This is a genomic window from Neorhizobium sp. PAMB6716, from assembly GCF_058242805.1.
Genome location: NZ_CM177835.1, coordinates 3763472 through 3818043 on the forward strand (window position 1 = coordinate 3763472; position 54572 = coordinate 3818043).

General features: G+C 61.4%; 58 protein-coding genes (2 of these 58 running past the window's edge). 34 read left to right on the forward strand and 24 right to left on the reverse strand.

Going from position 1 to position 54572, the window contains the following annotated elements; translation table 11 throughout:
• From AC4CWH_RS18165 to scpA, 10 genes are all read left to right on the forward strand, one after another.
• A protein-coding gene (locus tag AC4CWH_RS18165; RefSeq protein WP_491321474.1) for a serine hydrolase domain-containing protein crosses the window boundary here: on the forward strand, positions 1–606 show its 3' portion. 525 nt of this gene lie to the left of the window's left edge; the window shows 606 of its 1131 coding nt (coding positions 526–1131); its start codon lies off the left edge, out of view; it ends in the stop codon at positions 604–606.
• Between the two features lie 195 nt (positions 607–801).
• On the forward strand, positions 802–2334 hold the full coding sequence (locus AC4CWH_RS18170; protein WP_491319802.1) for an acyl-CoA carboxylase subunit beta: 1533 nt from the start codon (positions 802–804) through the stop codon (positions 2332–2334).
• Between the two features lie 10 nt (positions 2335–2344).
• Positions 2345–2581, forward strand: coding sequence for a DUF4160 domain-containing protein (locus tag AC4CWH_RS18175; RefSeq protein ID WP_137129444.1), 237 nt, complete (start codon positions 2345–2347; stop codon positions 2579–2581).
• A complete protein-coding gene (locus AC4CWH_RS18180) occupies positions 2562–2840 on the forward strand; it encodes a DUF2442 domain-containing protein (RefSeq protein ID WP_491319803.1) in 279 nt (92 codons plus the stop codon). The genes AC4CWH_RS18175 and AC4CWH_RS18180 overlap by 20 nt, the downstream gene beginning before the upstream one ends.
• Before the next feature lie 110 nt (positions 2841–2950).
• A complete protein-coding gene (yghU, locus tag AC4CWH_RS18185) occupies positions 2951–3862 on the forward strand; it encodes a glutathione-dependent disulfide-bond oxidoreductase (protein WP_491319804.1) in 912 nt (303 codons plus the stop codon).
• 11 nt (positions 3863–3873) lie between these two features.
• Positions 3874–4251 carry a hypothetical protein gene (locus tag AC4CWH_RS18190; protein ID WP_491283456.1) on the forward strand — a complete coding sequence of 126 codons (378 nt, stop codon included), beginning with the start codon at positions 3874–3876 and terminating at the stop codon, positions 4249–4251.
• A 4-nt stretch (positions 4252–4255) separates the two neighbouring features.
• A complete protein-coding gene (locus AC4CWH_RS18195; RefSeq protein ID WP_491319805.1) occupies positions 4256–4669 on the forward strand; it encodes a hypothetical protein in 414 nt (137 codons plus the stop codon).
• A 35-nt stretch (positions 4670–4704) separates the two neighbouring features.
• Entirely contained in the window at positions 4705–5574 is an 870-nt protein-coding gene (locus AC4CWH_RS18200; protein WP_491319806.1) for an Abi-alpha family protein, read from the forward strand.
• Positions 5575–5579: 5 nt separating this feature from the next.
• Positions 5580–7583, forward strand: coding sequence for an acetyl-CoA carboxylase biotin carboxylase subunit (locus AC4CWH_RS18205; protein ID WP_491319807.1), 2004 nt, complete (start codon positions 5580–5582; stop codon positions 7581–7583).
• Between the two features lie 105 nt (positions 7584–7688).
• A complete protein-coding gene (gene scpA, locus AC4CWH_RS18210; protein ID WP_491319808.1) occupies positions 7689–9827 on the forward strand; it encodes a methylmalonyl-CoA mutase in 2139 nt (712 codons plus the stop codon).
• A gap of 28 nt (positions 9828–9855) precedes the next feature.
• Here scpA and AC4CWH_RS18215 read toward each other — a convergent pair whose 3' ends face one another.
• Both AC4CWH_RS18215 and dxr read right to left on the reverse strand, forming a co-directional pair.
• Positions 9856–10227 carry a TIGR03067 domain-containing protein gene (locus AC4CWH_RS18215; RefSeq protein WP_491319809.1) on the reverse strand — a complete coding sequence of 124 codons (372 nt, stop codon included), beginning with the start codon at positions 10225–10227 and terminating at the stop codon, positions 9856–9858.
• Positions 10228–10282: 55 nt separating this feature from the next.
• A complete protein-coding gene (gene dxr, locus AC4CWH_RS18220) occupies positions 10283–11452 on the reverse strand; it encodes a 1-deoxy-D-xylulose-5-phosphate reductoisomerase (protein ID WP_491319810.1) in 1170 nt (389 codons plus the stop codon).
• A gap of 142 nt (positions 11453–11594) precedes the next feature.
• On the opposite strand from dxr, the gene AC4CWH_RS18225 reads away from it, so the two are divergent.
• From AC4CWH_RS18225 to AC4CWH_RS18235, 3 genes are all read left to right on the forward strand, one after another.
• Entirely contained in the window at positions 11595–12812 is a 1218-nt protein-coding gene (locus AC4CWH_RS18225) for an FAD-dependent oxidoreductase (RefSeq protein WP_491319811.1), read from the forward strand.
• A gap of 267 nt (positions 12813–13079) precedes the next feature.
• Positions 13080–13427, forward strand: a complete 348-nt coding sequence (locus tag AC4CWH_RS18230; protein ID WP_491283463.1) for a hypothetical protein — start codon at positions 13080–13082, stop codon at positions 13425–13427.
• 332 nt (positions 13428–13759) lie between these two features.
• Positions 13760–14407 (forward strand): exopolysaccharide biosynthesis protein, encoded by a 648-nt coding sequence (locus AC4CWH_RS18235; RefSeq protein WP_491319812.1) that lies wholly within the window; start codon positions 13760–13762, stop codon positions 14405–14407.
• A gap of 492 nt (positions 14408–14899) precedes the next feature.
• On the opposite strand, the gene AC4CWH_RS18240 is transcribed toward AC4CWH_RS18235, so the two are convergent.
• Positions 14900–16063 (reverse strand): M20 aminoacylase family protein, encoded by a 1164-nt coding sequence (locus tag AC4CWH_RS18240; protein ID WP_491319813.1) that lies wholly within the window; start codon positions 16061–16063, stop codon positions 14900–14902.
• 227 nt (positions 16064–16290) lie between these two features.
• On the opposite strand from AC4CWH_RS18240, the gene AC4CWH_RS18245 reads away from it, so the two are divergent.
• Positions 16291–17370, forward strand: coding sequence for a D-alanyl-D-alanine carboxypeptidase family protein (locus tag AC4CWH_RS18245; protein WP_491319814.1), 1080 nt, complete (start codon positions 16291–16293; stop codon positions 17368–17370).
• A gap of 59 nt (positions 17371–17429) precedes the next feature.
• Positions 17430–18647, forward strand: a complete 1218-nt coding sequence (locus AC4CWH_RS18250; RefSeq protein ID WP_491319815.1) for a CobW family GTP-binding protein — start codon at positions 17430–17432, stop codon at positions 18645–18647.
• A gap of 18 nt (positions 18648–18665) precedes the next feature.
• Here the strand turns inward: AC4CWH_RS18250 and AC4CWH_RS18255 are convergent, their stop codons facing one another.
• The 5 genes from AC4CWH_RS18255 to AC4CWH_RS18275 all read right to left on the reverse strand — a co-directional run bounded on the left by AC4CWH_RS18255 (position 18666) and on the right by AC4CWH_RS18275 (position 22574).
• Complete coding sequence (locus AC4CWH_RS18255; protein ID WP_491319816.1) at positions 18666–18935, reverse strand: sulfurtransferase TusA family protein; 270 nt, start codon at positions 18933–18935, stop codon at positions 18666–18668.
• 8 nt (positions 18936–18943) lie between these two features.
• Positions 18944–20284, reverse strand: coding sequence for a L,D-transpeptidase family protein (locus AC4CWH_RS18260; RefSeq protein WP_491319817.1), 1341 nt, complete (start codon positions 20282–20284; stop codon positions 18944–18946).
• Positions 20285–20451: 167 nt separating this feature from the next.
• Complete coding sequence (locus AC4CWH_RS18265) at positions 20452–21405, reverse strand: acetyl-CoA carboxylase carboxyltransferase subunit alpha (RefSeq protein WP_491319818.1); 954 nt, start codon at positions 21403–21405, stop codon at positions 20452–20454.
• A 52-nt stretch (positions 21406–21457) separates the two neighbouring features.
• Positions 21458–22408, reverse strand: a complete 951-nt coding sequence (gene xerD, locus AC4CWH_RS18270) for a site-specific tyrosine recombinase XerD (protein ID WP_491319819.1) — start codon at positions 22406–22408, stop codon at positions 21458–21460.
• Positions 22409–22421: 13 nt separating this feature from the next.
• Positions 22422–22574, reverse strand: a complete 153-nt coding sequence (locus AC4CWH_RS18275) for a hypothetical protein (RefSeq protein ID WP_491283470.1) — start codon at positions 22572–22574, stop codon at positions 22422–22424.
• Positions 22575–22739: 165 nt separating this feature from the next.
• Between AC4CWH_RS18275 and AC4CWH_RS18280 the strand changes: the two genes are divergently transcribed.
• From AC4CWH_RS18280 to AC4CWH_RS18290, 3 genes are read left to right on the forward strand one after another with little or no spacing between them, the layout of a single operon-like run.
• Positions 22740–23336: a shikimate kinase gene (locus AC4CWH_RS18280; RefSeq protein WP_491319820.1), complete on the forward strand. Its 597-nt coding sequence runs from the start codon at positions 22740–22742 to the stop codon at positions 23334–23336.
• Positions 23333–24466, forward strand: a complete 1134-nt coding sequence (gene aroB, locus AC4CWH_RS18285; protein WP_491319821.1) for a 3-dehydroquinate synthase — start codon at positions 23333–23335, stop codon at positions 24464–24466. The genes AC4CWH_RS18280 and aroB overlap by 4 nt, the downstream gene beginning before the upstream one ends.
• Entirely contained in the window at positions 24466–25767 is a 1302-nt protein-coding gene (locus tag AC4CWH_RS18290; protein ID WP_491319822.1) for an HlyC/CorC family transporter, read from the forward strand. Before aroB ends, AC4CWH_RS18290 begins: the two co-directional genes overlap by 1 nt.
• On the opposite strand, the gene AC4CWH_RS18295 is transcribed toward AC4CWH_RS18290, so the two are convergent.
• On the reverse strand, positions 25768–26049 hold the full coding sequence (locus AC4CWH_RS18295) for a BolA family protein (RefSeq protein ID WP_491319823.1): 282 nt from the start codon (positions 26047–26049) through the stop codon (positions 25768–25770).
• Positions 26050–26153: 104 nt separating this feature from the next.
• On the opposite strand from AC4CWH_RS18295, the gene AC4CWH_RS18300 reads away from it, so the two are divergent.
• The 5 genes from AC4CWH_RS18300 to AC4CWH_RS18320 all read left to right on the forward strand — a co-directional run bounded on the left by AC4CWH_RS18300 (position 26154) and on the right by AC4CWH_RS18320 (position 31384).
• On the forward strand, positions 26154–26777 hold the full coding sequence (locus tag AC4CWH_RS18300) for a J domain-containing protein (RefSeq protein ID WP_491319824.1): 624 nt from the start codon (positions 26154–26156) through the stop codon (positions 26775–26777).
• Positions 26778–26841: 64 nt separating this feature from the next.
• Positions 26842–27834, forward strand: coding sequence for a cobaltochelatase subunit CobS (gene cobS / locus AC4CWH_RS18305; protein ID WP_491283476.1), 993 nt, complete (start codon positions 26842–26844; stop codon positions 27832–27834).
• Between the two features lie 31 nt (positions 27835–27865).
• Positions 27866–29767 carry a cobaltochelatase subunit CobT gene (gene cobT, locus AC4CWH_RS18310; protein ID WP_491283477.1) on the forward strand — a complete coding sequence of 634 codons (1902 nt, stop codon included), beginning with the start codon at positions 27866–27868 and terminating at the stop codon, positions 29765–29767.
• An 8-nt stretch (positions 29768–29775) separates the two neighbouring features.
• Positions 29776–30798, forward strand: a complete 1023-nt coding sequence (locus tag AC4CWH_RS18315) for an esterase-like activity of phytase family protein (RefSeq protein ID WP_491319825.1) — start codon at positions 29776–29778, stop codon at positions 30796–30798.
• 22 nt (positions 30799–30820) lie between these two features.
• A complete protein-coding gene (locus tag AC4CWH_RS18320; protein ID WP_491319826.1) occupies positions 30821–31384 on the forward strand; it encodes an ATP-binding protein in 564 nt (187 codons plus the stop codon).
• 18 nt (positions 31385–31402) lie between these two features.
• Here the strand turns inward: AC4CWH_RS18320 and AC4CWH_RS18325 are convergent, their stop codons facing one another.
• Positions 31403–32038, reverse strand: coding sequence for a queuosine precursor transporter (locus AC4CWH_RS18325; protein WP_491319827.1), 636 nt, complete (start codon positions 32036–32038; stop codon positions 31403–31405).
• Positions 32039–32148: 110 nt separating this feature from the next.
• A complete protein-coding gene (gene rpmB, locus AC4CWH_RS18330; protein WP_491283481.1) occupies positions 32149–32451 on the reverse strand; it encodes a 50S ribosomal protein L28 in 303 nt (100 codons plus the stop codon).
• A gap of 236 nt (positions 32452–32687) precedes the next feature.
• Between rpmB and AC4CWH_RS18335 the strand changes: the two genes are divergently transcribed.
• Both AC4CWH_RS18335 and yddG read left to right on the forward strand, forming a co-directional pair.
• Positions 32688–33461 (forward strand): DUF3108 domain-containing protein, encoded by a 774-nt coding sequence (locus AC4CWH_RS18335; protein ID WP_491283482.1) that lies wholly within the window; start codon positions 32688–32690, stop codon positions 33459–33461.
• Positions 33462–33505: 44 nt separating this feature from the next.
• Positions 33506–34396 carry an aromatic amino acid exporter YddG gene (gene yddG / locus AC4CWH_RS18340; protein ID WP_491319828.1) on the forward strand — a complete coding sequence of 297 codons (891 nt, stop codon included), beginning with the start codon at positions 33506–33508 and terminating at the stop codon, positions 34394–34396.
• A 6-nt stretch (positions 34397–34402) separates the two neighbouring features.
• On the opposite strand, the gene AC4CWH_RS18345 is transcribed toward yddG, so the two are convergent.
• Positions 34403–34840, reverse strand: coding sequence for a cupin domain-containing protein (locus AC4CWH_RS18345; RefSeq protein ID WP_491319829.1), 438 nt, complete (start codon positions 34838–34840; stop codon positions 34403–34405).
• On the reverse strand, positions 34837–35610 hold the full coding sequence (gene gloB / locus AC4CWH_RS18350) for a hydroxyacylglutathione hydrolase (protein ID WP_491321475.1): 774 nt from the start codon (positions 35608–35610) through the stop codon (positions 34837–34839). The genes AC4CWH_RS18345 and gloB overlap by 4 nt, the downstream gene beginning before the upstream one ends.
• An 87-nt stretch (positions 35611–35697) precedes the next feature.
• On the opposite strand from gloB, the gene AC4CWH_RS18355 reads away from it, so the two are divergent.
• Genes AC4CWH_RS18355 through AC4CWH_RS18365 form a run of 3 tightly spaced genes read left to right on the forward strand, consistent with a single transcriptional unit; the run spans position 35698 to position 38546 of the window.
• Positions 35698–36480 carry a methyltransferase domain-containing protein gene (locus AC4CWH_RS18355; RefSeq protein WP_491319830.1) on the forward strand — a complete coding sequence of 261 codons (783 nt, stop codon included), beginning with the start codon at positions 35698–35700 and terminating at the stop codon, positions 36478–36480.
• A 36-nt stretch (positions 36481–36516) separates the two neighbouring features.
• Positions 36517–37623 (forward strand): histidinol-phosphate transaminase, encoded by a 1107-nt coding sequence (gene hisC / locus AC4CWH_RS18360; protein WP_491319831.1) that lies wholly within the window; start codon positions 36517–36519, stop codon positions 37621–37623.
• On the forward strand, positions 37620–38546 hold the full coding sequence (locus AC4CWH_RS18365; RefSeq protein WP_491319832.1) for a prephenate/arogenate dehydrogenase family protein: 927 nt from the start codon (positions 37620–37622) through the stop codon (positions 38544–38546). Before hisC ends, AC4CWH_RS18365 begins: the two co-directional genes overlap by 4 nt.
• Before the next feature lie 26 nt (positions 38547–38572).
• On the opposite strand, the gene AC4CWH_RS18370 is transcribed toward AC4CWH_RS18365, so the two are convergent.
• Positions 38573–39574, reverse strand: a complete 1002-nt coding sequence (locus tag AC4CWH_RS18370; RefSeq protein WP_491319833.1) for a DUF2125 domain-containing protein — start codon at positions 39572–39574, stop codon at positions 38573–38575.
• Between the two features lie 11 nt (positions 39575–39585).
• Between AC4CWH_RS18370 and AC4CWH_RS18375 the strand changes: the two genes are divergently transcribed.
• On the forward strand, positions 39586–40164 hold the full coding sequence (locus AC4CWH_RS18375; protein ID WP_491283489.1) for a gamma-glutamylcyclotransferase: 579 nt from the start codon (positions 39586–39588) through the stop codon (positions 40162–40164).
• Here the strand turns inward: AC4CWH_RS18375 and AC4CWH_RS18380 are convergent.
• The 5 genes from AC4CWH_RS18380 to AC4CWH_RS18400 form a co-directional block, all read right to left on the reverse strand.
• Positions 40149–40940 (reverse strand): lysophospholipid acyltransferase family protein, encoded by a 792-nt coding sequence (locus tag AC4CWH_RS18380; protein WP_491319834.1) that lies wholly within the window; start codon positions 40938–40940, stop codon positions 40149–40151. The two genes, AC4CWH_RS18375 and AC4CWH_RS18380, sit on opposite strands and share 16 nt — an antisense overlap.
• Positions 40941–41007: 67 nt before the next feature.
• Positions 41008–41739, reverse strand: coding sequence for a YdcF family protein (locus AC4CWH_RS18385; RefSeq protein WP_491319835.1), 732 nt, complete (start codon positions 41737–41739; stop codon positions 41008–41010).
• A gap of 50 nt (positions 41740–41789) precedes the next feature.
• A complete protein-coding gene (locus tag AC4CWH_RS18390; protein WP_491321476.1) occupies positions 41790–42740 on the reverse strand; it encodes a cell division protein FtsX in 951 nt (316 codons plus the stop codon).
• Positions 42741–42873: 133 nt separating this feature from the next.
• Complete coding sequence (ftsE, locus tag AC4CWH_RS18395) at positions 42874–43533, reverse strand: cell division ATP-binding protein FtsE (protein WP_491283492.1); 660 nt, start codon at positions 43531–43533, stop codon at positions 42874–42876.
• Positions 43530–43733 carry a hypothetical protein gene (locus AC4CWH_RS18400; protein WP_491319836.1) on the reverse strand — a complete coding sequence of 68 codons (204 nt, stop codon included), beginning with the start codon at positions 43731–43733 and terminating at the stop codon, positions 43530–43532. Before AC4CWH_RS18400 ends, ftsE begins: the two co-directional genes overlap by 4 nt.
• Here AC4CWH_RS18400 and AC4CWH_RS18405 point away from each other — a divergent pair.
• The 3 genes from AC4CWH_RS18405 (at position 43732) to AC4CWH_RS18415 (ending at position 45558) form a co-directional block, all read left to right on the forward strand.
• Positions 43732–44460 carry a hypothetical protein gene (locus AC4CWH_RS18405; RefSeq protein ID WP_491319837.1) on the forward strand — a complete coding sequence of 243 codons (729 nt, stop codon included), beginning with the start codon at positions 43732–43734 and terminating at the stop codon, positions 44458–44460. The genes AC4CWH_RS18400 and AC4CWH_RS18405 overlap by 2 nt on opposite strands.
• A gap of 43 nt (positions 44461–44503) precedes the next feature.
• Positions 44504–45052: a hypoxanthine phosphoribosyltransferase gene (gene hpt / locus AC4CWH_RS18410; protein WP_491283494.1), complete on the forward strand. Its 549-nt coding sequence runs from the start codon at positions 44504–44506 to the stop codon at positions 45050–45052.
• Between the two features lie 134 nt (positions 45053–45186).
• Entirely contained in the window at positions 45187–45558 is a 372-nt protein-coding gene (locus tag AC4CWH_RS18415) for a response regulator (RefSeq protein WP_491283495.1), read from the forward strand.
• Positions 45559–45638: 80 nt separating this feature from the next.
• On the opposite strand, the gene AC4CWH_RS18420 is transcribed toward AC4CWH_RS18415, so the two are convergent.
• From AC4CWH_RS18420 to argH, 4 genes are all read right to left on the reverse strand, one after another.
• Positions 45639–48314: a TIGR02302 family protein gene (locus AC4CWH_RS18420; protein ID WP_491319838.1), complete on the reverse strand. Its 2676-nt coding sequence runs from the start codon at positions 48312–48314 to the stop codon at positions 45639–45641.
• 191 nt (positions 48315–48505) lie between these two features.
• Positions 48506–49774 (reverse strand): diaminopimelate decarboxylase, encoded by a 1269-nt coding sequence (lysA, locus tag AC4CWH_RS18425; RefSeq protein WP_491319839.1) that lies wholly within the window; start codon positions 49772–49774, stop codon positions 48506–48508.
• Between the two features lie 13 nt (positions 49775–49787).
• On the reverse strand, positions 49788–49982 hold the full coding sequence (lptM, locus tag AC4CWH_RS18430) for an LPS translocon maturation chaperone LptM (RefSeq protein WP_491283498.1): 195 nt from the start codon (positions 49980–49982) through the stop codon (positions 49788–49790).
• Positions 49983–50079: 97 nt separating this feature from the next.
• A complete protein-coding gene (argH, locus tag AC4CWH_RS18435) occupies positions 50080–51483 on the reverse strand; it encodes an argininosuccinate lyase (protein WP_491319840.1) in 1404 nt (467 codons plus the stop codon).
• 23 nt (positions 51484–51506) lie between these two features.
• Here argH and tlpA point away from each other — a divergent pair, with 23 nt between their 5' ends.
• Complete coding sequence (gene tlpA / locus AC4CWH_RS18440; protein ID WP_491319841.1) at positions 51507–52178, forward strand: thiol:disulfide interchange protein TlpA; 672 nt, start codon at positions 51507–51509, stop codon at positions 52176–52178.
• 13 nt (positions 52179–52191) lie between these two features.
• On the opposite strand, the gene AC4CWH_RS18445 is transcribed toward tlpA, so the two are convergent.
• Positions 52192–53064: a 3-hydroxybutyryl-CoA dehydrogenase gene (locus AC4CWH_RS18445; protein WP_491319842.1), complete on the reverse strand. Its 873-nt coding sequence runs from the start codon at positions 53062–53064 to the stop codon at positions 52192–52194.
• Positions 53065–53348: 284 nt separating this feature from the next.
• Here AC4CWH_RS18445 and AC4CWH_RS18450 point away from each other — a divergent pair, with 284 nt between their 5' ends.
• Positions 53349–54572, forward strand: partial view of a methyl-accepting chemotaxis protein gene (locus AC4CWH_RS18450; RefSeq protein WP_491319843.1) — the beginning only. Its footprint extends 1260 nt past the window's final position; only the first 1224 of its 2484 coding nucleotides appear in the window; the start codon lies at positions 53349–53351; its stop codon lies beyond the right edge, outside the window.

Genomic DNA, 54572 nt, shown 5'->3' on the forward strand with positions numbered 1-54572 from the left:
CATGGCGCAACACTCGAAGATGCTGTCGTTCAGCATGTGGCAGAGCCCCTGCAGATGCGGGGCGCCCGCTTTCGTGTCACCGATCTTTCACGACTGGCGGTCGCTTATGCCGATGCTCCCGACGGCCCGGTGCGCATGCCGGATCCCTGGCATGCGCAAAACGATACCGGCTTTGAAGCCTATTTCTCGCCCTCCCGCATCTTCAACGACCGGGCTTTCCAGTCTGGCGGTGCGGGCATGGCCGGCACGGCGCGGGATGTGATGCGGCTTCTGGAGGCGATCCGCACCGGTGGCGATCCGCTGTTTTCGAAAGAACTGGCCGAGGCGGGCCTTTCCAACCGTATCGGCGACGTGCCCGGCAATCCGGGCCAGCGCTTCGGTTATTTCGGCGCCATCATCACCGATTCCGTTGCAGCCGGTACGGCCTTGCCAGCTGGCGCCATCCAGTGGGGCGGCGTCTACGGCAATACCTGGTTCATCCTTCCGGATCAGGGAGTGACGGTGGTCAGCCTCTCCAACAATGCCATGGAAGGCTGTAACGGCGCCTATGTGGAACAGTTGCGCGCCGCCGTCTGCGCGGATCTGGCAGCGGGATCGGTCAGGTAACGGTGGGCTCAACATCTCTCGCGTCGCCAAGGGTTTTATGCCGGAAGCCCTTTGGATTTGACCAACGTCAAACCCGTCGGGAAACGCCGCGCAAAGCGTGTTGCCCGTCGCTAGCCTATTGACCTACAACTATTTTCCAGCTTCCTTGACCGCGCGGCAAGCGGTAGCGATAAGAGGCTGAAGCCGGGAGGAACCATGCGTGCAGTTTTGAATGAGGTCGAGATGCGTCGCGCGGAAGCGCGGCTTGGCGGCGGACAAAAACGCATCGATGCCCAGCACGCCAAGGGCAAGCTGACGGCGCGCGAGCGCATCGACGTGCTGCTCGATGAGGGCTCGTTCGAAGAATACGACATGTATGTCACCCACCGCGCCGTGGATTTCGGCATGGCCGAACAGAAGGTCGCCGGCGATGGCGTCGTCACCGGCTGGGGCACGATCAACGGCCGCCAGGTCTATGTGTTTTCGCAGGATTTCACCGTGCTCGGCGGCTCGCTGTCGGAAACCCATGCACAAAAGATCTGCAAGATCATGGATATGGCCGTGCGCGTCGGGGCGCCGGTGATTGGGCTGAATGATTCCGGCGGCGCGCGTATCCAGGAAGGCGTTGCCTCGCTTGCCGGTTATGCGGAAGTGTTTCGCCGCAATGCAGAAGCGTCCGGCGTCATCCCGCAGATTTCCGTCATCATGGGCCCCTGCGCCGGCGGCGCCGTCTATTCGCCGGCCATGACCGATTTCATCTTCATGGTGCGCGACAGTTCCTACATGTTCGTGACGGGTCCGGATGTGGTGAAAACCGTCACGAACGAGATCGTGACGGCGGAAGAATTGGGCGGTGCGTCGACCCACACGAAAAAGTCTTCCGTTGCCGATGCGGCCTATGAGAACGATGTGGAAACGCTGGAGGCGGTGCGCCAGCTGTTTGATTTCCTGCCGCTCAACAACCGCGAAAAGTCGCCCGTGCGCCCCTTTCACGACGATCCTGCACGCCTCGAAAAGCGGCTGGATACGCTTATCCCCGATAGCGCCGCAAAGCCGTATGACATGACGGAACTGATCCGGGCTGTGGCCGACGAGGGCGATTTCTTCGAGATCCAGCAGGCGTTTGCGAAAAACATCATCACCGGATTTATTCGGTTGGAAGGCCAGACGATTGGCGTCGTTGCCAACCAGCCGATGGTGCTGGCGGGGTGCCTGGATATCGATGCCTCGCGCAAGGCGGCGCGCTTCGTGCGCTTCTGCGATGCCTTTTCCATCCCGCTTTTGACGCTTGTCGATGTGCCGGGTTTTCTGCCAGGGGTCGCCCAAGAGTATGGCGGTGTCATCAAGCACGGCGCAAAGCTGCTGTTTGCCTATTCCGAGGCGACGGTGCCCATGGTGACGCTGATCACGCGCAAAGCCTATGGCGGCGCTTATGACGTGATGGCGTCCAAACATATCGGCGCCGACGTCAATTATGCCTGGCCAACGGCCGAGATCGCCGTGATGGGCGCCAAGGGCGCGACCGAAATCCTCTATCGTTCAGAGCTTGGCGATCCGGACAAGATCGCCGCGCGCACGAAAGAATACGAGGAGCGGTTTGCCAATCCCTTCGTCGCGGCCGAACGCGGTTTCATCGATGAAGTGATCATGCCGCACTCCTCGCGCCGACGCATCGCACGCGCCTTCGCGAGCCTTCGAAACAAGCAGGTGACGACGCACTGGAAAAAACACGATACCATTCCGCTGTGAGGGCAGGGCGATGCCGAAGGTCTTCGAATGGAAGGGCTGGCGGTTCGAGTTCTACAGTCTTGACCGGGATGAGCCGCCTCACATCCATATCCGCAAGGACCGGAAGGAAACTAAGGTCTGGCTGGAGCGTCTGGCCATCGCACGCAACCAGCGTTGCACGGATCAGGAACTCAACGCCTTGCTGAATGTGGTAGAAGACCATCGGGATGAATTTCTGGAGAAGTGGCATGAACACTTTGGAAATTGAACATGATCTGCTCGAGCCCATCCGTGCCTACTGCACGGAGGTTTCGCTCGTGGTTGAACTTGCCGACGGTGCGATGCTGGTGACCCCGTTGTGGTGGTATCCGCCTCTTCTGGCGGCGGGACCGGAGGCGCGCAACAAGATCGAGCTGTCGCCCTATGGCGTTCACTGGCCAGATCTCGATGAGGACCTGAGCGTGGAGGGAATGTTGAAGGGAAAAAGATATCCCGGCGCAAAACCTCCGGCGGAGGCGGCTGAATGAGTTTGAGCCGCGCATAAAAAATGACGCCCGGCCTGCGGCGGCGGCAATCTGGTTCCTATATCCGGATTGGCCCGCCTCTGCGCCGGGTTCTAGAACAAGGACAGAATTTTATGACCGACACCAAATTTCCGCCCGAAAACAATTTGCCTGCCGGCTACCAGCCGCCAAAAGTATGGACCTGGGAGCCCGGTAATGGCGGCGCATTCGCCAGCATCAACCGGCCGATCGCCGGGCCGACGCAGGACAAGGAACTGCCGATCGGCAAACATCCGCTGCAGCTTTATTCGCTTGGAACGCCGAACGGCGTGAAGGTGACAATCCTGCTGGAAGAACTTCTGGCGGCCGGTCATTCCGGCGCCGAATACGATGCCTGGCTGATCAATATCGGCAAGGGAGACCAGTTCGGTTCGGGCTTCGTCGAGGTAAACCCCAATTCCAAGATTCCGGCCTTGCTGGACCATCAGCCGAAGGATGGCGGCAAGCCGCTGAGAGTGTTCGAATCCGCTTCGATCCTCACCTATCTCGCTGAAAAGTTCGGCGCCTTCTTGCCAGCGGAGCTTCGTGCCCGCACGGAAGCGATGAACTGGCTGTTTTGGCAGATGGGGTCTGCACCCTTCCTCGGCGGCGGTTTTGGTCATTTTTACGCCTATGCGCCGATCAAGATCCAATATGCGATCGATCGTTACGCCATGGAAGTGAAGCGCCAGATGGACGTGCTGAACCGCCATCTGGCCGACAACGAATTTATGGCAGGCGGCGAGTATACGATTGCCGACATGGCGATCTGGCCCTGGTACGGCCGTTTGGCCCTGAAGGATGCCTATAACGACGCGGGCGACTTCCTGTCGGTCGATGAATACGAGCATGTGCAGCGCTGGACAAAGCAGGTTGGCGAACGCCCAGGCGTGAAGCGCGGCGCCATGGTTAACCGCACTTCAGGTGATCCGTCGACGCAGTTGCGCGAGCGTCACGACGCCTCGGACTTCGAGACGAAGACCGAAGACAAGATCGCAAAGGCATAAAGGACACCGTGATGGCAAACCTGCCCGACATGACCAAACATCGCGGTTTTCCTTCCGGCATGCCCGGCACCGGTGTCCAGTTCACCATCCGCCGCGGCAATGCCAAGGGGGCGACGCCGGTCAAGGCCATGCCGCGCAGGGCGCGGCCGGGCAGCAAGGAGCATCGCATCGATGCGGCCTTCCTGCACGCGCTGTGGCACCATTTCGGTGCCGAGCCGTTTGAGCGCGGCAACCTCGATGCCGCGCGTCTCAACCTGTTGTTCGGGCGCGAAGTGGTCTCTGTCGACCCGGAGTTCGATCCAACCTCTTACGATGCCATGCTGCGCATCGACGAGCGGGTGGCGCGCAAGAGCTTTCCGGAATCCTTCGACGACGTGTTCGAGGTCTGACGCCATGGCAAAAGAACCGCTTATGCCCAAACACCAGGGCTTTCCGCCGGGCCTGCCGGGAACGCAATGGCAATATACGCTGCGCCGGCCAAACCCCAAGGTGACGCCGCTCACCAACTGGCCGCGTCATCGCACCATGGACCAGACGGTGGCGCTGGCCGACCTCGGTTTCGTCCAGGCGCTCTGGCAGTTTTTTGGCACGGAACCCTTCGAGCGCGGCAATCTCGATGGCGAGCGGCTGTGCCGCCTGTTCGGGCGCGAAATCATCGCGGCCGAACGCGGGTTTGACCCGCAATCCTATTTCGCCCTGTTGAAGCTCAACGAACCGATGGCCCGCAAGAACTTTCCGGAAGCCTTTGGCGAGGTGAAGAACGAGCAGAGCGTGGCTAAGGGCTTGAAGAAGCAGGTGCGGGAATAGGAGCAGGCGGATCTGGAGCCGGGAGGAGGCGTGGAATGAGTGACGAGAAATCCGAAGTCAATGTTGAGATCAGTGCGACTACCGTCAATCTGGGTGCCAAGGGCTCGGGAGCGAACAGGCTAACGCATGCGGTCGCGGATGCGCTCTCTCCCTTTGCAGAAGGTCTTGGCTACATAGGTGACGTAGTTCGTTTCTATCGGCAAGACATGGCGCTGAAGAGCATCGCGCGCGCGGTAGAGCTTGCCGAAGGCTTGAAAATACCGATGAGACCAGTTGCCCCAAAATTTCTAGTCGATTGGGTGGAAAAGGCATCGCTAGAATCACCCGACGATCCGGAAATGACCAACCTGTGGGCAGGTCTGCTGGTGTCAGCCTCTCGTGCACCTTCTCCAACCCACTACGTGTTCAAGAGAATTTTGAGTGAGATGACTAGTGAACACGTCACCTTCCTGTCTGACTTTTGCGACATCGATATTCTCAAAGGAGATGCTTTTGAGCCGGCAACTGATTTCTCAAGCTGGCAAAAACTAGCTAACGACCGAGACGCATCACTGACCGTCGCAGACATAGAGAATAGCTTGTACACAACACTTACGGAGCTAGAGAACAACCGACTGAAAATTATCAATTACGAAATTGCTGAATATACAAAATTTTTGCTGGATAAAAAAGTAATCGACAATAAGTCTAAAACATCAATTACTGAATATAAGAAAAAATACATATTAAAATTCTTCGTAGAAAACGGCCTAATTGAAGAAATTTCGATATTGATAAAGATAAATTGCCCGCAATTTCACCCAAAGCAACCGAGTATATCTATAGCAGCACTCCATTTAAATGAATTTGGAGTGGCCTTCCTGCAAGCATGTCGGCCCAACAAAGAAACAGCTGAGGAGGAATAAAGATTATGATCCAGAAAATCCTCATCGCCAACCGGGGTGAAATCGCCTGCCGGGTCATCAAGACCGCCAGGCGCATGGGCATCAAGACGGTTGCCGTTTATTCGGATGCGGATGCCGGTGCGCTGCATGTTTCCATGGCCGATGAGGCGGTGCATATCGGGCCGGCCCCCTCCAGCCAGTCATATATCGTTATCGAGAAGATCCTGGACGCGATCCGCAAGACGGGGGCGGATGCGGTGCATCCAGGCTATGGCTTCCTGTCGGAAAACCCGCTGTTTGCGCAGGCGCTGGAAAAAGCCGGCGTGACCTTTATTGGCCCGCCTGTGGGCGCCATCCAGGCGATGGGTGACAAGATCACCTCCAAGAAGCTTGCGGCAGAGGCGGGCGTGTCCACCGTGCCCGGCCATATGGGGCTGATCGAGGATGCCGACGAGGCGGTGAAGATTTCCGCATCCATCGGTTATCCCGTGATGATCAAGGCCTCTGCCGGCGGTGGCGGCAAGGGCATGCGCATCGCCTGGAACGATGCGGAAGCCCGCGAAGGGTTCCAGTCGTCGAAAAACGAGGCAAAAAACTCGTTTGGCGATGACCGTATCTTCATCGAAAAATTCGTCACCCAGCCGCGTCACATCGAAATCCAGGTGCTGGGCGATAAACATGGCACCGTACTTTATCTGGGTGAGCGTGAATGCTCGATCCAGCGCCGCAACCAGAAGGTCATCGAGGAGGCGCCATCGCCCTTCCTTGACGAAAAGACCCGCCGCGCCATGGGTGAGCAGGCCGTCGCTCTGGCAAAGGCGGTCGGTTATCATTCCGCCGGCACGGTGGAATTCATCGTCGATGGCGATCGCAATTTCTATTTTCTCGAAATGAACACCCGCCTTCAGGTGGAACATCCGGTGACGGAACTGGTGACCGGCATCGATCTGGTCGAGCAGATGATCCGGGTGGCCTCGGGCGAAAAGCTGTCCTTTGGCCAGGAGGATGTGACGCTCAACGGCTGGGCCATCGAAAGCCGGCTTTATGCCGAAGATCCGTTCCGCAACTTTCTGCCCTCCATCGGCCGCCTGACGCGCTACCGCCCGCCGGCAGAAGGAAAGGCGCCGGACGGTTCTGTGGTGCGCAACGATACCGGCGTCTTCGAAGGCGGCGACATCTCGATGTTTTACGACCCGATGATCGCAAAGCTCTGCACCTGGGCTCCAACGCGGCTTGCCGCCATCGATGCCATGTCGGCTGCCCTCGATGATTTCGAGGTGGAAGGCATCGGCCATAACCTGCCCTTCCTGTCGGCGGTGATGAACCAGGAGCGGTTTCGCTCGGGCAAGATCACCACGGCCTATATCGCCGAGGAATTTGCAGATGGCTTTTCCGGCGTTTCGCCCGATGAAGTGGGTGCCAAAAACCTTGCCGCGATTGCCGCTGTCATCAACCAGACGATCCAGCACCGCGCGACGCGGATTTCCGGCACGATCGGCAATCATGCCCGAAGCGTCGGGGCCGATTGGGTCGTGTCGTTTGGCGATCACCATCATGCCGTCAGCATGTCAGGCAGCCAGGATACGCATGTCGTAGCCTTTGAAGATGGCGGCTCGCTTTCTGTGGTTGCAGCCTGGCAGCCCGGTCAAAGCCATGCGCATTTTACCGTGGCGGGCAAGACGCTCGGCGTAAAAGTCGATCTCGTCGGCTCGGCCATCCGCCTTCGCCTGCGCGGCATGGATATTCTTGCCCGTGTGCGCTCGCCGCGCGTGGCTGAGTTGGCGCGTCTGATGCCGGTGAAGCTGCCGCCCGATACGTCGAAAATGCTGCTCTGCCCGATGCCCGGCGTCATCACCGCCGTTGCGGTTCAGACCGGCGAGACGGTGGAGGCTGGCCAGACACTGGCAACCGTCGAGGCGATGAAGATGGAAAACGTGCTGAAGGCGGAACGGCGCGGCGTGGTGAAGCGCGTGGCAGCCACAGCCGGCCAGTCGCTGGCGGTGGATGAGCTGATCATGGAGTTCGAGTGATCGCCGCAAAGGGCTGCCCCCGCTCTCGATGCTTTATCCGACGTCTGTGAGACTGAGCGGCGCTAACCGGCGCAGATGAAACCGGCCAATACCGAGGAGGACCCGATGTCCAGGAAAACGATTGCAGACTGGCAGGCGCTTGCTGAGAAAGAGCTGAAGGCCGCACCGGAGACCCTTGTCTGGCACACGCCCGAAGGCATTGACGTCAAGCCGCTCTACACGGCCGACGATCTGGCCGGCATGGAACATCTGGAGACGCTGCCGGGTTTTGCCCCCTTCGTGCGCGGCCCGCGTGCCACCATGTATGCCGGTCGCCCCTGGACGATCCGCCAATATGCGGGCTTTTCGACCGCGGAAGAAAGCAACGCCTTTTACCGCAAGAACCTCGCGGCCGGGCAGAAGGGTCTTTCGGTCGCTTTCGATCTTGCCACCCACCGCGGTTATGACAGTGACCATCCGCGCGTTGAGGGCGATGTCGGCAAGGCGGGTGTTGCCATCGACAGTGTCGAGGACATGAAGATCCTCTTCGACGGCATTCCGCTAAAGGACATGTCTGTGTCCATGACCATGAATGGCGCAGTCATCCCGATCCTTGCCTCGTTTATCGTTGCGGGCGAGGAGCAGGGCTGTTCTCGCGCCGAGCTTTCCGGAACCATCCAGAACGACATCCTGAAGGAGTTCATGGTCCGCAACACCTATATCTATCCGCCGGAACCTTCGATGCGGATCATCGCGGATATCATTGCCTATACGGCCAAGGAGATGCCGAAGTTCAACTCCATTTCGATCTCCGGCTACCACATGCAGGAAGCCGGTGCGACGCTTGTTCAGGAGCTTGCCTTCACGCTGGCCGATGGGCGCGAATATGTCCGTGCGGCGCTCGCCAAGGGCTTGAATGTCGATGAATTCGCCGGCCGCCTGTCGTTCTTTTTTGCCATCGGCATGAATTTTTTCATGGAGGCGGCAAAGCTTCGGGCAGCACGCCTGCTCTGGTCGAAGATCATGGCCGAGTTCGAGCCGAAGAAGCCGGGTTCGCTGATGCTGCGCACCCATTGCCAGACGTCGGGCGTGTCGCTTGCCGAGCAGGACCCGTATAACAACGTCATCCGCACGGCCTACGAAGCGCTGTCGGCGGTGCTCGGCGGCACGCAGTCGCTGCATACCAATGCGCTGGATGAGGCGATGGCGCTGCCGAGCGAATTTTCCGCGCGCATTGCCCGCAACACGCAGCTGATCCTCCAGCATGAGACGGGTGTGACCAAGGTGGTCGATCCCTTGGCCGGCTCCTATTATGTCGAAAGCCTGACCAAGGAGCTTGCGGATAAGGCCTGGGCGCTGATCGAGGAGGTGGAAAGCCTGGGCGGCATGACCAAGGCAGTGGCCGATGGTTTGCCGAAACGCCTGATCGAGGAAGCCGCCACCCGCCGTCAGGCCGCCGTGGACCGGGCGGAAGAAATCATCGTCGGGGTCAACAAATACCGGCTCGAAAACGAGGAGCCGATCGATATTCTCGCCATCGACAACACGGCGGTGCGCGAGGCGCAGATCCGCCGGCTCGATGCGCTGCGCCGCCAGCGCGATCCGTCCCGCGTTTCAGCAGCGCTTGCACTTGTGACCGAAGTCGCCGAAACCGGCGAGGGCAATCTGCTGGCGGCAGCCGTCGAAGCGGCCCGCGCCCGCGCAACTGTTGGCGAAATCTCCGATGCCATGCGCCAGGTCTTCGGCGATCATTCGGCCACGCCCGAAGTCGTGCATGACATCTACGGCGCCGCTTATGAAGGCGATCCGGAATATCAGATGCTGGTGCAGCGCCTGTCGCAGTTTGCCGAGGCGACGGCGCTGAAGCCGAAGATGCTGGTCGCCAAGCTTGGCCAGGATGGGCATGATCGTGGCGCCAAGGTGATTGCGTCCGCCTTTGGCGATATCGGTTTCGAAGTCATTGCCGGTCCGCTGTTCCAGACACCGCAGGAAGCGGCCGACCTTGCCATTCGCGAACAGGTGCAGGTGGTCGGCATGTCCTCGCTTGCCGCCGGCCACAAGACGCTTGGCCCGCAACTGGTCGAAGCCCTGCGTGCCAAAGGCGCAAAGGATATCATCGTGGTGATCGGCGGCGTCATTCCCCGCCAGGATTACCAGCACCTGCTCGACGCCGGCATCGCCGCCGTCTTCGGCCCCGGCACCAATGTGCTCGATGCCGCCCGCGCAATCCTCGACCTTATGGAAGGGCGTCGCCGCAACACCTGAGGGAACGGCTGCGAGACGATGGCGGGGGTCAAGCCCTGACAAAGGCGCGAACGGTTATGCCCGCGCCACCCGAAAAGTCGCTCGGCCGCTCCCTGTCGGCGTCTGCAGCTGCGAACGCGAATGTGTTAGCGCCGAGCGTATAGATGGAGGGCAATCGTGTCCCGGCATCCGGCCCAATGCTGTCGATCCAGTCTATGCCCTTGGGAGATGTCGCGGGGTGCAGGACAAAGCGCCCCTCGACCAGAGTTTCACCACCGGGAACGGCGACATGAAAGCCTGTGCCCTCGATTGTGAGGATCGCGCCGGGGGCGCCGTGGCTATCGGGAGGGTCTGTGAGGCCGTTCTCCTCAAAGCTTATCTGCCGCCATGTCCCCTGCAGCAGGTCCAGATCCGGTGCCATGCCTTCACCTGTCGTCACTGTTGCGGGGTAAGGTTTCTTGGCCAAATCGGAGTTATCAGCCCAGCAGGCGACGGGCGGCGCGGCGTGCTTCGGCGTCTGCCTCAAACACGTCGTCCATGGTGGTGGCCGGGGCAAGGTGGGACAAGTCTTCCATCACCGCCTCCGTTACTTCGGCCATGGTCAGAAACCCGGTCGTGCCGGAAATGAAGGCTTCCAGCGCCACTTCCTTGGCGCCGTTCAGCACCGCACCCTGAACGCCGCCGCGCGTCATGGCAAGCCGCGCCAGCCGGAGCGCCGGAAAACGTGTCTCGTCCGGGGCCTCGAAATCGAGCCGCGCCAGTTTTGCAAAATCCAGCCGCTCGACCGGAAGCTTCGCACGGCGCGGATATTGCAGGGCGTAACCGATGGCATGGCGCATGTCGGGCGCGCCAAGCTGGGCCAGCACCGATCCGTCCGAATAACCGACCATGGAATGGATGATCGATTGCGGATGCACGATCACCTCCACCTGTTCCGGCGCAAGGTTGAACAGATGCTGTGCCTCGATCATCTCCAGCGCCTTGTTGAACATCGAGGCGCTGTCGATGGAGATCTTGAGCCCCATCGACCAGTTGGGGTGGGCGCGTGCCGTTTCCAGCGTCACATCGGCCATCTGGGCGCGGGAAAAGGTGCGAAACGGCCCGCCGGAGGCGGTCAGGATCACGCGCTCCACGGCATGGCGCTGGTTTTCCTCCAGCACCTGGAAGATCGCATTATGTTCACTGTCGACGGGAAGCAGCCGGCCGCCACCCTGCCGGACCGCGCTCAGAAAAAGATCCCCGGCCGAAACCAGGCATTCCTTGTTGGCAAGTGCGATATCGGCGCCGCGCCGCGCAGCGGCAAGCGTCGGGGCAAGGCCGGCTGTGCCGACAATGGCGGCCATAACCACTTGTGCGTCCGCCTCTGCCGCCTCCAGAAGCCCGCTCTGGCCGGCCGCCACCTCGATGCCGGTGCCGGAAAGGGCATCCTTCAGCGCGATGTACTGGCTCTCGTCAGCCGTCACCGCAAGCCTTGCGCCATGGGTGATCGCCTGCTCGGCCAGAAGCTCGATATTGCCCGCACCTGTCAGCGCCATCACGTCGAAGGCGTCGCGGCCACCCAGATGACGCACCACGTCCAGCGTATTGGTGCCAATGGAGCCGGTGGAGCCGAGTATGCTGATGCTGCGCTTTTCGGTGATGGTCATTGCAAAAACAATCCGATGTCAGGTGTCGCTCATGTACAGGGCAAGCCTCTCGCTCACAAGCCGATTGGCCGCATTGATTTTTACGCCGGCACCCGCCACTTGCAGTCTATGATGGCAGCCGACAGCGGCGCGGGAGACGATCATGACGGACAGAACAATCACCACCACCTGCGCGATTGCCGGCGGCGGCCCGGCCGGCATGATGCTCGGCCTGCTTCTGGCGCGGGCCGGCGTTGATGTGACGGTGGTGGAAAAACATGCCGATTTCCTGCGCGATTTTCGCGGCGATACCATTCACCCGTCAACGCTGGAGGTCATCTATGAACTGGGTCTTGAAGAGGCCTTTTTAAAACTTCCCCACACGCGTGCCCCAAAACTGTCGGCGGAAATCGGCGGGCGGCCGGTCACCATCGCGGATTTTTCGCGCCTGCCGGTGCGCAACAAGTTCATCGCCTTCATGCCGCAGTGGGATTTTCTCGATTTTCTGGCGGGCGAAGCACGGCGCTATCCGAATTTCCGGCTGATCCTGCAGGCGAAGGTGACGGACGTTCAGACGGTGGGCAATCGGGTGTCGGGACTTGTTCTGGAAACGCCGGAGGAAAAAATCCGGCTGGATGCGACGCTGGTCGTTGCCGCTGATGGGCGCCATTCGGTGGTGCGCGAAAAGGCGGGGCTTGAGGTGGAAACATTTGGCACGCCGAGCGAAGTGGTGTGGATGAAGCTTTCCAAGCAGGAGGGCGATCCGAAGGAGACCATGGGCCACGCCGGTCCACGCCAGGGTTTTGTGCTGATCGACCGCGGCGACTACTGGCAGTGCGGCTATATCATCCGGCGCGGCACCTTTGCGGAATTCCAGGCGGGCGATCTGGAAGCCTTTCGCGATAAGGTGCGCGACGTCTCGCCGCTGCCCTCCGCCCGCATGGAGGAGATCCGCAGCTGGGAAGATGTGAGCCTCCTGCAGGTGCGGATCGACCGGCTGAAGACATGGTGGCGGCCGGGGCTGATTGCCATTGGCGATGCGGCCCATGCCATGTCGCCCATCGGCGGCGTCGGCGTTAATCTCGCCATTCAGGATGCTGTCGCTGCGGCCAACCGGCTGGCCCGGCCGCTGCGGGAAGGGCGGTTGACGGATGCGGATCTGGCCGCCGTGGAAAAGCGTCGGCTGTTTCCCACCCGCGCTACGCAGAAGCTGCAGTTGATGATGCGCTCCAGCCGCCGCAAGGATCAGGCGGTGGAGGAGAAAAGCAAGGGCCCACCGGCCTTCATCCGGGGCCTTGCCCGCTTTCCGCTGTTGTCGCATCTGGCAGGGCGCCTGATCGGGCTTGGTTTTCGTATGGAGCATGTGCGCGGGCAGGCTTAAGGGCATTAGTCGCGCCTGATTTTAAGGGCTGATCCCGCTTTAATCGCCAGGTGAGGCTGGTGGAAAGCCTCGCTCATGCTTTTCGCCGTAGTGTTGCCACGATCCTTCCAGATGTTCTTGCCATTCAACTAAATTTGATGACGAGATGAAGCCGATAGATATTTTGACGGTTCTTCGTGGTCGGTGACACCAGAACCTCGTCTCGGTTCTTCATTTTGAAAAGAGACACGCTGCTTGAACTCCACCACTTCTTGGCAGGGAATGGCCATGACAATGCACCATATGGATGAAATCATCGTCAGAGACCTCGTCGCCAACTGTGACTGGCGCGATGCCTTGTCACTGCCAAAGGCCCTGTTCGACTATGCCGCAGGGATGATCGACGCGCGACAGCCCAGCGTCTATCTGATCGACCTCCTGCCATCGCTGACGGCGGCAATGCAGTCCTTTCTGGCCGGTGTCGGTGCCTTCAACATGTCGCCGCTGCCGGAAACGGAGGTGGCTGTGAGGCGAAACCGGCTGCTCGAATGCCTGGATGCTTTCATGGACGAAGCACGTCTCAGCCAGCAGAGCGTGGTGTTCCTGGATGCCATTCGCAGCGGCGATCGAACTTAGCCGCTTCTGTTAGCGCTGTCTTTTTCTTCGCATTTGCCAAGCCTGACCGGTGTGGCAGGCGCCATCCCCCACAATCGGTAGAGTGGGCTGGCGGAAATTTGGAGCGGCCGCTCTTCGTTTTGCAGACGAACGTCCCATATGGAGGCAAGCTTTTTCGGCGTTTTCGGTGTCTTGGCTGATGCGCGGTGGCTCAGAGGCAGGCTCTGACGATCACCAAGAAGCGCTGCTGCGGCATCTGCCTTCCTTGCCAACCGATGGACTTTTCGTGACGACTTCAAGGCCCAGACTATCTCTTCGCTGTTCCGGCACGTCTCGGACCGGAACCCGCGCGCATGATTGATCCGGATGGAGACGGTCGCAAGCCGAGCCTGGCGGAGATCATCGAGGCGCTTCCCCTGAAGCTTGAAGGAGAGCGCACGACGCTTGGCCAATTGCTGGCTCTGCTCGGCGACCATGCGACCGCGCTTGTGCTGCTGGTATTTTCCATCCCCGCCATCATCCCGACACCCGGCATTCCGGCAGGTTTCGTCTTCGGCACGGCGCTGGCACTTCTGGCGGCGCAACTCGTCATCGGCGCCGATCGCTTTTTCCTCCCCGCAAGGCTTGCACGTGTCAACGTTCCGCATCGCCTGTTGCAGGCAATGGCAGTGCGCCTTGGGCCCAAATTAGCGGTGCTGGAAACCTGGCTGAAGCCGCGCGGAAAGATGTTGAGCGGCGAGGGCGCGCTGAGGCCGCTTGGCCTCTTCATCTTCGTCATGGCGGTGCTGATTGCCCTGCCGATCCCGTTCGGCAACGTGTTGCCCGGCCTTGCCATCTTCTTCATCGCGCTTGGCCTTGCCCAGCGGGACGGGCTTGCCATTGGCGGCGGCCTTCTCCTTGGCCTTGCCGCCATCGCCTTTACCGCCTTCATCCTGCTGGGCGGCTGGTGGCTGATCAGCGACTGGCTCGGCTGGGGCAGCAGCCCGACCCCGACCCCATAGGCGGCAGGAGAGGACGTCTGCGATCGCAAAGCAAAGCCCTGTCTGCAGGGCTTGCTCATGCATCATTCTGCAATGAAGAAAATGGTGTCCACGAGAGGATTCGAACCTCCGACCCCAGGATTCATACCACTTCGACTTTCGCCGCCGATCCACCTTCTAAAGGTAGACGTTCGTGGTCTGGACTGTCCCTTCACCATGGACCTTGCGGCCTTTAGGTGCTGCCCATCCAGTCTCTACACCTTCACCGGATTTTCATCCGGAGCTTGGCTCGGGATTGGCAAGCTGGAAGCCCAGCGTAGCGTTCCCCGACTTTGAGCAGATCAATTGCGGCGTTTCCGACCGCAACTCCCAATTATCTTCAGGAATCCTGTGCTCTATCCTGCTGAGCTACGTGGACAACTAGGTTGGCGGTTTCATAACCCAGCCTTTGCCGGTCGGCAAGTGCGAAGGCGGGGCAATCTTGCCGATCACCCGCCCTCTTTGCGGGATGCCTCAATCTGTCAGGCGCTGTTCGGCAAGCTTCACCCAGTAGGAAATGCCATAACCGAGCGCCTCGTCGTTGAAGTCATAAGCCGGGTTGTGCAGGGCAGCCGTCGGACCGTTGCCGATCATGATATAGGCACCGGGGCGGGCCTGCAGCATGAAGGCAAAATCCTCACCCGCCATGCTGGGATCAACCTCGGTATTGACGTTCGGCGCACCGACGATGTCGATGGCGGCGCGCGCCGCATGCAGGGTTTCCTCGGGGTGGTTGACGGTGACCGGGCAGGCGCGCTCGTACTCCACTTCGGCAACCGCATCATTGGCAAGCGCAATGCCCTCGGCAATCTGGCGGATGCGGTGTTCGGCAAGGTCACGCACGGCCTCGTCCAGGCTGCGCACGGTGCCGGTCAGAACCGCTTCTTCCGGAATGATGTTGTGCGTGGTGCCGGCATGAAACTGCGTTATGGAGACGACGACCGAGCGCAGCGGATTGGCGTTGCGCGCCGCAATCATCTGCAACCCGCCGACGATCTGCGCGCCGATGACGATGGGATCGGCTGTGCGATGCGGTTCGGCCGCATGGCCGCCACGGCCCTTGATGGTGATCGAAAACTTGTCGGGCGCGGCCATGATGCCGCCCTTGCGGATGGCAAAGGTGCCAAGCGCCATGCCCGGCATATTGTGCATGCCATAAACTTCGGTGATGCCGAAGCGCTCCATCATGCCATCCTCGACCATGGCGAGCGCGCCGCGCCCGCCTTCCTCGGCCGGCTGGAAGATCACGGCCACCGCACCGTTGAAGTTGCGCGTCTCGGAGAGATATTTGGCAGCCCCGAGCAGCATGGCGGTGTGCCCGTCATGGCCGCAGGCGTGCATCTTGCCTTCATGTTTGGAGGCCCAGGGCTTGCCGGTGATTTCCGACAGCGGCAGCGCATCCATGTCGGCGCGAAGGCCGATCACGCGGGAGCTTTCGCCGCGACCGCGAATGATGCCGACAACGCCGGTGCGCCCGAGGCCGGTCACGATCTCGTCAACGCCGAACTCCTTCAGCCTTTGCTCCACGAAGGCGGCGGTTTCCTCAACATCGTAGAGAAGGCCCGGGTTTTCGTGGATATGACGCCGCCAGGCACTGACTTCCTCTTGCATTTCGGCGGCTCTGTTCAAGATCGGCATTTCGAATTCCTGTCGCGTCTGGTGTCATCAGGCATAGGCTGGCGGCATGGCTGGGGCGAAGCGCCCGCCGGCGGTGATATTGCGCTGCGGAATTGACGGAATCAATGATCTTTGCCATTGCTTTGCCGCAGAGGCGATATAACCGCCGCAGCTTCCCGCGATCATCACGAGGCCGCGCCTTGCTTTTCAGCCTGAACCGATCCCCTGCCGTCTCAAGGCCGCTCGCCATGCTTGTGGCTGCAACACTTGCAACCGGCGCCCTTTCGGCGCCGGCGTCGGCCAATCCGAAACTGGTGGTGGATGTGCGCAGCGGCCAGGTGTTTGCCCATCAGGAAGCGTTTCGAAAATGGTATCCGGCCTCGCTGACCAAGCTGATGACGGTCTATGTGACCTTCAAGGCGCTGAAGGAGGGTCGGCTGACCCTGGAGAGCCCGGTGGTGATGAGCCGCAAGGCCGTCGATCAGCCGGCGAGCAAGATGTATCTGAAGCCGGGGGCGACCATGTCGCTCGACAGTGCGCTGAAGATCCTGATGGTCAAATCCGCCAATGACGTCGCCGTCGGCGTTGCCGAAACGGTGGGAGGCTCCACGGACCAGTTCGTCGCGATGATGAATGCGGAAGCGGCACGCCTTGGCATGTCGTCTTCACATTTCATCAATCCGCATGGACTGCCCGGCAAGGGGCAATATACCACCGCGCGCGATCTGGCGGTGCTTGCCGTGCAGCTTCGCCGGCAGTTTCCCGAATATGCCAGCTATTTTGCGCTGGAGGGCATCACCACGGGGGCGAAGGATTATCCCAATTACAATATGCTGATTGGCCGTTTCGAAGGGGCAGACGGCATGAAGACCGGTTTCATCTGCGCCTCAGGCTTTAACCAGGTGTCTTCTGCCACGCGTGGTGGGCGGACTCTGATTTCGGTGGTGCTCGGCTCCGACAGCCTTGCCGGACGCTCCGACGAATCCGCCGATCTCTTGCAGGCCGGCTTTAGCGGCGCCGATAAGCCCGGGACTTCGCTTGCAAACCTTGCGCCCTATGGGCCGGACCAGGATGCGGTGGTGGATATCAGCGCCGAGATCTGCAACCCGAAGGCTGCAAAAGTGCGCAGCGAAGGCCGCGATGATGCCGGCCGCATGGTGCTTCATTCGCCCTATATCCGGGAAATGACGCGTCCGCCGGCGTTCAGTCTGGCCGATATCACCAATCCGGCAGCACCCGTCGAGACTGCGGCAAAGGCTGGCAACGGTCAGTCCGGTGCTGGACAGATCCTCAACGTGCCGCTGCCAATCCCGCGCCCGACATTCTGATCTTGGGGCCTTCAGCCTGCTTGTTGCAAGCGGGCATTTAACATCACGAGGACGAAGAAATGCCTTCTCCAGGCGAACGCATACCGGTTTCCATTCTGACCGGATTTCTGGGTGCGGGCAAATCGACACTGCTCAACCGTATCCTCAAGGATCCCGCAGCTCATGATACGGCCGTCATCATCAACGAATTCGGCGAGGTCGGCATCGACAATTTCCTCGTCGAAACCTCCGGCGATACGCTCTTGGAACTGTCCAATGGCTGCCTTTGCTGCACGGTGCGCGGTGAACTGGTGGAAACGCTCGCCTCTCTCGTCGACCAGATCCAGACCGGCCGGCTGAAGCCGATCCGTCGGGTGGTGATCGAGACGACCGGCCTTGCCGATCCGGCCCCTGTCATGCAGGCCGTGATGGGCAATCCGGTGATTGCGCAGAGTTATACGCTGGACGGCGTCATAACGGTGGTGGATGCCGTGCATGGCCTCTCGACGCTTGCGCGCCACCCGGAAGCCCTGAAGCAGGTGGCGGTGGCCGATCGGCTCGTCCTGTCGAAACAGACGCTTGCCGGAAAAGAGGCGGTCTCGGCCCTGATGGAGCGCCTCCACACGCTCAATCCGCGTGCAAGGCGGGTGGATGGCGACAGCACGGAAGCCGGCGGGGCGGCACTTCTGGTCAACGGCCTCTACGATCCCGACACCAAGATCGCCGATGTCGGGCGCTGGCTGAGCGAGGAGCAGGCGCTGGATGCGCACCATCATCACGACGATCACCACCACCATGATCACGATCATCACGATCATCACGATGATCACGATGATCACGATGATCACGATCACCACCATGGCGACCATGATCATGAGGAGCATCACCACCATCACGCCCATCATGATGTGAACCGCCACGGCGCCGATATCCGCTCCTTCTCGCTCCTGCATGATCGCCCAATCGATCCGATGGCGCTCGACATGTTCATCGACCTTTTGCGCTCGGCGCATGGCGAAAAACTGCTGCGCATGAAGGCGATCGTTCAGCTTTCGGACAATCCCGACCGGCCGCTGGTGCTGCATGGCGTGCAGAGCATTTTTCATCCGCCGGAGCGGCTAAAGGCCTGGCCCGAAGGCAGCGAGCGGCGCACGCGGATGGTCCTCATCACGCAAGGGCTGGATGAGGAGTTCGTCACGGACCTGTTTGCCGCTTTCACCGGCGAGCCGCGCATTGATCGGCCGGACCGGGCAGCGCTCGAAGACAATCCGCTGGCGGTGCCGGGTTTTCGCTTCTGAGGTTTTTAGCGCGCGCCGTCAGAGGGCCGCGGGCTCGCTGATGGCCGTGGCCATATCCTTGCGGATGCGAAAACGGTGGCCGTCCGCCGTCTTTTCCTGAGACAGAAGCGTGTGGCCATCCTCGCGGCAGAAGTGGGGAATGTCGATGCCGGCAAGCGGATCGGTGGTGTCCACGGTGAGCACGGATCCAACGGGAAGCCGGTTCAGCTTTCGCCGGGTCTTTAAAACAGGCAAGGGGCATTTAAGCCCCTTTAGATCGTAGATGAGATCGTAGACCAGTTCGGGCATCGGGCGCCCTACCACAATTTCCAGAATGGCTTTTTCTTCTCGTCCGTTGCCGGATCCTGAACCGTCTGCACGGAGGCGTAGGCCAGCGGGTTCGGGGCAGGCACCGGAATGGCGCCGGTCGTTGTCGGGGCTATGAATGTCGTATGCGGCGCGCCAGCGCTTCCGGCGTTCATCGCTGTTGTCACGGACATGCTGCTGCGGCCGCCCGGCTGAACGGCTGCCGTCTGCGTGCCGCCGGCAGACAGGCGATCCTGCTTTGCCGCAGCACCGGATGCCGCCGGATTGGCGCTTGCCGAGGCAAGCCTGGTGCCCGCCGGCTTTGCCGCCTTGTTGAGGCGCTGCGCCATCAGCGCTTCGAATTCTTCCTGCTTCAGCAGCTTGCCGGCCTGCAGCGACGAACCCGTCGGCGCATAGGCGATATCGCGGCCCTTGCGCTTGTCGGCAACGATCGCCTTGCGCTCAGCCTCGGTCGGCTCGTACCACACCTTGCCATCCAGCTTGTCGACGGCCTTGGTATAAGCGAGCTTGTAGTCCTTGTCATAGGTGGCAAGGGAGGCCGCAAGGGCCGGTGGTGTCGTCATCGGCGGGCAGGCAGAAGCGGGAGACGGCGTGCCGGAGAGCTGCTGGTTGAAGACGTATTTTTTCTCGCAGACATTCACCTCGGGCGGGCGCTTGGTCACTTCGAAATTGTCGTAGCCGGCCTTCAGCATGGTCCAGAAGGCAATGTTTTCGCTGTTGCGGTGGCGCGCCATGTTTTCCGCCGTCATGCGGAACGGCAGCGCCTGCAGCTGAACGGTGGACTGGCCGCCCTTGAAGGCGTCACGCGCAAAGGCGTAGATCTCCAGGATCTGCTCGTCCGTCATCGAATAGCAGCCGGATGACGAGCAGGCACCGTGGATCATCAGGTTAGAACCGGAGCGGCCGTTGGCGGCGTCATAACGGTTCGGGAAGCCGGTGTTGATGGCGAGGTAATATTTGGAATTCGGGTTCAGATGCGCCGGCGTCAGGTTATAAAAACCTTCCGGTGCCTGGCGGTCGCCTTCCTTCACCTTGGGGCCGAGTTTGCCCGACCAGGCGCAGATCTGGTATTCGGCAATCTTGTCGAAGCGGTTGTCCGCCTTCGCCTTCCAGATCTCCATCACGCCTTCTTCCTTGAAGACGCGAATCATGATCGGCGAATTGCGCGGCATGTCCTTCTTCTGCATTTCCGTCAGAATACGGTCCGGCAGAGGCTGTTCGACCTTGTTCTTCACCTTGGACAGGTCGATCGTAGCCGTATCGAGGGCATCGTTGCACCCGGCAAGAGCGGTTGCCATCAGCAGAATGTAGGCGATGTTTTTCAAGCGCATCGGGACAATCACGTTTAAAGATCAACACCTATGTTGATCCAGCTGGCATCAGTCTATCACCGTAATAAAGCGGTAGGCTTTACAGAATCTTAAGCGCCGAGGTCGGACGGCCTGCACGAAATCGTGAGGGGAGGCCTGATCGCGACCCCACCCGAAGCGACAGTTGATCAGAGATTGCGGCCGATTTCCAGAAATTTCTGCCGGCGGGCCTTGCGCACGTCGTCCGGAGACAGTTGCCCAAGCTCCTGCAGCGTGCTTTCGAGCAGCGCACCAGTGGCGTCGATCACTGTTTCCGGCTCGCGATGCGCGCCGCCGAGCGGTTCGGCAATGATGCCGTCGATGACGCCAAGACCCTTCAGGTCTTCCGCGGTAATCTTCATATTGGTCGCAGCTTCCCGGGCACGCGTCGAATCGCGCCACAGGATGGACGCGGCACCTTCCGGCGAGATGACCGAATAGATGGCGTGTTCCAGCATGAACACCTTGTTGCCGGTCGCAATGGCAATCGCGCCGCCGGAACCGCCTTCGCCGATGACGATGGACACCATCGGCACACGCAGGCCAAGGCAGGTCTCGGTGGAGCGGGCAATGGCTTCCGCCTGGCCACGCTCTTCGGCACCAACGCCGGGATAGGCGCCGGCGGTATCAACGAGCGAAATGACCGGCAGGCCAAAACGGTCGGCCATTTCCATCACGCGGATGGCCTTGCGATAACCTTCCGGGCGCGGGCTGCCGAAATTGTGCTTGATGCGCGACTTGGTGTCGTTGCCCTTTTCCTGGCCGACGACGGCCACCGGCTGGCCGCGGAAACGCGCAAGGCCGGCCTGGATGGCAGCATCTTCGCCGAACGAGCGGTCGCCGGCCAGCGGCGTGAAATCGGTAAACAGGCGCTTCTGGTAATCGATGAAGTGCGGGCGCTGCGGATGGCGCGCCACCTGCGTCTTCTGCCAGGCGTTGAGCTTTGAATAGATGTCCAGCATCGCCTCGCGCACGCGCACTTCCAGACGCTGGATTTCGTCGGAGGTATCGATGCTCTCATCTTCCGTCGCGAGTTTCTTCAACTCGTGGATCTTGCCCTCGAGGTCGGAGATTGGCTTTTCGAAGTCGAGATAGGTCTGCATGAGCTCCGTTTTCCGATCGTGTTGGCGGTATGGCCGCCCTCCCGCACGCGCTCTAATCAGGGTTTTTGCTGCTTTTTGCAAGAGGGTGATGCATTTCCACCACGTCTCTCAGCCTTTCCTCCAGCACATGTGTATAGATTTGTGTTGTGGAAATGTCCGAATGGCCCAGCAGTTCCTGCACGACGCGCAGATCCGCACCGTTCTGTAAGAGGTGGCTGGCAAAGGCATGGCGCAGAACATGCGGCGAGATGGCAGCGACCCGAATACCGGCGCGCGAGGCAAGCCCCTTCAGCTCGCGCGCAAACACCTGGCGCGGCAAAAAACCCTGTTTTCCGCTGGAGGGAAAAAGCCAGGCACTGTCGGCGTGTTTTTCGTCTTCGCCAGCGCCGGCGCGGGTCTGCCGATAGAGCGCAAGCGCCGAAATGGCCGAGCGCGACAAAGGCACCAGCCGCTCCTTGTTGCCTTTGCCACGGATCATCAGGAAGCGGCCTTCATGATCCAGCACCTTGGCGGGCAGTGATACAAGCTCGCTCACCCGCATGCCGGTGGCATAGAGCAGTTCGAGAAGGGCCAGCATGCGCACACGCCCGACAGCCCCCGGCTCCGGGCTTGCCGCTTCTTCTGTGGCCTGCGCCAGAAGCTTGCTCACATCCGCTTCACTCAGCGTCTTCGGCAGCGGCCGGGCTTTTTTCGGCGCGTCTAGAATGGATGTTGGATCGTCGCCGCGCAGGTCCTCGGCATAAAGAAACTTGTAGAACTGCCGCATGGCCGACAGCCGGCGCGCTTGCGAGGAGGCGGCAAAACCCTGCGCCGTCAGATGTGCCAGATAATCGGTGAGATCGGTGGTCGTTGCGGCAAGCAGGCTCGTCTTGCGGGCCGCCAGAAAGCTGTAGAGATCGTCGAGATCACGCTGGTAGGAGGCAAGCGTGTTTTCAGCCGCACCCCGCTCGGCGCTCATCATCTCCAGAAAGGCTTCCGCATGGGCGCGGGAGAGATCGGCCATCAGGCCTTGTCCTTCAAGGTTGCGGCGGGTTGAGGCGCTCGGAGGGAACACGCACCGTCACGTCCCGCTCGCGGGGTTCCACCAGATAGACCAGTGCCACCATGCTTCCGTAGATCAGTCCGCAAATCACGGCGATGATGAACAGAAAACGAAAGAGAGTTGGCATCGGTTGCTCCGCATCAATTCGGCCCATCTTATGGGGAAAGCGCAGGACAAGCGCAAGAACCCAGGGCAGGTGACCATGTTTCCGGTGTCTTCCGCTTGACGCTGCGGCGCCATTTGTCGATAGGGTTCGCATACAGGAGCGCGAGAGGACAGTGTTGAGACCGCGATGCCCGATCTTGTGACACACCAGACAGTGGCGACAACGCTCGCCGAGCGGGCGCGTGCTGCCCTCGGCGGCCGCAACCTGATTTTCGTCGGCCTGATGGGGGCTGGCAAATCCGCCGTTGGCCGCATCGTGGCCCAGCAGATGGCGATGCCCTTCATCGATACCGACGCCGAGATCGAGCGTGTCTCGCGCATGACCATCCCCGAACTGTTTGTAACCTACGGCGAGGAAGAGTTCCGGGCACTGGAAACGCGGGTGGTCGAACGCCTGCTGAAGGGCGGGCCGCGCGTCGTCTCCACCGGTGGCGGGGCCTTCATCAACGATCGCACGCGCGCAGCGATCCATGAGGGCGGCCTGTCTTTGTGGTTGCGCGCCGAGCTGGACATCCTCTGGGAACGCGTCAACAAACGCGACAACCGGCCGCTCCTGAAAACCGAAAACCCGAAGCAGACGCTCGCAAACCTCATGCACCAGCGTTACCCGATCTATGCGCAAGCCGACATGACCGTCGAATCGCGTGACGTGCGCAAGGAGGCCATGGCAAACGAGGTGCTGGCCGCCATCGCCGCGCTGGCGAAGGAGAGCGACAAGGAATGAACATGCAACACTCCCGCAGCGACGAACGTCTGGTGCATGTGCCGCTGGGCGACCGCGCCTATGATATCCTGATCGGGCCGGACCTCATCTCCCATGCCGGTGGAGAAATCACCGCCCGCCTCAAAGGTCGCCGTGCGGCCATCGTCACCGACGAACATGTCGCCCCGCTTTACCTCGAACAGCTGATGGACAGCCTGCAGACGGATGGCATCGAGGCCGTGTCGCTGACGCTGCCGGCCGGCGAAAAGACCAAGAGCCTGGAGCCGCTGGCCGCCGTCTGCGACATGGCGCTCGCCGCCCGCATCGAACGCAACGATTGCATCATTGCACTCGGCGGCGGTGTTATCGGCGATCTCGCGGGCTTTGCCGCCGGCATCGTGCGCCGCGGCGTGCGTTTCGTGCAGATCCCGACCTCGCTTTTGTCGCAGGTGGATTCGTCCGTCGGCGGCAAGACCGGCATCAACAGCCGCCACGGCAAGAACCTGCTCGGCGTCTTCCACCAGCCGGATCTTGTCCTGTCCGACACGTCCGCCCTCGACACCTTGAGCAAACGGGAATTTCGCGCCGGTTACGCGGAAGTCGCGAAATATGGCCTGATCGACAAGCCGGAATTTTTCGAGTGGCTGGAAAACAACTGGACGGACGTGTTTGCCGGCGGACCTGCGCGTGCCGAGGCGATTGCGCTCAGCTGTCAGGCGAAGGCCGATGTGGTGGTGGAGGATGAGCGCGAGACGGGTCGCCGCGCGCTGCTCAATCTCGGCCACACGTTTGGCCATGCGCTGGAAGCTGCCACCCGCTATGACAGCAGCCGTCTTGTCCATGGCGAAGGGGTGTCGATCGGCATGCTGATGGCATACCGTTTTTCTGCCCGCATGAACCTTGCAAGCCCGGACGACGCCAAGCGCGTCGAGCGCCATCTGAAACTGGTTGGCCTTCCGACGGAAGTCTCGGATATTCCCGGCGAACTGCCGCCGAGCGAGGTTCTGATGAACGCCATCGCCCAGGACAAGAAGGTCAAAAGCGGAAAGCTCACCTTCATCCTGACCCGCGGCATCGGCCAGTCCTTTGTGGCAGATGATGTGCCGGCCTCGGAGGTTCTGTCCTTCCTTGAAGAAACGCGGCAGGGGTGATGCAGGAGATTCTGGTTTTTCTATCCGATTACTGGCTGACGCTGCTGTCGGTGCTTCTGCTGATCGCGCTGTCGGCCTTCTTTTCCGGCTCGGAAACGGCACTGACGGCGGCCTCGCGGGCGCGCATGCACACGCTGCATGCGCAGGGCGATGAGCGGGCGGGCCTTGTCGGGCGGCTGATCGAGCGGCGCGACCGGCTGATCGGTGCGCTGCTCATCGGCAACAACCTCGTCAACATCCTTGCGTCGTCCCTGACCACCAGTCTCTTCCTCGGCCTGTTCGGCCAGACGGGTGTTGCCATGGCCACGGTGGTGATGACCGTGCTGCTGGTGGTTTTTTCCGAAGTTCTGCCGAAAAGCTGGGCGATTTCAGCACCTGACCGCTTTGCCATGTTTGTCGCACCTGTCGTGCGGGTGTTCGTGGGAATTGCAGGTCCCTTGTCGAGCGGCGTTAATGCCGTGGTGCGCTTCATCCTGTCGATCTTCGGCATCAACCTGTCCGAGGGAACGTCGATGCTGTCGGCGCATGAGGAGTTGCGTGGGGCGCTCGATCTCCTCCACCGCGAAGGTTCCTTCATCAAGGCAGACCGTGACCGGCTGGGTGGGCTTCTGGATCTTGAGGAGCTGGAAGTCTCCGACGTGATGAAGCACCGCACTGTGATGCGGGCGATCAATGCCGACGATTCGCCGGAAGCTGTGGTGCGCGCGGTGCTGGAAAGCCCGTTCACCCGCATGCCGCTCTGGCGCAACACGACGGAAAACATCATCGGCATCGTGCATGCCAAGGATCTGTTGCGGGCGCTGGCCGAACCGGACATGGAACCGCGCGATCTCGATATCGTCAAAATCGCGCAAAAACCGTGGTTTGTGCCGGATACGACGAGCCTCAAGGACCAGCTCAACGCCTTCCTGCGCCGCAAGATGCATTTTGCCGTGGTGGTGGATGAATATGGCGAGGTGCAGGGCATCGTGACGCTCGAGGACATTCTCGAGGAAATCGTCGGAGATATCGCTGACGAACACGATCTGGAAATCCAGGGCGTGCGCCAGGAGGCGGATGGCTCGATCGTGGTTGATGGTTCGGTGCCGATCCGTGACTTGAACCGTGCGCTCGACTGGACGTTGCCGGACGAGGAGGCAACCACGATTGCCGGCCTCGTTATTCACGAGTCAAAGCTCATCCCGCAGGAGCGCCAGGCGTTTACCTTTTATGGCAAGCGCTTCATCGTGATGAAGCGGGAGAAGAACCGCATCACCAAGCTGCGCATCCGCCCGGCCGAAGATCTGCCGCTCAAGGGCTGATTACCAGCGGGTGGGTTCGCCGGGGGCCGCCGCCTCGACGGCCAGCGCATGCAGGCCCGCATCCAGTTCCGGTTTCAGAAGATCGTTCACCATCCGGTGACGCTGCAGCCGTGTGAGGCCCGAAAAGCTTTCAGAGACGACACGAACCCGCATATGACTTTCTCCGGTGCCGGTAATATCCGGCTGATGGCCGGCATGATGGTGGCTTTCATCGATCACCTCCAGCCTTTCAGGCGCGAGATGATGGGACAGTGTGGCTTCAATACGGGAACGAACGGACATTTTCAGGGTTCCTGGGGCTGTCGCGGAGGGCGTCCCAGAAACCAGTAACAAACCGCTTTGTCAATTCTTGTCCTGCCTCTTCCGGCACCCCATAATGGGCTTACATGAAATTGGATTCCAAATACTTTGACCGTATCCGGACGCGCCGGAAAAGGGAGCAGGACACAGTTCCTGAGGCCCCGACGTGCCAGTGGGACGGTTGTGAAAAACCGGGGGCCCATCGCGCCCCCGTGGGCCGCAATGCCGAAGGCCAGTTCTTCCTGTTCTGTTTTGAGCATGTGAAGGAATACAACAAGGGCTACAATTATTTCTCCGGCCTCTCCGACAGCGAGATCGCCCGTTACCAGAAGGAGGCGATCACCGGTCATCGCCCCACCTGGACGGTCGGCGTCAACAAGTCGGCCAAGGACGCGCCCCTGCAGCAGACCATGCGCTCGGGCTCGGCTGCCAGCTTCAACCGGGTGAAGGATCCCTTCGGTTTCGTGAAGGAGGGGCGCGCCAATGCGCAGGCCCAGCCGGTGGTGCGCAAACTAAAGACGCTGGAAGGCAAGGCTTTCGAAACAATGGGCTTGACCGCAGGGGCCACGGCGGCTGAAATCAAGAGCCGCTACAAGGAACTGGTGAAGAAACATCACCCGGATGCCAATGGCGGCGATCGTGGTTCGGAAGAACGTTTTCGCGCCGTGATACAGGCCTACCAATTGTTAAAGCAGGCAGGTTTCTGCTAAGTCGTTGCCTTTCATGGCAGCAAGAATTGCGGCCGGACCGGGAGAGGTGCGGCATGGAGTGGTGATGAGCAAAATCGATCTTGATATTTCCAACCTGCCCGACACGACCGTTTCCGTTCGGGATGCCTTCGGCATCGATTCGGACCTGCGCGTGCCGGCCTATACCAATAGCGACCCCTACGTTCCCGAGCTTGACCCGGACTATTTGTTCGACCGGGACACGACGCTTGCGATCCTGGCGGGCTTTGCCCACAACCGCCGCGTCATGGTGTCCGGTTTTCACGGCACGGGCAAATCGACGCATATCGAGCAGGTCGCCGCCCGCCTCAACTGGCCCTGCGTGCGCATCAACCTCGACAGCCATGTCAGCCGTATCGATCTCGTCGGCAAGGACGCCATCGTCCTCAAAGAAGGCAAGCAGGTCACCGAATTCAAGGACGGCATCCTGCCCTGGGCCTACCAGCACAATGTCGCGCTCGTTTTTGACGAATACGATGCCGGCCGCCCGGACGTGATGTTCGTCATCCAGCGCGTTCTAGAATCCTCTGGTCGCCTGACGCTTCTCGACCAGAGCCGCGTCATTCGTCCTCACCCGGCCTTCCGTCTGTTTGCAACGGCAAACACGGTCGGTCTCGGTGATACGACCGGCCTCTACCACGGCACGCAGCAGATCAACCAGGCGCAGATGGACCGCTGGTCCATCGTCACGACGCTGAACTACCTGCCGCACCAGAAGGAAGTCGATATCGTCGCCGCCAAGGTCAAGAGCTTCGGCAAGACGGCCGAAGGCCGCGAGACCGTGTCGAAGATGGTGCGCGTCGCCGACATGACGCGCTCGGCCTTCGTCAACGGCGACCTGTCGACTGTCATGAGCCCGCGTACGGTCATCACCTGGGCGGAAAATGCGGAAATCTTCGGCGATGTCGCCTTTGCCTTCCGCATCACCTTCCTCAACAAGTGCGACGAGTTGGAACGCACGCTGGTGGCCGAACATTACCAGCGCGCCTTCGGCGTCGAGCTGAAGGAAAGCGCCGTGAACATGGTTCTCGGCGCCTGAGGCAGGACGGCAGACGGACAGGATAAGCGATATGGCAGGGCGCGGCGACAATTCCACAGCAAAGGCTGGCACACCGGTGGACACCGAGCCGTTGCGCCGGGCCATTACCGGATGCGTGCGCTCGATTGCCGGCAGCGCCGAGGTGGAGGTCTCCTTCGCCAACGAGCGGCCGGGCATGGCGGGCGAACGCATTCGCCTGCCGGAAATCTCCAAGCGCCCAACGGCTTACGAGCTTGCGGTGACCCGCGGGCTCGGTGATTCCATGGCGCTTCGGCTTGCCTGCCATGACAGCAACATCCACGCGACGATGGCGCCGCAGGGCACCGATGCCCGCGCCGTCTTCGATGCGGTGGAGCAGGCGCGGGTGGAATCGCTCGGCTCCATTCGCATGGCCGGCGTTGCCACCAATATTTCGACCATGAACACGGAAAAATATGCCAAGGCGAATTTTTCCGGCGTCGAGCGGCAGGAAGATGCGCCGATCGGCGAGGCCATGGCCATGCTGGTGCGCGAAAAGCTGACCGGCGAAAAACCACCGGCCAGCGCCGGCAAGGTGCTCGATCTCTGGCGGCCCTTCTTCGAGGAGAAGACGGCCGGCGACCTCGACAACCTGAAGACCGTGATCGAAGACCAGCAAGCCTTCGGCAAGCTCGTGCGGCACATGCTCTCCTCCATGCAGATGGCGGAGGATTATGGCGACGACGAAAGCCAGACGGAGGAGATGGAAAACGAGAACGAGGAAGAGCAGCCGCGCAGCAACGAGACCGAAAACGAAGAGGTCGACGAGGAAGCGGGCTCTGATGCCGCACCCGCCGAAGAAAGCCAGGCCGCCGAAGAGCAGCTTGATGATGGCGAGATGGACGGCGCCGAGATGTCTGATGACGAAATGTCTGACGATGACGACGACCAGTCCGAAACACCAGGCGAAACCCGCCGCCCCAACATGCCCTTCGATGATTTCAACGAGAAGGTGGATTACCATATCTTCACGCAGGAATTCGATGAGGAGATTCTGGCCGAAGAGCTGTGCGACGAGGCCGAACTCGACCGTCTGCGCGCCTTTCTCGACAAGCAGCTGGCGCATCTGCAGGGTGCCGTCGGGCGCCTCGCAAACCGTCTCCAGCGCCGGCTGATGGCGCAGCAGAACCGGTCCTGGGATTTCGATCTCGAGGAAGGGTATCTCGATCCGGCCCGCCTCGTGCGCCTCGTCATCGATCCCATGCAGCCTTTGTCGTTCAAGCGCGAGCGCGATACGCAGTTCCGCGATACCGTCGTGTCGCTGGTCATCGACAATTCTGGCTCGATGCGCGGCCGGCCGATCACGGTTGCCGCCACCTGCGCCGATATTTTGGCCCGCACGCTGGAACGCTGCGGCGTGAAGGTGGAAATCCTCGGCTTCACCACCAAGGCGTGGAAGGGTGGCCAGAGCCGCGAGCAGTGGCTGGCGGGTGGCAAGCCGCCGACGCCCGGCCGCCTCAATGACCTGCGCCATATCGTCTACAAGTCTGCCGATGCGCCCTGGCGCCGTTCGCGCCGCAATCTCGGCCTGATGATGCGGGAAGGCCTGCTCAAGGAAAACATCGACGGCGAAGCGCTGATGTGGGCGCATAACCGCCTGATCGCCCGCCCCGAGCAGCGCAAGATCATGATGATGATCTCCGACGGTGCCCCGGTCGATGATTCGACACTTTCGGTAAACCCCGGCAATTATCTTGAGCGCCACCTGCGCGCCGTGATCGACCAGATCGAGAACCGCTCGCCGATCGAGCTTCTGGCCATCGGCATCGGCCATGATGTGACGCGTTATTATCGCCGCGCCGTGACCATCGTGGATGCAGACGAGCTGGCAGGTGCCATGACGGAACAGCTGGCCTCGCTGTTTGACGAGAAGGCAGCCGGCGGCCCCGGTGGCCGTACGCGCCGCGCCAGCTAGCCGTCCGGATGATCTTACGCCGCACGCTTCGTGCCTTCTGCCTGTGTGCAACGGTCTGTGCGTATTTTGCGCCGGCCCCCAGTGCTGCTCCGTCCGTCACGTCCCAGAGCCTACCGGCACCGGTGGTGGCAAAACCCATCACGGCCTTCAAGCCGGGCTCCGGGGAGACGCGCTTTGGTGCGTTGGAATTTCTGGGCGGTCTTCAATTCACCTCGCGCGAACCTTTGTTCGGCTCGCTCTCCAGTTTTCGCCTACGGGCCGATGGCGTGCATTTCGTCTCGGTGCTGGATACCGGTCACTGGCTGACCGGACGCCTGGTGCGCGATGCTGAGGGGCGTCTGGCGGGTCTCGACGATACAGTCGTCACGCCGATGCGGGACGCACGCGGACAGGAACCGCGCCTCAAGGGCGATATCGATGCGGAGGGTCTGGCGCTACGGCCGGGGCAGGCGATCGTCAGCTTCGAGCGCAGCCACCGGGTGGACGTCTATCCCGATCCGGGTTTTGAGCATGCAAAGCCAGAGCGCAGCCTCGATATCCTCATTCCAAAGCGGGAATTGCGCAGCAATGGCAGCCTTGAGACGGTGGTCGTCGCACCGCTCGGCAGTGCCCTGGAGGGCGCGGTGCTCACCATTGCAGAACAGAGCGTGGATACACAGGGCAATCTCTTTGCCGCCATTCTGGAGGGCCCCTTGAAGGGCCAGTTCAAGGTGGTGCGCAACGACCCGTTCAATGTGACGGATGGCGCCTTTCTGCCCAATGGCGACCTCTTGCTGCTGGAGCGCCGTTTCAGTGTGCTCGGCGGCGTCGGCATGCGCATTCGCCGTATCGCCGGAGACACGCTGAAGCCTGGCGCCGTGGTCGACGGGCCGGTCCTCATCGAGGCCGATATGGGGTTCGAGATCGACAATATGGAGGGGATTGATGTGACGGTGGGGCCCGATGGTCATGCCCATGTCATCCTCGTATCGGATGACAACGACTCGTTCCTCCAGCGCAACCTGATGCTGGAGTTCAGGCTGATCGAATAACACGTCCGGATGGAGGACCACGATGCTGCGGATCCATGTCATGGGTGCATCCGGTTCCGGCACCACCACGCTTGGGCACCACCTCGGCGCCCGGCTTGCCATTCCCCACCTCGATACCGACGACTTTTTCTGGATGCCGACCGATCCGCCCTATACTACGCTGCGGACCGTGTCCGAAAGGCTGGACCTTGTGCAGGCGGAAATGTCGCGGCCCCCGCAAGGGTGGGTGCTTACCGGTTCTGCACTCAAATGGGGAACGCCGCTCGAACCGCTCTACGACCTGATCGTTTTTCTGACAATCGATCCCGCCTTGCGCATGGAGCGCATCAGGAGGCGGGAGACGGAGCGCTATGGCGCGCGCATCCTGCCGGGCGGCGATATGGCAGAGACCAGCGCCAAATTTCTCGACTGGGCCGCAAGTTATGACACGGCGGGGCCGGAGCAGCGTAGCCTTTCCGCGCATGAGGCGTGGCTTGTGACCCAGTCCGCACCCGTGCTGCGGCTTGATTCTGCCCGTCCCGTCGAGGATCTGGTGGAAGAGGTTCTGGACAATCCGGTCGTCAAGGGTAGCCGCCTGAACGGCTGACCAAGCTCTTCAGGCTCGTCAGGCAGCCTTGGCCGGCGGCATCGGCTTTACCACGCTCATCAGCGCGCCGTAGGGGAGCAGCATGACGAGGCCGACGATGATCTTCACGGTGAAATCGCCGATGGCCCAGGAGATCCAGCGCGGCGCTTCGGTGGCAAAGACACCGAGGATCGGGGCGGCGCCGATGGCGAAATCATCGTTGGCGCCGAGGAAAGCAAAGGCCGGTGCAAAGGACAGTGAGAAGAAGATCACCGTATCGAGTGCCGAACCGAACAGCGAGCCAGCGAGCGGCGCGCGCCACCAGCTCTGCCGGCGAAGCGTGTTGAACACGGAGATATCCACAAGCTGGCCGACGAGATAGGCGGTGCCCGACGCCATCGCAATGCGTGGCATCGAGGTGTAAAGGGAAATGGTCACGCCGACGAGGAAGCCGACAAACACAACGCGCCGGGCGATTTTTGGCCCGAACTGGCGGTTTGTCAGATCGGTCACCAGAAAGGCTGCCGGATAGATGAAGGCGCCCCATGTCAGCAGATCGCTCAGCTGGATGCCGGCAATCGAGCCCAGAACGGGAAACTGGACGAGAAAATTGGACGCCACGACGACCAGCGTCATGAGAGCCACGTAGAGGATGGTCGTGCGCAAAATGAGCATTTTTTTACCCTGGGTGATGCCACCAGCAAGAGGAAACGGAAGCCAACAGAAAAGGCTTGAACGGCAAAACCGTCAAGCCTTCACTGAAATCGATGATGGGCTAGAAGAGCTTAGGCAGCAGTTGCTGCAGCTTCAGCGGTCTTCTTGGCAATCTGGCGGCGCAGCAGGCGGGCGCGCATCGACAGGTCGCTCTCGCTGGCCTTCAGAAGGAAGGCATCGAGGCCGCCGCGATGTTCGACGGAGCGCAGGGCGTGCGCCGAAACGCGCAGACGGTAACGCTGGCCGAGCGAATCGGAAATCAGCGTGACGTGGCACAGGTTCGGAAGGAACCGACGCTTCGTCTTGTTGTTTGCGTGGCTGACATTGTTGCCCGACTGGACGCCCTTGCCGGTCAATTCGCACATACGGGACATGTGTACACCTTTGTTCTTCTTAGCAATTGAACGGGGTCTCGGGCAAAGCCCAGCCTGCCGATCCAACTGGTCATGATTGGAAAGTTGCGGTTCTATAGTCAGTGGGGCCGCGCGCGTCAAGCCAAACATCACCGCTCTCAAGAGATTCCGCCGATCTGTCTGGGGATCTTGCTATTTTGTTGCCACAGTGCGCAGTCTATAACCATTGGTCTCCACTCCAATCCCAGGGGAAATCCATGCTCCGCCGGAGCCGTCCCGTCGTCCTGTTTGCAGCTCTTATCGGGTTCTCGGCCACGCCTGCGGTGCCGGCTGGTATCCGCCACCTGAGCGAATATAATATTTCCCTCGGCGTGCTGCCGATTGCGCGTGCCTCTTTCGCCAGTGAATTCGGCAGCAGTGATTACAAGATCACCGGTTCGTTCCAGTCATCGGGCATCGTCAGCCTGTTCAGTCGCATCTCCGCCGATACCAACGTCAACGGCGCGATCCGCGGCAAGACCCTCCAGGCCAACAGCTATTCGCTCGTCTACACGCAGGACAAGAAGACCCGTCGTTACGACATCAGCTATCGCAATGGAAACGTCGTCTCCACCACAATCAAGCCGGAGCCGAAGCCACGCCCGCCAAGCTGGGTGCCCGTCAGCGACGGCGACCTGCGCTCGGTGCTCGATCCGCTATCGGGCCTGATCTTTCCGGAGGGTGCGCAGGTGTGCCCCAGCCGGCTGCCGATCTATGACGGCGAGTCACGCATGGATCTCGTGTTGTCGAACAAGGGCACCAAGCCCTTCTCCACCGATGGCTTCAAGGGGGAGGCCGTTGTCTGCGAGGTGCGATACGTGCCGAAATCCGGCTTCCGCAAGGGCCGCAGCGATATCGAGTTCTTGAAATCGGCGCGCATGGAAGTGTGGTTTGCCAAGGCGGCAAACGTCAATGTATATGCTCCTGTCTATGCCCGCATTCCAACGCGGGTGGGCGATGTCTATGTGACGGCAGTGAAATACGGCGGCTGATCGGCAAATGCTGTGGTCCCCGTTGAGAGCGAAGGGGGCGGATCGTGAAGGTCAAGGGCACGCTGATCGGCTTTACGGCCATCCTGATGTGGTCATTGCTGGCGCTGCTGACGGCCGCCTCCGGCACCATGCCGCCCTTCCAGTTGTCGGCCATCACCTTTGCCATTGGCAGCCTTCCGGGTGTCCTTTCGTTGATCGCTCGACCGAAGCGGCTGGCGCTTCTGAAGCAGCCGGCCAAGGTCTGGCTGATCGGCATCGGTGGGCTGTTCGGTTATCATTTTTTGTATTTCACAGCACTTCGCAACGCGCCGGCCGTCGAGGCAGGGCTGATCGCCTATCTCTGGCCGCTGTTCATCGTGGTCGGTTCGGCGCTTCTGCCGGGAGAGCGGCTGCGCTGGTATCATGTGGCAGGGGCGCTCGGCGGGCTCGGTGGAACCTTTGCGATCATCTCGCGGGCCGGCATCGCCTTTGATGGTGCCTATCTTCTCGGTTATGGCGCAGCCTTCCTCTGCGCCTTCACCTGGTCCGGTTATTCGCTGCTGACGCGTCGCTTTGAGGCGGTCTCGACGGATGTGGTGACGGGCTTTTGCCTTGCGACCTCGCTCCTGTCACTTGTCTGCCACCTCGGGCTTGAGGTGACTGTCTGGCCGCAGAGCAGCACGGAGTGGCTTGCAATCGTCGGCCTTGGTTTGTTGCCGGTCGGCGCTGCTTTTTATGCCTGGGATTTCGGCGTGAAGACCGGTGATATCCAGATCCTTGGCGCGGCAAGTTATGCCGCACCGCTTCTGTCGACGCTGATCCTCACCCTGTTCGGTTTTGCCGAGCCGAGCCTTCGCATCGCGCTCGCCTGCCTGCTCATCACTGGCGGCGCGGTGCTGGCAGCAAAGGAAATGATTTTCCGCAGCAAGGCGCCCAAAGCCGTCGCTGCGGAATAAATGCGATCAGTTGCCGGGTTCCCAGTCGGGCGGTGCCATCTCGAACTTTGAAAATTCAAAACCGGGTGCCACCGTGCAGCCAACCAGCGTGAACTCGCCGAGACTTTCCGCGCACTGCCATTCATCGGCGACGACGACCGCTTGCGGCCGTTCGCCGTTTCGAAGATCGATGCCGAGAATAATTTCGCGCGCGACCTCGTCTTCTTTTGCCAGCCGCAGGCGAAGGGGGCTTCCGGCATAAAAATGCCAGACCTCGGCCGCATCCTTCACGCGGTGCCAGTGCGATCGCTCGCCGGCCTTCAGCAGGTAATAGATCGCGGTGGACTGGCCGCGCGCATCACCGTCTGAATCGCGACCGTCTGCATCGCGAAAAGTCTGGATGTAACAGCCGCCTTCCGGATGCGGCTGCAGGCCAAGCGTTGCGATGATCTCGTCTGCCGTCACTTGAAATTGTCCTTAAGCTTGCGGATTTCGCCAAACACATCCTCGTTGCTGGCGCCTTCCATCAAAACGTTGCGGCGAATGGCGGGATCGGCGACACGGAGGAAGGGATTGGTTTCCTTCTCCAGCCCCATCATCGTTGGAATGGTGAAGCCACCTTCTGCCCGCAGTGCTTCGATCTGCGCCACGCGCCGTTGCAGCGCCTCGTTGTCGGGATCGATGCTGATGGCAAAGCGGGCGTTCGACAGCGTATATTCATGGCCGAAATAGATCGCCGTCTCATCCGGCAGCACCGCCAGTTTCTGCATAGAATGCCACATGTCGCTGGCCGTGCGCTCGAACAGGCGCCCGCAGCCGAGTGCAAACAGAGTATCGGCGGCAAACAGGATCTTGTCCTCGGGGAAATGGTAGCAGATGTGCCCGGCGGTATGGCCGGGTGTTTCGATGACGCGCACCGGATGCTCGCCGAAGAGGAATTCGTCGCCATCGGCCACGGTGCGGTCAAGGCCCGGAATGGCCAGAGCCTCGTTGACCGGGCCGATGATTTCCAGCCCGTAACGCTCCTTCAGCGCAAGGTTTGCCTCCACATGGTCTGTGTGGTGGTGGGTGGTGAAGATATGGGTGATCTTCCAGCCGCGTCGCTCGGCAGCCTCTACGATCGGCTTTTCCTCAGGCGCATCGATTGCGGCGGTATGCCCGCTTTCCGGATCGTGGAGCAGCACGCCAAAATTGTCGCTGCGACACATAAACACTTCAATCGCCAGAGTTTTCATCATCATTGCCCATTGTGTATCAACCGTATCGGCACAATGTAGAGGCCCGGGCTTTGAAGTCCAACCACCCTCTGATAGCTTTTCGCCATGCACGCCGATATCGTCGACCTCAGAGAATTCTACCATTCGCCGCTTGGCCATTTCGCCGAGCATTCGATCACGATGGCGCTCTCGACGCTGTGGGCGCGGCTGCCGGAAGAGCGGCTGGTCGGGCTCGGTTATGCGGTGCCCTACCTCGATCGTTTCCGCACCGATACCGAGCGCACCTTCGCCTTCATGCCGGCAGGGCAGGGGGCGGTGAACTGGCCGGTGGGCGAGCTGTCCTCGACAGCCCTCGTTTTCGAGGAGGAACTGCCGCTGCCCGATAGCTCCATCGACCGGGTGCTGATGGTGCATTCGCTGGAATTTGCCGAAAATCCGCGTGAGACGCTGAAGGAACTCTGGCGGGTGCTGGCGCCGGGCGGGCGCCTCGTCATCGTTGTGCCAAATCGTCGCGGCGTCTGGGCGCGCATGGAACACACACCCTTCGGCTCCGGTCGCCCTTATTCGCGTCGGCAGCTGACAAATCTGTTGCGCGAAACGAATTTCACGCCGGCCGCCAGCGCCGAAGCCCTGTTTTTCCCACCCTCCAAGATCCGCGCCGTGTTGAAGCTGCGCCATGGTTTCGAGCGGATCGGGCGGCGTCTGTGGCCGGCCTTTTCCGGCGTTCTCGTTCTCGAAGCGCAGAAACGGCTCTATCAGGGCCTGCCAGTGGCAGCGCGCGCCTCGCGCCGGGTTTTTGTGCCAGTGCTTGCGGGACAAGGGGTTCCGACCACCCGCACGCCTGCCGAACCCGTGTTCGCCCTCGACAAAAGCCTGTCGCGGGATTAAGGGCGAAGGGTCGATTTTACCCAAAGGTCTTGCCCCATGGATACCGCAGTGCTGAAGCCCGTTCCCCGTCCTGGAATTCTGGATATCGCCGCTTACGTTCCGGGCAAGGAACATGCGCCGGGTGTGGCGCGCGTCTTCAAGCTGTCGTCCAATGAGACGCCGCTGGGTGCGAGCCCCAAGGCCATCGATGCATTTCGCCAGTCCGCTGGTCACCTCGAGCTTTACCCGGATGGACAGGCCAATGAGCTGCGTGCAGCGATTGCCGCGACCCACGGCCTTAATCCGGCAAACATTCTCTGCGGCAACGGTTCGGACGAATTGCTCGGCCTTCTCTGCCACGTCTATCTCGGCGCCGGCGACGAGGCGATCATCACCGAGCACGGTTTCCTCGTCTACAAGATCCAGATCATGGGCGCCGGTGCGACCCCTGTTACCGTCAAGGAACAGGAATGCCGCGTTGATGTAGACGCGATCCTTGCGGCGGTTACGGCAAACACCAAGCTGGTGTTCATCGCCAATCCCGGCAATCCCACAGGAACCTATGTGCCGGCGGCTGAAATCCGCCGCCTGCACGCCGGCCTGCCGAAGAACGTCATTCTGGTTCTGGACGCCGCCTATGCCGAATATGTGCGCGAGAACGATTACGAGGCCGGCATCGAGCTGATTTCGTCGAGGCAGAACGTCGTGATGTGCCGCACGTTCTCCAAGGCTTATGGGCTGGCTGCCCTGCGCATCGGCTGGATGTATGGCCCCGCCGATATTCTGGATGCGCTCAACCGCGTGCGCGGCCCGTTCAACCTTAATGCACCGGCCATTGCTGCCGGAAGCGTTGCCATGCGCGATCAGGATTTCATCGCCCGCGCCATCGAGCACAACACGCTGTGGCGCGACAAGCTCACCCACGCGTTCACGACGATGGGCCTCACGGTCACGCCGTCAGTCACCAACTTCATCCTCATCCATTTCCCCGATGTGGATGGCAAGCGCGCGCCGGAGGCCGATGAATTCCTGACAAGCCGCGGCTTCATCCTGCGCGCCGTCAAGGGTTATGGCTTTCCCAATGCGCTGCGCATGACGGTGGGCTCCGAAGAGGCCAATCGCGGCGTCATCGAAGCGCTCGGCGAGTTCATGAGCCGGGCATGAGCATTCTGTTTGATCGCATCACGCTGATCGGCATCGGCCTGATCGGTTCCTCCATCGCGCGCGACATCAGGGAGCTTGGCATTGCCGGCGAACTGGTGATTTCCACCCGCAGCGAGGCGACGCTCAAGCGCGCCGAGGAACTGGGGCTGGGCGACCGTTATGTCGCCTCTGCCGCAGAGGCGGTGAAGGGCGCGGATCTGGTCATCGTGTCGGTGCCGGTTGGCTCCTCCGGGGCAGTGGCCGAACAGATCGCGCCGAACCTCAAACCCGGTGCGATCCTGACCGATGTCGGCTCCACCAAGGCTTCTGTCATTGCGCAGATGGCGCCGCATGTGCCCGAGGGCGTCCATTTCATTGCCGGCCATCCGCTGGCAGGCACGGAAAAATCCGGCCCTGATGCCGGGTTCGCCGGCCTCTTCAGAGGGCGGTGGTGCATCTTGACGCCGCTGCCGGAGACCGATCCCGAGGCGCTTGGCCGCCTACGTGGCTTCTGGGTTGCGCTCGGTTCGCGCATCGACGAGATGGACCCGCAGCACCATGACAAGGTGCTGGCCATCGTCTCGCACCTGCCGCACATCATCGCCTACAACATCGTCGGCACGGCAGACGATCTGGAAACGGTGACGGAATCGGAAGTCATCAAATATTCCGCCTCCGGTTTTCGCGATTTTACCCGCCTTGCTGCCTCTGATCCCACCATGTGGCGGGATGTGTGCCTGCACAACAAGGATGCGATCCTGGAAATGCTGGCGCGGTTTTCGGAAGATCTCGCTTCCCTGCAGCGGGCGATCCGCTGGGGCGAGGGCGACAAGTTGTTCGAGCTGTTTTCGCGCACCCGCACCATTCGCCGCTCCATCGTGGAAGCGGGCCAGGACGTGGACGCGCCGGACTTTGGCCGCCACGCCCTCGATGTCAAAAGCTGATCCGGTCCGAGCCGCGCCGACGACCCTCAGATTGGCGGGATTTCGCCCAGCGGAATAAAACCGCCGACCAGGATCTTGCCGCGGTTTAGCGTGAGGTCCAGCGTTGCCCGGTCACCACCGCCGGTCAGCGCCGAGAGCATGCCCGATGCCGTGTCGATGGTGCGGCCCATCTGCGGAAAGCTTGTCTTCAGCCGGTCGCGCCATGCGCCGATCTTTTCCACCTCAAGCCGCAGCTTGCCCGACAGGCGGCCTTCCGCGTCGATGGAGACCGGGCCGCTGATGCTGAGGATTTCGCCGTCGCCGAGGTCGATGCCAAGCTGGCGGATCTGGCCGGCGGTGCCGTAAAGGCCGGTTTCGTCCTGGCCTTCCAGAAGCCCTGCCTTACCGGCAAGCGTGATATCGGCAATGGCCGTGAAGCGTGGCAGGAGCGAGGGCAGGCCCTTGGCCGTCAGGTCGGTGTTGCGAAGCGTCATCGCCGCATCGAGATCGGCACCGTTCTGGCGCAGATGCGTTTCGGTGTGCTCGACCTTGAGGTCGAAGGCCTGTCCCGTCTGTGATGACAGGATGGCGGAGGTGAGGCCATCAATTGTGGTGGAACTGCGCTCCACGCCGCCGGACGCCGTGACGAGGCTCGACTGCATGTTCTTCCACTGCGAGGAGACAGAAAGGCCGTGGCTGGTGCGCACTTCCGAAGGATCGTCCAGTTCCCAGACGATATGGCTTGGCTGATAAACCTGCGCTGCCGAACGCAGCGCGCCGGCGCTTGCGGAAATACCGTTCGTGCGGTCGTCGATCGTCACCTTCGAGCAGAAAAGCCCGATGCGGAAGGGATAACCGCGATAGGTCGCGTCCACGCATTCGGCGATGACATTGTTTTCCTGCTGCTTGCCGAGCATGGCCAGCGTATTGGCCTTCAGCGACGCGGCCGCGTAAAACCAGCCGCCGGTATAGACGGCGATGGCGAGCACGATGGCGGCGGCAAGCCCCCAAATTTTCGCGGATACGCCGCTTCGGCTTGACGCTGCCATGATGATCTCCAATGGTGCTCGTTCGAGTGCGTGCGGTTTTGGCGTGGGATATGGACGAATTTTGGGTCTTTGGCTACGGCTCCCTGATGTGGAATCCGGGCTTTCAATTTCAAGTGCGCTTGGGCGCGCGGGCCTTCGGGTACCGGCGCTCGCTGTGCATCCGCTCCTTCGTTCATCGCGGAACGCCAGAACGGCCGGGCCTGGTGCTGGGGCTGGATCGGGGCGGCTCCTGCCGGGGAGCTGCCTTTAAGGTGAACGCCGAAGATCGCGAAGAGGTTCTCGATTATTTGCGAAAACGCGAGCTGGTGACGAACGTTTATCTGGAACGCCACCTGCGGCTGGCGCTGGAGGATGGGCGTGAGGTGCGCGCCATCGGCTACGTGGTCGACCGCGCCCATCCGCAATATGCCGGCGCCCTCGATGTCGAGGAGGCCGCGCGTATCGTGCAGGTTTCTGCCGGCCAGTCTGGGCCGAACGAAGCCTATGTTGCCAATACGGTGGCACACCTCAAGGAGATGGGCATTCGCGATGCCTGGCTGGAGGGTGTTGCGGCAGCCGTGAGAGCGAAAAACCCTCAGGCGGTGGCCTGAGCCCTGATCTCGGCAAGCCGCTTTGCAGCCTCCGGCGGTACCGGCACATGCGGATTGGCCTCGATCGTTTCGATCAGCAGGTCGTCGCTTGCCTTTTCCAGCGTCTCCGTCAGCCGTGCAAAAAACACGTCTGGGTCAAGGCCCGGCTCGATCGGCGGCAGGATACGGACCTTGAAGTGGCCGGGATAACGCATGGTGCTGCGGCGCGGCCAGAACAGGCCGGGATGCATGGCAATCGGCACCACCGGCACCTGCATGTCGCGGTAGATACGGGCGATACCGTAGCGGTAATGCGGCTCGGCGCCAGGCGGACGGCGGGTGCCTTCGGGATAGATGATCAGCTGGCGGCCATTGTCCATTTCTTCCCGGGTGCGGCGCATCATCTCCACGATCACCTTGCCGCGGGCGCTGCGGTCGACGGGGATCATGTTCTGCTTCATCAGGTACCAGCCGAACAGCGGGATCCAGGTCAGCTCCCGCTTCAGGATATAGACCGGATCCTCCACCCAGGGCAGGAGCGCATAGGTGTCCCAGATGGACTGATGCTTGGGGGCAAAGATGCAGCCTGTTGTCAGCAGGTTTTCCAGGCCCTCAATCTCGAAAGTGGTGCCCACCATCTTGCGCATCAGCCAGTGGTTGGAGCGTGCCCAGCTCTTGGGCACCCACAGCGCCTTCTTGCGCGGCATGACGAAATAAACCGGCGCCAGGATGATCATGCGCAGGATCAGTGTGGCGTAAAAGGCGATGTTGAACAGATTAGAACGCAAAAAGAGCATGAAGGCCGGTTCCGGTGGGCGGGCAAGGGCTCCCTACACCATCCGGTCCCGAGACGGAAGCACAGTCTCAACGCGCCGGCCGCGTGCTTTCCTGCTGGATCTCTTCCTCGCTGCGCAAACCTTTGCCCTGGTGGATGCCGATGAGCGAGCGCAGGCTTGCCACGGCCCACTTGGCGTATTCCGACAGCATGGTGCGCAACACGTCCGGCTCGGCAAACCAGGCCTTGCGCTTCAGGTCCGAATTGATCACCGGATAAGGGATGAAATCTGTCTGGCGGTCGATCAGGCGCAGTTCCAGCAGGCTGCGCGGCATGTGGTAATTGTTGGTGACGACGAGAACCGAGTGGTAGCCGTGATCGTGGATCCAGCGGGTGATCTCGTTGGCATTGCCGATGGTGTCGATGGCCTCGTAGCCCACGTCGACGCAGCACTTGAAGAGGTCAGGCGAGCTTTGCGTGGTGCGGCGGATCTGCGTCGGCGAGGTGGAGGGGTGGGCGCCTGAAATCAGCAACCGCCCGCCGGCGCCGTCGCGCAAAAGCCCCAGCGCCTGGTCGATGCGCTGGTATCCGCCGGTCAGCACCACGATGGCATCCGCCTTCACCCCATCGGGGGCGCGTAGAGAGGTAACGGAATCGGCAAACCAAAGGAACCCGCCGAAAACGCAGGCCGCAACCAGCAGAGCTGCCATGCCGAGATAACGCAGACAGCGCCGCACCGGCCCGCTGCGGCGGAACCAGCCCTTTTCGCCACCCTGCTGCGGCGGCATCTCGCTATTGCTCATCGTCGGGCCAAGGGTCATGGCCTCGTCCTTAGCCGGTGATTTGCCATCAGCACAGATCTAACGCTCCCTCAGGCTCCGGGCAACCCATCGGAACGCGAGGGGTCCGAGCGAATGAGATCGATCTCGTCGATGGTGCGCATCACGGTAAGACGTGCCGTCAGGGTCGTCAAAAGCGCGATGACGATCATGGTGGCGAGAATGCCGAGATAGCCCATGAAGTTGATGGTGAAGGTGCCAAAAAGGGCTGTCGCCTGATCGGTCTGCGGCGTGGCGCGCGTGCTGCTCTGCAGGAAGCCGGCCACGGCAAACAGAAGTGCGGCAAGAATTCCGCCGGCCGCCGAGCCCTTGAGGCTGATCTTCAAAAAATGCTTCTGGAATTCGGTGGCGACAAAACCGCTTTCGGCACCGACGAAATGCAGCACTTCCACGATGTGCCGGTTGCCGGACAGCGCGCCGCGCGTGGCAAAGATCACCGTGAGGATCATGGCAGTGAAGACAAGCACCAGCACGCCGGTGCCGATCAGCACGGTTGTGTGCGCCATGGAAACGAGACGATCCACCCAGGTGCGGTGGTCGTCCAGAAAGGCCTGCGGCACCTCGGTGCGCAGCAGGTCGCGCATGGCGGCGAAATCCGGCGGGTTTGTCTCATCGATGGTGATGATGATCAGGCGCGGCACCGGCAGTTCCTTGAGGTCGAGTCCGGCGCCCAGCCAGGGTTCCAGCAGGCGTGCGGTTGCCGCATCGTCCATGATGGTGCCTTCCTTCGTGCCAACGAAGGTCAGCGCCAGGTCGCGCGCCTTTTTCAGCGTCGTATCCATGTCCAGCCCATCATCGGGCTTTACCTGAATGGTGATCTCGCGGGAAATCTGGCTTTCCCACGAAGACGCCGTGGAGCGCACCATGCTGACGGCGCCAAGCGTCAGGCAAGCGAGAAACGACATGATGGCGATCACCACCAGAAGCGCATTGCCCTGAATGTTGGAGGGCGGCAGGATCGGCCCTGTCGGGCGCACCCGCATTTCCGCGCGGCGCGGCTGCTGGCCCTGCGCCGAGGGCTGGCCGGAATTCGGCGCGGCGTTCTGGCCTGCTTTCAAGCCTTTCTTCCGGTCGGCCTTCTTGCCGGACTTTTGCGCGGGCGTGGGGCGGCTGATCTCATTCATAGATATCGAGCCGCCCTTCGGTGAGGATCATCCGGCGGGCGTTCACCTGGTCCATCAGGCCAAGATCATGCGTGGCAATCACCACGGCGGTTCCCAGCCGGTTGAGTTCGAGGAAGAGGTTGAGCAGCCGGCGTGCCATCGGAGGATCGACATTGCCTGTCGGCTCATCCGCCAGCAGGATTTCCGGGCGGTCCATCAGGGCGCGGGCAATGGCGGCACGCTGTTTCTCACCGCCGGAAAGGACCGGCGGCAGCACGTTGATGCGCTCGCCAAGCCCCACCCATTTCAGAAGCTCGATGACGTCGGTGCGGTAGCTCGCCTCGTCCTTGCCACGCACCCGCAGCGGCAGCGCCACGTTCTCGTAGGTTGTGAGGTGATCGAGCAGCCGGAAATCCTGAAAAACGATGCCGACGCGCCGGCGCAGCATCGGCAACTCGCCGCGCGGGATCTGCGAGAGGTCGCGGTCGAACATGCGGATGAGGCCGCGTGTCGGCTGCAACGACATGAACAGCAGGCGCAGCAGCGTGGTCTTGCCCGCGCCAGAGGGGCCGGTGAGGAACTGGAAGGAGCGCTTAGGGATATCGAACGTCATATCCCGCAGGATTTCCGGCCCCATCCCGTAACGCAAACCGACATTTTCGAAATGGATCAACGCGTCGTCCAGTCGCTTGGGAAATGGTGTTTGCGCCCTTGGTAAACGGCAAGGGTTGATGGAATCTGAATCATACCCAGAAAACGAGGCGTTTCCGGGGTGATTTTGCGAAGCATTAACCATTTGAATTTACGACTGAGCGGGTTGCGTTTCAATGCCCGAAATTCGACCTTCGTGTGGACGGGCGGGGAGAAAGCCATGCACGCATTCCGCTCGCGTCGTCCAAAGGGTGCAGAAACCCACGATATCCTGCCGCCGGAACCCCGGGCCTCGCGCCCTCAAGCCTCCGCAAGACAGACCTCCGCAAGACAAGCCTCGGCAAGACGTCATGCGGATGTGGTGGATGTGGAATTTGTGACCGTGCGTGGCCCGGCGCAACCGGTGCGGCCGCACGGTTACGGCAACGACAATAAATTTTATGCCAAACGCCCGTCGGTGGAAGCCAGACGACCCAAGGGCGGCCTGATCGGCGAACCGGCCTCGCGCGTGGCACGGCTGGTGGAACGGTGCGAGGCGCTGCTGTCGCGCATGTCCGCCGATCTTTTTTCCGCTGTCGTCGCATTCGTTTTCGTTCTGGTGTTTGCCCTTTGCGGCGGCTTTTCGCTGATATCGGGCGGGGCGGCGGACGCGCATCAAGGGCCGGGCCTCGATATCACCCATGTCACGCTGACGCCGGAGAGGGCGGGTGGCGGTCTCACCATCAACGGCGTGGTGGAAAACCGCAACGCGGCTGCGCTGCCCGTCCCGGCAATTCGCGCAGAACTTCTGGTGGATGGCGCGGTTGTCGCCGATGCCCTCATCGATCCCCCGGTTGCCGAAATGCCTGGCAATCACAGCCACGGTTTTTCCTTCTCCATGCCGCAGCCCGGTGGAAAAAGCCCGCACTTGCGCCTTTCCTTTGCAACGGCTCGTGCATCCGGCGACTGATCTGTGCTATCGCGGGCGTTTGGTCACACCCGGGAGACGCCCCATGCCCATCGTGCGCGGCAAAATCATCGAGCCGCTTTACACCGCCGAGCAGATCGCCGAGCGCAATCATGACATTGCCCGCCGCATCGCCGAAGGCCCGACGAAGGACCTGCTGGTCATTGCGGTGCTGAAGGGCTCGTTCATTTTTGCAGCCGACCTGCTGCGCGCCCTGCACGAAACCGGCCTTGCCCCGGAAGTGGAGTTCATCACCCTGTCGAGCTACGGCGCGGGAACGGTGTCTCAGGGTGTGCGCATCGTCAAGGATATCGATTCGGACGTGAAGGACCGCGACGTCCTCCTGATCGACGATATCCTGGAATCCGGCCGCACGCTGAAATTTGCCAAGGAACTGCTGTTCGAGCGCGGTGCCCGCAACGTCACGATCGCTGTCCTCCTCGACAAGCGGGTGAAGCGCCAGGAAGCGCTGGAGGCCGATTATGTCGGTTTTGAATGCCCCGATTACTTCGTCGTCGGCTACGGCATGGACGTGGCCTATGCCTTCCGCGAACTGCCCTTCGTCGGTGTGGTTACCGGAGATGCTGAAGCGTGAGCGCGAAGGTGAGCCCTGCTCACCGCGCGTTAACCATTTAGGATCAGCAGGTCGCGTCGTTTACTCCTCGCAAAGGAAATCCGGGTCATCTGGATCCCGATTTGATGCATGATGCATGGGAGACAATGACAGCCATGGCAAAGATCCTGATTACCGAGGACGAAGATTCGTTGCGTTCGTTCGTGGCACGGGCGCTGCGTCTGGATGGGCATGAGACGCATGAAGCGGCTGATGGCGCTGAAGGACTGCAGCTTTTGGGGGAGGGGCCGTTTGACCTGCTCCTCTCTGATATCCGCATGCCGGTGATGGACGGCATCGAGCTTGCTCACAAGGCAGCCGCCCAGTTCCCGACCCTCAAGATCCTCTTGATGACCGGTTATGCCGAACAGCGCGAGCGCGCCGACGACCTGATGGCGAAAGTCATCGATGTCGTGGACAAGCCTTTTGCGCTTCCTGACATCCGCCGTGCGGTGGCGCTTGCCCTGTCTGCGCCTAAGGCTGCCTGATCATCGTCAGGCAGGCTGAAGCCTCAGAGCCCCTTACAGGGCCGGACTGCCGCATCGGATGATGATGCCGCCACGTGCGATCAGCGGATATCAAGCAGGCGCTCCAGATAGCGCCGCTCCCCCTCGCCAGACAGCGTGTTGCCGAGACGCTCGCGGATGGCGTCGAGGATTTCGCGGGCACGCTGCACGTCGATCTCGTCGGGCACTTTTACCTGATCGCCGAATTCAGGGCCTGAATTGGCGCGCGGACGGCCGAGCGGATCGCGGCCGTTCTGTCCACCCTGCGAGGCCATGCCTTCGCCGGGCTCCTGGCCCTCTCCCTGCTGTCCCTGGCCCTGCTGCATGGCCTGCATGAGCTGCTGCATCATGTTTTGTGCGCCCTGGCGCAGGGCATTCAGCGCATTGCCCTGTCCCTCGACGGCCTGTTCGCCCTGGCCCTGGCCAAGTGCCTTGCCGGCATTGCCCATTTCACGCTCGGCCTGGCCAAACCCTTCGCCCGGCTCCATGCCGAGGCCCTTCAGGCCCTTTTGCAACTCCTGCAGCTTCTGGCCAAGGCCTTCCTGCTGCGCGCGCAGCTGCTTCAGGGCTTCGCGCAATTGCTCGGCTGTCATCTGGTCCGTCGGCTGCTGGCCGGGCTGTTGACCCTGCTGCTGCTGGCCCTGCTGTCCCTGTTGCTGCTGGCCTTGCGGGTTCTGGCCTTGCTCGTAGGGTTGATCCGGATCACCGCGCTGCATGCGGTCACGCAGAGCCTGATCCAGCTGGAAGGTCTGGTCCATCAGCCGCTGCTGTTCCTGCATGATCTCGCCCAGCTTGTCGATCTGCTGGCGCATCTGGCTGTTCTGCTGCTGGCCCTGCTGTGGGCGCTGCATGCGGCCGGCCTGCAGGTTGTTCATCATGCGCTGCAGGTCCGACAGCATCTGCTGGGCGGCATCGCGGTTGCCGGAGCGGGCGAGGTTTTCGATCTGGTCCATCATGTTCTGCAGGTCGCGCTGGCGCAGCATATTTTGCGCCTGCATGTTCTGCTGGCCTTGGGGCATGTTCTGCATGCGCTGGGCAAGTTCCGACATGAAGTTCTGCATGGCCTCGCGCAGTTCCTGCATCAGGCGAGCAATTTCCTGGTCGGAGGCGCCGTTCTGCAGGGCTTCGGAAAGAGCATCCTGCGCATCGCGCAGCCGGCGTTCCGCCTCAGACAGCTGGCCATCCTCGATGCCAAGCGCGATTTCCCAGAGGTAATCGGCGGTGTCCTTCAACTGCTCCTCGGAGCGCGCCAGCTTCATGCGCTCCAGCGCAGAGCGGATCAGCAGGAAATGGGAAAGGTTGGGGATCGTCTCATCGGGACGCAGCGCCAAGGCCTCGTTGAGGGCGATCGCCCGCGGCATCTGGCGTGTATCGAGCGCAAACACCTGCCGCTGTTCGGCAACGGCGCCCGCCAGCGGTTCGGAGAAACGGCGGGCCGGCAGCACCATTTCAACCGGCGCGCTTCGGCCTTCCTGGCCGGCGCCATCGGTTGCAACAAGCGTAATGCGCACGCGCTTGCCTGACAGGGGATGTTCGGTGAGGTTGCGGCTGGTCAGCCCCTTCACCTCGCGGGCGTTCTGGCGCGGCAGGTCGAGCTTGTATTCGGGAAGCGGATAAAGCGGCGTTGCCTCGGCGCGCTGGGGCTCGACCGGTTCGATCAGCGCAAAAGCCTTCTGGATGCCGTAGTCGTCCTTGCCGGTAAAACCGATTTCGAGCGCACCGTTCACGGCCCGGCGCGGCTGTTTGTCGAAGGCGATTTCCGGCGCACGGTCGGCGATCACATCAAACAGCCATTGCTGGCCGTTGACGGTAAGGTTGCCGCTTTCGGTCACCTTCATCTTGTAGGTGCGCGGCGCAACCGGCTGGCCGGATGCGGATGCCTGCCGCTCGGCGGCCGGTGCTGCTGCGTTATCCTTTGCCTCCGTGCTTTCCGGAACAAGGCTGCGCGGTGCGCCGGCCTCTGCTTCTGCCTTGGCGCTTGAAAATTGAACGGCCTCTCCGCCCTCTCCGCCTGTTACCCGGATGGTCAGATCGGAATATTGGGGGATGCGCACCGTATCGGCCACCGGCGCTTCCCGGCCGGTGAGGAAAATCGGCGCACGCCCGGTATAGGAGGGCGGCGTCAGCCAGGCATCGATGCGCAGATCCGGGTTGATGCTGGCAACCGGCGCCGAGGGCGCCACGACATCACCCATGCGGCCACCGCCATTGGAGAAGGAATAACCGAAGGCGGCCACCAGCAGCAGGGCGGGCAGGGCGCGCAGGCCTAAGCGGTCATGCCGGGCGATATCGGGGCGCGGCAGGCCGGCATCCAGCGCTGCAATGCGCCGGGCCATGCGGATCTGGTGTTCCTTCCAGAGCGCCCTTGCGAATGGCGTGTCGAAGGCGGGTTCCTCCTCCTGCACGGCAACCGGCTGGTGGGGCAGGTTGTTGCGTGTTTCGAGCAGGCGGTCGGCATCGGCGGGTGCCGGCCAGCGCAGGCGCCCAAGCGGCAGGATCGACATGAGGAAGGTAAAAACGAAAAGACCGAGCGCCACCCAACGCATCAGGTCCGGCATCAGGCGAAACAGGCCGAACCAGGCCCCGGCCAGAAACAGCGCGACAATGCAAAGCGGCAAAAGCAGAAGCGGGGCAAGCCGTTCGCAAAACAGCACGATGCGCGCAAACGACCGTTTCAACGCAACACGGCGCGCCAGGTCTGGATGGCCCTCGAAGGCGCCTTTGCGGTTAAGGCTCATGCGGTCCGTCTCCTGCAGGGGTGGCGGCGTCAACCGACGTCGGGCACCGCAGCACGCGAACCCGTTGCAAACAAGATACCAGTGTTTGTGGCGAAGACGAGGGCAACCCTTCGGATTGCCCGCTGTTTTTGGCCGCTTCGCTGAATTGTGAACGGCCTATGGGTGCTTCAGGCACCTTTGGCCGATGCCGGTTAGCTCAGCCAGCCCGGTACGGAGTCGAGCGCGATCAGTTCGTCATAGGTGCCGCGCGGGCGGATGACGTGGAATTCATTGCCCTTCACCAGAACTTCCGGCACCAGAAGGCGGGAATTATAGGTGCCGGCCTGCACCGCGCCATAGGCACCTGCGGAAGCGACGGCAAAGAGATCGCCGGGCTTTGGCTCTGCCATCTCGCGGTCGAGCGCCAGGTAATCGCCGGTTTCACAGACGGGGCCGACGACATCGGCCTTGATGCGCGGCGCATCGTCTGCGGGAACCACCACCGGGCGAATGCCATGATAGGCCTCGTAAAGCGTCGGGCGGATGAGGTCGTTCATCGCGCCATCGACGATAACGAATGTCTTTTCGCCCGCGTCCTTCACATAGATGACTTCGGTCACCAGAATACCGGCATTGCCGACGATGAGGCGGCCAGGCTCCGTGACGATGCGACAATTCAGGCTTTGCAGCTGCGTCTTGACGATGGTCGCATAGGCGTCCGGCAGTGGCGGCGGGCTGTTGTCTTCGCGGTAGGGAATGCCAAGGCCACCACCGATATCCACATGCTCGATACTGTGTCCGTCAACGCGCAGCTTTTCCACCAGTTCGCGCAGCAGCCGGAAGGCATCCTCGAAGGGCTGCAATTCGGTGATCTGGCTGCCGATATGCATGTCGATGCCGGTGACGGAAATGCCGGGAAGCGTTGCAGCGTGGGCATAGACCGCGCGGGCGCGCTCATAGGAAATGCCGAACTTGTTTTCCTTCTTGCCCGTGGAGATTTTCGCATGGGTACGCGCATCCACATCCGGATTAATGCGGAAGGAGACATGCGCCTTCATGCCCTTCTTCACCGCGCGGCTGTTCAGAACCTCAAGTTCCGGCTCGGATTCAACGTTGAAGCAGTAGATGCCGGCGTCCAGCGCCAGATCCATTTCGACAGGCGTCTTGCCGACGCCGGAAAACATGATGCGGCTTGCCGGAATGCCGGCGGCAAGCGCTCGGTGCAGTTCGCCGCCGGACACCACATCGACGCCGGCGCCAAGCTTTGCCAGCGTTTTCAGCACCGCCTGGTTGGAATTGGCCTTCATGGCGTAACACACCATGGCATCCACGCCGGCAAAGGCCTCGGAAAACACCCGGTAGTGGCGCTCCAGCGTTGCCGTGGAATAGACGTAGAAAGGGGTGCCGACAGCCTCTGCAATCGCGGGCACGGCAACGTTTTCGGCGTGCAGCACGCCGTCGATATAATGAAAATGGTTCACGGGCGTGCTCGGGTCAGAGAAGCGGGTCGAGGAGGAACGGCTTTTCGGCCACCGGATCAGGTTTTTGCGTGCCGCTCTTGCGGATGTTCTGCTGCTCGACAGGCGTGCTCGGCTTGTCGAGTTTGCCCTTGCGTCCGCAGCCGGTAACGGCAACGCCTGCGATGCAGAGCACGATCGTGATGCGGGCGAGAGTGCGCAAGGTGGACATTCCTATTCCTTTGTCAGCCAGCGATAAGGCCTGTTCATAGCGAAGTTCGGCCCGCTTGTGCAGTCAATTCTCGTGAACGATGGGCGGTCGCCGATGATCAGTTGCGCGCGCGCCACCAAGCGATCTGCCGGCGGACCTCGCTCGGTGCCGTGCCGCCGAAGCTGACGCGGCTGGCAACGGAGGCATCAACCGACAGCACGTCGAACACGCTTTGCGTGATCGACGCATGGATCGACTGAAGATCCTCAAGCGAAAGACCGGAGAGATCGCAGCCTTTTTCCTCGGCCATGGCGACGGCCCGGCCCGTCACATGGTGGGCATCGCGGAAGGGAAGGCCTGCTTCGCGCACCAGCCAGTCGGCGAGATCCGTCGCGGTCGAATAACCAGAGCCTGCGGCAGCCCGCATGCGGTCCGTGCGGATCGTCATGTCGCGCACCATGCCGGCCATGGCGGCAATTGCCAGTTCCAGGTTTTCGGCAGCGTCGAACACCTGTTCCTTGTCTTCCTGCATGTCCTTGGAATAGGCGAGCGGCAGGCCCTTCATGATGGTGAGCAGCGCCACCAGCGAGCCGTTGATGCGGCCCGTCTTGGCGCGCACCAGTTCGGCGGCATCCGGGTTCTTCTTCTGCGGCATGATGGAGGAACCGGTCGAAAACGCATCCGACAGGCGGATGAAGCCGAATTGCGGTGTCGACCAGATGACAATTTCTTCGGCAAAACGCGACAGATGGACGGCGCAGATGGCAGCGACCGACAGGAATTCCAGCGCGAAATCGCGATCCGACACGGTGTCGATGGAATTGCGGGTGGGTTCGCGGAAGCCGAGTGCTTCAGCCGTCATGTGGCGGTCGATGGCAAAGCCGGTGCCGGCAAGTGCTGCAGCGCCGATCGGGCTTTCGTCCATGTGGTCGATGGCATGGCGCACGCGGGCGCGGTCCCGGCCGAACATTTCCACATAGGCCATGCAGTGATGGCCAAACGTCACCGGCTGGGCGGTCTGCAGATGGGTAAAGCCGGGCATGACCGTATCGGCATGCTCTTCCGCCTTGTCGAGAAGGGCAGCGATCAGGTCGCTCAGCATGGCTTCGGTCTTGGCCAGCTCTTCCTTCACCCAGAGGCGAAAATCGAGCGCCACCTGGTCGTTGCGCGAGCGGGCCGTGTGCAGGCGCCCGGCGGCGGGGCCGATGAGGGTTGCCAGCCGCGCCTCGATGTTCATGTGAATGTCTTCGAGCTTGCGCGAGAATTCGAAGCGGCCTTCCTGGATCTCTGACAGGATCGTGTTCAGGCCGTGTACGATCTTGTCTTTATCCTCGGTGGAAATAATGCCCTGTTTCGCCAGCATGGTGGCGTGAGCGATCGATCCGCGGATGTCCTGGGCGTAAAGTTTCTTGTCGAAGCCGATGGAGGCATTTATCTCCTCCATGATGGCATCGGGACCGGAGGTAAAACGTCCGCCCCACATCTGGTTGGAGGAAGCCTGATCCTTTGTGCCGTTGCCCATGATTATCCGCCCTGGAGTATAAAATGTCGAAGAAGAGACCGATCGGTCTGCCATCCGTCCGCCTGATCATGATTGCGGCCGTCGCAGGTATTCTCGCCGGCGCCGTGGCGGTATACGTGAAGGGGGACCTGTCTGGCAATGGCCCGCAGAGTGCGGCAGCCGTTGCGGATGCGCAATGCGCCGGTGCGGTCGCACAGGCCAAGACCGTCTCGGACCTGGCGAAGGGACAGATTGCAGCCCTGGTTGCAACGCCCGAGCCGCGCCCCTTGAAGCCGCTTTCCTTCAAGGGTCCTGACGGCGGCCAGCTTTCGCTCACCAATTTCGAGGGAAAAACGGTACTTCTGAACCTCTGGGCCACCTGGTGCGTGCCCTGCCGCGAGGAAATGCCGGCGCTGAACGCGCTGCAGGAGGCCAAGGGCAGCGACCGCTTCGAAGTGGTGGCGATCAACATCGATACCGGCGGTGATGAAAAGCCGAAAGCCTTCCTCGACGAGACCGGCGTTCACCAGCTTGCCTATTACCGCGACAGTTCCATGGGCGTGTTCAACGCGCTCAAAAAGGAAGGCCTTGCCTTCGGTCTGCCGGTCACGCTTGTGCTCGACAAAAAGGGCTGCCTCATCGGCTCGATGAACGGCCCCGCCGCCTGGGACAGCGACGAGGCGAAGGCCCTGGTCGAGCAGGTGTCCGCGCTCTGAGGGAGCGCCGCCGTCAGCGTGTCGGAACCGGAACCTCGCCGCGGTAATCGTAAAAACCGCGGCCGGATTTGCGGCCGAGCCAGCCGGCCTCGACATATTTGACCAGAAGCGGGCAGGGGCGATATTTGCTGTCGGCGAGCCCGTCATGCAGCACCTGCATGATGGAAAGACACGTATCGAGCCCGATGAAATCGGCGAGCTGCAGCGGCCCCATCGGGTGGTTGGCACCAAGCTTCATGGCCGTGTCGATGGCATCGACGGAGCCGACGCCTTCATACAGCGTATAGATCGCCTCGTTGATCATCGGCAGAAGGATGCGGTTGACGATGAAGGCGGGGAAATCTTCCGCAACGGTGACCGTCTTGTCGAGCGAGGCAACAAAGTCCTTTGCCGTCTTGAAGGTCTTTTCGCCGGTCGCGATGCCGCGCACCAGTTCCACCAGCTTCATGACCGGCACCGGGTTCATGAAATGGATGCCCATGAACTGCTCGGGCCGGTCGGTGGAGGCGGCAAGGCGGGTGATGGACAGTGAGGATGTGTTGGTCGCCAGAAGCGCCTCCGGCTTCAGCACCGGGCAGATCTTTCCAAAAATCTTGCGTTTTACGCTTTCGTCCTCGGTTGCCGCCTCGATGACCAGATCGGTCGGCGCCAGATCGTTGACATCGACGCTGCCGGAAATGCGTGACAGCGTATCGCGGCGTTCCTCGTCGGTCAGCTTGCCGTTGGAAACCTGGCGGGCAAGATTGCCGTTGATGGTGGCAAGGCCGGCCTCAATGCGTTCGCTGGACAGGTCGTAGAGCGTCACCGTGTAGCCGGCCAGCGCCGACACATGTGCGATGCCGCAGCCCATCTGTCCTGCACCGACAATTCCGACATTCTTGATCATAGCGCCCCATTCCCTATCGAGAGGTGATCCGGCCTGCACAGAAAGTGCGGCTTCAATCCGGTCGTCGCATCGCCGGCCCAGGGCCTTGCGCCTGCCCGGAATTGATAATGCCCACAACCAAAATTTTCCAGTCTTAATCGAAGCCGTCGACCGGGCCCGTAAACCATCACACTCTAATTTTAGGCCAATCTTAAGCGTAGAGCGGCACAATGCACCCCGGAGGGACGGCTGGCGAATTGAGACATTCGTCATGAACCGATCCGATGGCTTGGAGATGACCACTGATGCGCATTGCCCGTAAGCTGCCTTTGTTCGTGACCGTGGTGACGATCCTGTCGATCGGCGCGGCAAGTTTTGCCGGTCTGGTCAAAAGCGGGGAGGTTCTGCGCGAGCAGGTGATGGAAAAGCTCGAGGCCACCGCCGACGGCCGGCGCAACGAGGCGCAGCTTTATTTCGAAAACATGGTGACGAACCTTCGGGCGCTGGCCGGCACTGCCACCACCGGCGAGGCGCTGAACAAGTTCCGCCGCGACTGGCGTTATCTCGGCGAAAAACCGAAGGAAACGCTGACCGAGCGTTACATCACCAACAACCCGAACCCTGCCGGCAAGCGGCTCGATTTCGATACCGCCCGTGTCGATACCTATGACAGCAACCACAATCTCTACCATCCGGCACTCCGGGCTTCTCTGAAGCGCTACGGTTACGCGGATATCTTCCTGATCGATGGCAAGGGCACCGTGCTTTATTCGGTGCAGAAAAACGGTGAATATGGCGCCAACCTCGCCGATGCCGGCCTGAAGGACACCGCCCTGGCGGACGTCTTCCGCAAGGTTGCCGAAAGCGAAGACCGCGAGCTTTACGCCTTTTCCGATTTCACGCTTTATGGCCCGTCAAAACAGGCGACTGCCTTTCTTGCCTCGCCTCTTTTCATGGGAGACATCAAGGTCGGCGTGATTGTTGTTGCCGTGCCGGCAACGCGCCTTAATGCCATGTTTTCCAATCGCACCGGCCTTGGCGAGACGGGCGAGACGCTGCTGGTCAACTCCGCCGATATGGTGGTGACCGATTCTCCGCTGACGTCTGACAACGAAGCTTTGACGCAGCCCCTGAATTCGCCGCTGGTCAAATCCGCAACGGATGGTAACGTCGCCGCCGGCGTGCTGGACGGTTACCGCAACACCACCAATTACGTGGCAGCTTCGCCACTTGCCTTCGGCGGACACCGCTGGGCCGTGATTGCCGTGATGTCGCAGAACGAGGCGCTGGCAAGTCTCGTCGGGCTTCGCAACACCATTCTCGGGCTTGCTGCCGGTATCCTGCTGCTGGCCGTCATCGCTGCCATTCTTGTCTCGCGCGGTATTACCCGTCCGATCCATGATCTGGTGGAGGCCATGAGCCGTCTTGCCGGCGGCGACACGTCGATTGCCCTCAAAGGCGAGGGACGCGGCGACGAGATTGGCGACATGGTGCGCTCCGTTGCGGTCTTCCGCGATGCCGCATTGGAA

What these genes read in the sequence shown, in the direction of transcription:
- AC4CWH_RS18170 (WP_491319802.1), top strand. Translation starts at nt 802, where the DNA reads ATGCGTGCAGTTTTGAATGAGGTCGAGATGCGTCGCGCGGAAGCGCGG.
- AC4CWH_RS18175 (WP_137129444.1), top strand. Translation starts at nt 2,345, where the DNA reads ATGCCGAAGGTCTTCGAATGGAAGGGCTGGCGGTTCGAGTTCTACAGT.
- AC4CWH_RS18180 (WP_491319803.1), top strand. Translation starts at nt 2,562, where the DNA reads ATGAACACTTTGGAAATTGAACATGATCTGCTCGAGCCCATCCGTGCC.
- yghU (WP_491319804.1), top strand. Translation starts at nt 2,951, where the DNA reads ATGACCGACACCAAATTTCCGCCCGAAAACAATTTGCCTGCCGGCTAC.
- AC4CWH_RS18190 (WP_491283456.1), top strand. Translation starts at nt 3,874, where the DNA reads ATGGCAAACCTGCCCGACATGACCAAACATCGCGGTTTTCCTTCCGGC.
- AC4CWH_RS18195 (WP_491319805.1), top strand. Translation starts at nt 4,256, where the DNA reads ATGGCAAAAGAACCGCTTATGCCCAAACACCAGGGCTTTCCGCCGGGC.
- AC4CWH_RS18200 (WP_491319806.1), top strand. Translation starts at nt 4,705, where the DNA reads ATGAGTGACGAGAAATCCGAAGTCAATGTTGAGATCAGTGCGACTACC.
- AC4CWH_RS18205 (WP_491319807.1), top strand. Translation starts at nt 5,580, where the DNA reads ATGATCCAGAAAATCCTCATCGCCAACCGGGGTGAAATCGCCTGCCGG.
- scpA (WP_491319808.1), top strand. Translation starts at nt 7,689, where the DNA reads ATGTCCAGGAAAACGATTGCAGACTGGCAGGCGCTTGCTGAGAAAGAG.
- AC4CWH_RS18215 (WP_491319809.1), bottom strand. Translation starts at nt 10,227, where the DNA reads ATGGCACCGGATCTGGACCTGCTGCAGGGGACATGGCGGCAGATAAGC.
- dxr (WP_491319810.1), bottom strand. Translation starts at nt 11,452, where the DNA reads ATGACCATCACCGAAAAGCGCAGCATCAGCATACTCGGCTCCACCGGC.
- AC4CWH_RS18225 (WP_491319811.1), top strand. Translation starts at nt 11,595, where the DNA reads ATGACGGACAGAACAATCACCACCACCTGCGCGATTGCCGGCGGCGGC.
- AC4CWH_RS18230 (WP_491283463.1), top strand. Translation starts at nt 13,080, where the DNA reads ATGACAATGCACCATATGGATGAAATCATCGTCAGAGACCTCGTCGCC.
- AC4CWH_RS18235 (WP_491319812.1), top strand. Translation starts at nt 13,760, where the DNA reads ATGATTGATCCGGATGGAGACGGTCGCAAGCCGAGCCTGGCGGAGATC.
- AC4CWH_RS18240 (WP_491319813.1), bottom strand. Translation starts at nt 16,063, where the DNA reads ATGCCGATCTTGAACAGAGCCGCCGAAATGCAAGAGGAAGTCAGTGCC.
- AC4CWH_RS18245 (WP_491319814.1), top strand. Translation starts at nt 16,291, where the DNA reads ATGCTTGTGGCTGCAACACTTGCAACCGGCGCCCTTTCGGCGCCGGCG.
- AC4CWH_RS18250 (WP_491319815.1), top strand. Translation starts at nt 17,430, where the DNA reads ATGCCTTCTCCAGGCGAACGCATACCGGTTTCCATTCTGACCGGATTT.
- AC4CWH_RS18255 (WP_491319816.1), bottom strand. Translation starts at nt 18,935, where the DNA reads ATGCCCGAACTGGTCTACGATCTCATCTACGATCTAAAGGGGCTTAAA.
- AC4CWH_RS18260 (WP_491319817.1), bottom strand. Translation starts at nt 20,284, where the DNA reads ATGCGCTTGAAAAACATCGCCTACATTCTGCTGATGGCAACCGCTCTT.
- AC4CWH_RS18265 (WP_491319818.1), bottom strand. Translation starts at nt 21,405, where the DNA reads ATGCAGACCTATCTCGACTTCGAAAAGCCAATCTCCGACCTCGAGGGC.
- xerD (WP_491319819.1), bottom strand. Translation starts at nt 22,408, where the DNA reads ATGGCCGATCTCTCCCGCGCCCATGCGGAAGCCTTTCTGGAGATGATG.
- AC4CWH_RS18275 (WP_491283470.1), bottom strand. Translation starts at nt 22,574, where the DNA reads ATGCCAACTCTCTTTCGTTTTCTGTTCATCATCGCCGTGATTTGCGGA.
- AC4CWH_RS18280 (WP_491319820.1), top strand. Translation starts at nt 22,740, where the DNA reads ATGCCCGATCTTGTGACACACCAGACAGTGGCGACAACGCTCGCCGAG.
- aroB (WP_491319821.1), top strand. Translation starts at nt 23,333, where the DNA reads ATGAACATGCAACACTCCCGCAGCGACGAACGTCTGGTGCATGTGCCG.
- AC4CWH_RS18290 (WP_491319822.1), top strand. Translation starts at nt 24,466, where the DNA reads ATGCAGGAGATTCTGGTTTTTCTATCCGATTACTGGCTGACGCTGCTG.
- AC4CWH_RS18295 (WP_491319823.1), bottom strand. Translation starts at nt 26,049, where the DNA reads ATGTCCGTTCGTTCCCGTATTGAAGCCACACTGTCCCATCATCTCGCG.
- AC4CWH_RS18300 (WP_491319824.1), top strand. Translation starts at nt 26,154, where the DNA reads ATGAAATTGGATTCCAAATACTTTGACCGTATCCGGACGCGCCGGAAA.
- cobS (WP_491283476.1), top strand. Translation starts at nt 26,842, where the DNA reads ATGAGCAAAATCGATCTTGATATTTCCAACCTGCCCGACACGACCGTT.
- cobT (WP_491283477.1), top strand. Translation starts at nt 27,866, where the DNA reads ATGGCAGGGCGCGGCGACAATTCCACAGCAAAGGCTGGCACACCGGTG.
- AC4CWH_RS18315 (WP_491319825.1), top strand. Translation starts at nt 29,776, where the DNA reads ATGATCTTACGCCGCACGCTTCGTGCCTTCTGCCTGTGTGCAACGGTC.
- AC4CWH_RS18320 (WP_491319826.1), top strand. Translation starts at nt 30,821, where the DNA reads ATGCTGCGGATCCATGTCATGGGTGCATCCGGTTCCGGCACCACCACG.
- AC4CWH_RS18325 (WP_491319827.1), bottom strand. Translation starts at nt 32,038, where the DNA reads ATGCTCATTTTGCGCACGACCATCCTCTACGTGGCTCTCATGACGCTG.
- rpmB (WP_491283481.1), bottom strand. Translation starts at nt 32,451, where the DNA reads ATGTCCCGTATGTGCGAATTGACCGGCAAGGGCGTCCAGTCGGGCAAC.
- AC4CWH_RS18335 (WP_491283482.1), top strand. Translation starts at nt 32,688, where the DNA reads ATGCTCCGCCGGAGCCGTCCCGTCGTCCTGTTTGCAGCTCTTATCGGG.
- gloB (WP_491321475.1), bottom strand. Translation starts at nt 35,610, where the DNA reads ATGAAAACTCTGGCGATTGAAGTGTTTATGTGTCGCAGCGACAATTTT.
- AC4CWH_RS18355 (WP_491319830.1), top strand. Translation starts at nt 35,698, where the DNA reads ATGCACGCCGATATCGTCGACCTCAGAGAATTCTACCATTCGCCGCTT.
- hisC (WP_491319831.1), top strand. Translation starts at nt 36,517, where the DNA reads ATGGATACCGCAGTGCTGAAGCCCGTTCCCCGTCCTGGAATTCTGGAT.
- AC4CWH_RS18365 (WP_491319832.1), top strand. Translation starts at nt 37,620, where the DNA reads ATGAGCATTCTGTTTGATCGCATCACGCTGATCGGCATCGGCCTGATC.
- AC4CWH_RS18370 (WP_491319833.1), bottom strand. Translation starts at nt 39,574, where the DNA reads ATGGCAGCGTCAAGCCGAAGCGGCGTATCCGCGAAAATTTGGGGGCTT.
- AC4CWH_RS18375 (WP_491283489.1), top strand. Translation starts at nt 39,586, where the DNA reads ATGGTGCTCGTTCGAGTGCGTGCGGTTTTGGCGTGGGATATGGACGAA.
- AC4CWH_RS18380 (WP_491319834.1), bottom strand. Translation starts at nt 40,940, where the DNA reads ATGCTCTTTTTGCGTTCTAATCTGTTCAACATCGCCTTTTACGCCACA.
- AC4CWH_RS18385 (WP_491319835.1), bottom strand. Translation starts at nt 41,739, where the DNA reads ATGACCCTTGGCCCGACGATGAGCAATAGCGAGATGCCGCCGCAGCAG.
- AC4CWH_RS18390 (WP_491321476.1), bottom strand. Translation starts at nt 42,740, where the DNA reads ATGCGGGTGCGCCCGACAGGGCCGATCCTGCCGCCCTCCAACATTCAG.
- AC4CWH_RS18405 (WP_491319837.1), top strand. Translation starts at nt 43,732, where the DNA reads ATGCACGCATTCCGCTCGCGTCGTCCAAAGGGTGCAGAAACCCACGAT.
- AC4CWH_RS18400 (WP_491319836.1), bottom strand. Translation starts at nt 43,733, where the DNA reads ATGGCTTTCTCCCCGCCCGTCCACACGAAGGTCGAATTTCGGGCATTG.
- hpt (WP_491283494.1), top strand. Translation starts at nt 44,504, where the DNA reads ATGCCCATCGTGCGCGGCAAAATCATCGAGCCGCTTTACACCGCCGAG.
- AC4CWH_RS18415 (WP_491283495.1), top strand. Translation starts at nt 45,187, where the DNA reads ATGGCAAAGATCCTGATTACCGAGGACGAAGATTCGTTGCGTTCGTTC.
- AC4CWH_RS18420 (WP_491319838.1), bottom strand. Translation starts at nt 48,314, where the DNA reads ATGAGCCTTAACCGCAAAGGCGCCTTCGAGGGCCATCCAGACCTGGCG.
- lptM (WP_491283498.1), bottom strand. Translation starts at nt 49,982, where the DNA reads ATGTCCACCTTGCGCACTCTCGCCCGCATCACGATCGTGCTCTGCATC.
- argH (WP_491319840.1), bottom strand. Translation starts at nt 51,483, where the DNA reads ATGGGCAACGGCACAAAGGATCAGGCTTCCTCCAACCAGATGTGGGGC.
- tlpA (WP_491319841.1), top strand. Translation starts at nt 51,507, where the DNA reads ATGTCGAAGAAGAGACCGATCGGTCTGCCATCCGTCCGCCTGATCATG.
- AC4CWH_RS18445 (WP_491319842.1), bottom strand. Translation starts at nt 53,064, where the DNA reads ATGATCAAGAATGTCGGAATTGTCGGTGCAGGACAGATGGGCTGCGGC.